This is a genomic window from Telluria antibiotica (genome assembly GCF_011682055.1).
Lineage (GTDB): Bacteria > Pseudomonadota > Gammaproteobacteria > Burkholderiales > Burkholderiaceae_D > Telluria > Telluria antibiotica.
This window is the reverse complement of record NZ_JAAQOM010000013.1, coordinates 1-57,671: the sequence shown is the minus strand read 5'-3', so window position 1 is coordinate 57,671 and position 57,671 is coordinate 1. Positions and strand designations below refer to the sequence as shown.

General features: G+C 66.8%; 47 protein-coding genes and 1 tRNA gene (1 of these 48 running past the window's edge). 25 read left to right on the top strand and 23 right to left on the bottom strand.

The features are described 5' to 3' along the window. From HAV22_RS20595 to HAV22_RS20585, 3 genes are all read right to left on the bottom strand, one after another. On the bottom strand, window positions 1-2,158 hold the 5' portion of the coding sequence (locus HAV22_RS20595; RefSeq protein ID WP_166861643.1) for a TonB-dependent receptor. 800 nt of this gene lie to the left of the window's left edge; 2,158 of the gene's 2,958 nt are visible here — the first part of the coding sequence; its start codon is at window positions 2,156-2,158; the stop codon falls past the left edge of the window. Between the two features lie 216 nt (window positions 2,159-2,374). Continuing rightward, entirely contained in the window at window positions 2,375-5,500 is a 3,126-nt protein-coding gene (locus HAV22_RS20590; protein ID WP_166861642.1) for a glycoside hydrolase family 2 TIM barrel-domain containing protein, read from the bottom strand. Window positions 5,501-5,526: 26 nt separating this feature from the next. Further along, window positions 5,527-7,026: a glycoside hydrolase family protein gene (locus tag HAV22_RS20585; RefSeq protein ID WP_166861641.1), complete on the bottom strand. Its 1,500-nt coding sequence runs from the start codon at window positions 7,024-7,026 to the stop codon at window positions 5,527-5,529. Between the two features lie 389 nt (window positions 7,027-7,415). Between HAV22_RS20585 and HAV22_RS20580 the strand changes: the two genes are divergently transcribed. Further along, window positions 7,416-9,641 (top strand): LamG-like jellyroll fold domain-containing protein, encoded by a 2,226-nt coding sequence (locus HAV22_RS20580; protein ID WP_166861640.1) that lies wholly within the window; start codon window positions 7,416-7,418, stop codon window positions 9,639-9,641. An 8-nt stretch (window positions 9,642-9,649) separates the two neighbouring features. Here HAV22_RS20580 and HAV22_RS20575 read toward each other — a convergent pair whose 3' ends face one another. From HAV22_RS20575 to HAV22_RS20540, 8 genes are all read right to left on the bottom strand, one after another. After that, a complete protein-coding gene (locus HAV22_RS20575) occupies window positions 9,650-10,048 on the bottom strand; it encodes a RidA family protein (protein ID WP_166861639.1) in 399 nt (132 codons plus the stop codon). After that, window positions 10,048-11,205: an acyl-CoA dehydrogenase family protein gene (locus HAV22_RS20570; protein WP_166861638.1), complete on the bottom strand. Its 1,158-nt coding sequence runs from the start codon at window positions 11,203-11,205 to the stop codon at window positions 10,048-10,050. Before HAV22_RS20570 ends, HAV22_RS20575 begins: the two co-directional genes overlap by 1 nt. 1 nt (window position 11,206) lies before the next feature. After that, window positions 11,207-12,061, bottom strand: a complete 855-nt coding sequence (locus HAV22_RS20565) for an enoyl-CoA hydratase family protein (protein ID WP_166861637.1) — start codon at window positions 12,059-12,061, stop codon at window positions 11,207-11,209. A gap of 9 nt (window positions 12,062-12,070) precedes the next feature. After that, window positions 12,071-12,562, bottom strand: a complete 492-nt coding sequence (locus tag HAV22_RS20560; protein WP_166861636.1) for a MarR family winged helix-turn-helix transcriptional regulator — start codon at window positions 12,560-12,562, stop codon at window positions 12,071-12,073. Then, the gene (locus tag HAV22_RS20555; protein WP_229421339.1) at window positions 12,559-13,314 is read right to left on the bottom strand and encodes an SDR family NAD(P)-dependent oxidoreductase; all 756 of its coding nucleotides are present in this window, start codon (window positions 13,312-13,314) and stop codon (window positions 12,559-12,561) included. Before HAV22_RS20555 ends, HAV22_RS20560 begins: the two co-directional genes overlap by 4 nt. Next, window positions 13,314-15,689, bottom strand: coding sequence for a bifunctional salicylyl-CoA 5-hydroxylase/oxidoreductase (locus HAV22_RS20550; protein WP_166861634.1), 2,376 nt, complete (start codon window positions 15,687-15,689; stop codon window positions 13,314-13,316). The genes HAV22_RS20555 and HAV22_RS20550 overlap by 1 nt, the downstream gene beginning before the upstream one ends. Continuing rightward, window positions 15,686-17,311 carry an AMP-binding protein gene (locus tag HAV22_RS20545; protein ID WP_166861633.1) on the bottom strand — a complete coding sequence of 542 codons (1,626 nt, stop codon included), beginning with the start codon at window positions 17,309-17,311 and terminating at the stop codon, window positions 15,686-15,688. The genes HAV22_RS20550 and HAV22_RS20545 overlap by 4 nt, the downstream gene beginning before the upstream one ends. Before the next feature lie 101 nt (window positions 17,312-17,412). Beyond that, window positions 17,413-18,399: a hypothetical protein gene (locus HAV22_RS20540; protein WP_166861632.1), complete on the bottom strand. Its 987-nt coding sequence runs from the start codon at window positions 18,397-18,399 to the stop codon at window positions 17,413-17,415. 953 nt (window positions 18,400-19,352) lie between these two features. On the opposite strand from HAV22_RS20540, the gene HAV22_RS20535 reads away from it, so the two are divergent. The 3 genes from HAV22_RS20535 to HAV22_RS20525 are packed head-to-tail and all read left to right on the top strand — an operon-like array spanning window position 19,353 to window position 21,878. Beyond that, entirely contained in the window at window positions 19,353-20,792 is a 1,440-nt protein-coding gene (locus HAV22_RS20535; RefSeq protein WP_371869696.1) for a pilus assembly protein TadG-related protein, read from the top strand. After that, entirely contained in the window at window positions 20,789-21,289 is a 501-nt protein-coding gene (locus tag HAV22_RS20530) for a TadE/TadG family type IV pilus assembly protein (protein WP_166861630.1), read from the top strand. The genes HAV22_RS20535 and HAV22_RS20530 overlap by 4 nt, the downstream gene beginning before the upstream one ends. 1 nt (window position 21,290) lies before the next feature. Then, window positions 21,291-21,878 carry a TadE family protein gene (locus tag HAV22_RS20525; protein WP_166861629.1) on the top strand — a complete coding sequence of 196 codons (588 nt, stop codon included), beginning with the start codon at window positions 21,291-21,293 and terminating at the stop codon, window positions 21,876-21,878. Window positions 21,879-22,279: 401 nt separating this feature from the next. Here HAV22_RS20525 and HAV22_RS20520 read toward each other — a convergent pair. From HAV22_RS20520 to HAV22_RS20505, 4 genes are all read right to left on the bottom strand, one after another. Continuing rightward, window positions 22,280-22,354 (bottom strand) — tRNA-Val (locus HAV22_RS20520). A 70-nt stretch (window positions 22,355-22,424) separates the two neighbouring features. Then, complete coding sequence (gene dnaQ, locus HAV22_RS20515) at window positions 22,425-23,132, bottom strand: DNA polymerase III subunit epsilon (protein ID WP_166861628.1); 708 nt, start codon at window positions 23,130-23,132, stop codon at window positions 22,425-22,427. Window positions 23,133-23,192: 60 nt separating this feature from the next. Then, window positions 23,193-23,633: a ribonuclease HI gene (gene rnhA, locus HAV22_RS20510; RefSeq protein WP_166861627.1), complete on the bottom strand. Its 441-nt coding sequence runs from the start codon at window positions 23,631-23,633 to the stop codon at window positions 23,193-23,195. A 21-nt stretch (window positions 23,634-23,654) separates the two neighbouring features. After that, complete coding sequence (locus tag HAV22_RS20505) at window positions 23,655-24,440, bottom strand: class I SAM-dependent methyltransferase (RefSeq protein WP_166861626.1); 786 nt, start codon at window positions 24,438-24,440, stop codon at window positions 23,655-23,657. A 23-nt stretch (window positions 24,441-24,463) separates the two neighbouring features. Here HAV22_RS20505 and gloB point away from each other — a divergent pair, with 23 nt between their 5' ends. After that, window positions 24,464-25,261: a hydroxyacylglutathione hydrolase gene (gloB, locus tag HAV22_RS20500; protein WP_166861625.1), complete on the top strand. Its 798-nt coding sequence runs from the start codon at window positions 24,464-24,466 to the stop codon at window positions 25,259-25,261. A 7-nt stretch (window positions 25,262-25,268) separates the two neighbouring features. Continuing rightward, on the top strand, window positions 25,269-25,922 hold the full coding sequence (locus HAV22_RS20495) for a 2-hydroxychromene-2-carboxylate isomerase (protein ID WP_166861624.1): 654 nt from the start codon (window positions 25,269-25,271) through the stop codon (window positions 25,920-25,922). Between the two features lie 92 nt (window positions 25,923-26,014). Here the strand turns inward: HAV22_RS20495 and aceB are convergent, their stop codons facing one another. After that, window positions 26,015-27,604: a malate synthase A gene (gene aceB, locus HAV22_RS20490; RefSeq protein ID WP_166861623.1), complete on the bottom strand. Its 1,590-nt coding sequence runs from the start codon at window positions 27,602-27,604 to the stop codon at window positions 26,015-26,017. A gap of 172 nt (window positions 27,605-27,776) precedes the next feature. Between aceB and HAV22_RS20485 the strand changes: the two genes are divergently transcribed. Further along, complete coding sequence (locus HAV22_RS20485; protein WP_166861622.1) at window positions 27,777-28,694, top strand: LysR family transcriptional regulator; 918 nt, start codon at window positions 27,777-27,779, stop codon at window positions 28,692-28,694. Between the two features lie 101 nt (window positions 28,695-28,795). On the opposite strand, the gene HAV22_RS20480 is transcribed toward HAV22_RS20485, so the two are convergent. The 4 genes from HAV22_RS20480 to HAV22_RS20465 form a co-directional block, all read right to left on the bottom strand. Then, window positions 28,796-28,999 (bottom strand): cold-shock protein, encoded by a 204-nt coding sequence (locus HAV22_RS20480; protein ID WP_036166698.1) that lies wholly within the window; start codon window positions 28,997-28,999, stop codon window positions 28,796-28,798. Window positions 29,000-29,294: 295 nt separating this feature from the next. Beyond that, window positions 29,295-29,669 carry an Hpt domain-containing protein gene (locus HAV22_RS20475; protein ID WP_166861621.1) on the bottom strand — a complete coding sequence of 125 codons (375 nt, stop codon included), beginning with the start codon at window positions 29,667-29,669 and terminating at the stop codon, window positions 29,295-29,297. 10 nt (window positions 29,670-29,679) lie between these two features. After that, complete coding sequence (gene upp / locus HAV22_RS20470; RefSeq protein ID WP_166861620.1) at window positions 29,680-30,330, bottom strand: uracil phosphoribosyltransferase; 651 nt, start codon at window positions 30,328-30,330, stop codon at window positions 29,680-29,682. Window positions 30,331-30,450: 120 nt separating this feature from the next. Further along, window positions 30,451-32,142, bottom strand: coding sequence for an isovaleryl-CoA dehydrogenase (locus HAV22_RS20465; protein ID WP_166861619.1), 1,692 nt, complete (start codon window positions 32,140-32,142; stop codon window positions 30,451-30,453). A 341-nt stretch (window positions 32,143-32,483) separates the two neighbouring features. On the opposite strand from HAV22_RS20465, the gene HAV22_RS20455 reads away from it, so the two are divergent. Continuing rightward, a complete protein-coding gene (locus tag HAV22_RS20455) occupies window positions 32,484-34,232 on the top strand; it encodes a putative bifunctional diguanylate cyclase/phosphodiesterase (protein ID WP_371869695.1) in 1,749 nt (582 codons plus the stop codon). Beyond that, entirely contained in the window at window positions 34,229-35,722 is a 1,494-nt protein-coding gene (locus tag HAV22_RS20450) for an HDOD domain-containing protein (protein ID WP_229421338.1), read from the top strand. The genes HAV22_RS20455 and HAV22_RS20450 overlap by 4 nt, the downstream gene beginning before the upstream one ends. Window positions 35,723-35,785: 63 nt before the next feature. Here HAV22_RS20450 and aroC read toward each other — a convergent pair whose 3' ends face one another. Continuing rightward, entirely contained in the window at window positions 35,786-36,880 is a 1,095-nt protein-coding gene (gene aroC / locus HAV22_RS20445; RefSeq protein ID WP_166861617.1) for a chorismate synthase, read from the bottom strand. Window positions 36,881-37,056: 176 nt separating this feature from the next. Between aroC and HAV22_RS20440 the strand changes: the two genes are divergently transcribed. Next, window positions 37,057-39,297: a GGDEF/EAL domain-containing response regulator gene (locus HAV22_RS20440; protein ID WP_166861616.1), complete on the top strand. Its 2,241-nt coding sequence runs from the start codon at window positions 37,057-37,059 to the stop codon at window positions 39,295-39,297. Between the two features lie 126 nt (window positions 39,298-39,423). Here the strand turns inward: HAV22_RS20440 and HAV22_RS20435 are convergent, their stop codons facing one another. After that, window positions 39,424-39,879: a CBS domain-containing protein gene (locus tag HAV22_RS20435; RefSeq protein WP_166861615.1), complete on the bottom strand. Its 456-nt coding sequence runs from the start codon at window positions 39,877-39,879 to the stop codon at window positions 39,424-39,426. A 191-nt stretch (window positions 39,880-40,070) separates the two neighbouring features. Here HAV22_RS20435 and HAV22_RS20430 point away from each other — a divergent pair, with 191 nt between their 5' ends. Genes HAV22_RS20430 through HAV22_RS20420 form a run of 3 tightly spaced genes read left to right on the top strand, consistent with a single transcriptional unit; the run spans window position 40,071 to window position 42,361 of the window. Then, on the top strand, window positions 40,071-41,207 hold the full coding sequence (locus HAV22_RS20430) for a PLP-dependent transferase (RefSeq protein ID WP_166861614.1): 1,137 nt from the start codon (window positions 40,071-40,073) through the stop codon (window positions 41,205-41,207). Between the two features lies 1 nt (window position 41,208). Beyond that, window positions 41,209-42,018, top strand: a complete 810-nt coding sequence (locus tag HAV22_RS20425) for an alpha/beta fold hydrolase (protein WP_166861613.1) — start codon at window positions 41,209-41,211, stop codon at window positions 42,016-42,018. A 34-nt stretch (window positions 42,019-42,052) separates the two neighbouring features. Continuing rightward, window positions 42,053-42,361 carry an Mpo1-like protein gene (locus tag HAV22_RS20420; RefSeq protein WP_166861612.1) on the top strand — a complete coding sequence of 103 codons (309 nt, stop codon included), beginning with the start codon at window positions 42,053-42,055 and terminating at the stop codon, window positions 42,359-42,361. Here the strand turns inward: HAV22_RS20420 and HAV22_RS20415 are convergent. Beyond that, the gene (locus tag HAV22_RS20415) at window positions 42,351-43,721 is read right to left on the bottom strand and encodes a YihY family inner membrane protein (RefSeq protein WP_229421337.1); all 1,371 of its coding nucleotides are present in this window, start codon (window positions 43,719-43,721) and stop codon (window positions 42,351-42,353) included. The two genes, HAV22_RS20420 and HAV22_RS20415, sit on opposite strands and share 11 nt — an antisense overlap. A 76-nt stretch (window positions 43,722-43,797) precedes the next feature. Between HAV22_RS20415 and wrbA the strand changes: the two genes are divergently transcribed. From wrbA to HAV22_RS20355, 12 genes are all read left to right on the top strand, one after another. Continuing rightward, window positions 43,798-44,409 (top strand): NAD(P)H:quinone oxidoreductase, encoded by a 612-nt coding sequence (gene wrbA / locus HAV22_RS20410; RefSeq protein ID WP_166861611.1) that lies wholly within the window; start codon window positions 43,798-43,800, stop codon window positions 44,407-44,409. Window positions 44,410-44,412: 3 nt separating this feature from the next. Then, window positions 44,413-44,811, top strand: a complete 399-nt coding sequence (locus HAV22_RS20405; RefSeq protein ID WP_166861610.1) for a DUF2069 domain-containing protein — start codon at window positions 44,413-44,415, stop codon at window positions 44,809-44,811. Then, entirely contained in the window at window positions 44,804-46,213 is a 1,410-nt protein-coding gene (locus HAV22_RS20400; protein WP_166861609.1) for an FAD-binding oxidoreductase, read from the top strand. Before HAV22_RS20405 ends, HAV22_RS20400 begins: the two co-directional genes overlap by 8 nt. A 13-nt stretch (window positions 46,214-46,226) precedes the next feature. Continuing rightward, entirely contained in the window at window positions 46,227-46,661 is a 435-nt protein-coding gene (locus HAV22_RS20395) for a DUF4124 domain-containing protein (protein WP_166861608.1), read from the top strand. Next, the gene (locus HAV22_RS20390) at window positions 46,649-49,198 is read left to right on the top strand and encodes an ABC transporter permease (RefSeq protein WP_166861607.1); all 2,550 of its coding nucleotides are present in this window, start codon (window positions 46,649-46,651) and stop codon (window positions 49,196-49,198) included. The genes HAV22_RS20395 and HAV22_RS20390 overlap by 13 nt, the downstream gene beginning before the upstream one ends. Further along, on the top strand, window positions 49,198-50,265 hold the full coding sequence (locus tag HAV22_RS20385; protein WP_166861606.1) for a lipocalin-like domain-containing protein: 1,068 nt from the start codon (window positions 49,198-49,200) through the stop codon (window positions 50,263-50,265). Before HAV22_RS20390 ends, HAV22_RS20385 begins: the two co-directional genes overlap by 1 nt. 38 nt (window positions 50,266-50,303) lie before the next feature. Further along, a complete protein-coding gene (locus tag HAV22_RS20380; protein WP_166861605.1) occupies window positions 50,304-52,127 on the top strand; it encodes an ABC transporter transmembrane domain-containing protein in 1,824 nt (607 codons plus the stop codon). 156 nt (window positions 52,128-52,283) lie between these two features. Then, window positions 52,284-54,296 (top strand): methyl-accepting chemotaxis protein, encoded by a 2,013-nt coding sequence (locus HAV22_RS20375; protein ID WP_166861604.1) that lies wholly within the window; start codon window positions 52,284-52,286, stop codon window positions 54,294-54,296. A gap of 88 nt (window positions 54,297-54,384) precedes the next feature. Further along, window positions 54,385-55,476, top strand: coding sequence for a threonine aldolase family protein (locus tag HAV22_RS20370; protein WP_166861603.1), 1,092 nt, complete (start codon window positions 54,385-54,387; stop codon window positions 55,474-55,476). A gap of 73 nt (window positions 55,477-55,549) precedes the next feature. Further along, window positions 55,550-56,344: a thymidylate synthase gene (gene thyA, locus HAV22_RS20365; protein WP_166861602.1), complete on the top strand. Its 795-nt coding sequence runs from the start codon at window positions 55,550-55,552 to the stop codon at window positions 56,342-56,344. Window positions 56,345-56,362: 18 nt separating this feature from the next. Beyond that, window positions 56,363-56,851 (top strand): dihydrofolate reductase, encoded by a 489-nt coding sequence (locus HAV22_RS20360; protein WP_166861601.1) that lies wholly within the window; start codon window positions 56,363-56,365, stop codon window positions 56,849-56,851. Between the two features lie 27 nt (window positions 56,852-56,878). Further along, window positions 56,879-57,493, top strand: coding sequence for a DUF4337 domain-containing protein (locus HAV22_RS20355; RefSeq protein ID WP_166861600.1), 615 nt, complete (start codon window positions 56,879-56,881; stop codon window positions 57,491-57,493). The last annotated feature ends 178 nt before the right edge of the window (window positions 57,494-57,671 follow it).

Sequence of the window (57,671 nt, the reverse complement as noted above, 5' to 3'; positions counted from 1 at the left end):
CAGGACGGGTCATGCCGCGGCCGTACCCCAGGCGCACCAGGGTGTCGGGCATGAGGTCATACGTCATGTTAAACGTCGGCAGCACGTTGTTGTAGTTGTTGGCCTTTGCCACGTCCACCCAGGCCCCCGCGGCGGCGCCTGCGCGGAGGTCGTTGGCGCGGGCCATCGCTTTCGTACGGGTCTGAACGTAGCGCACGCCGACGTTACCCTTCAGGCGCTCGTCGAAGGCGCTGAAGTCGCCGACCAGGTACAGGGCCGAGTCATGTTCACCGAACACGGAGCGGTTAATCTGGACCTCGGGCATGCTGCCTTCTGCCGGGAGACCGAAGCCCGGGAACGCCGTACGGACCTTATCGCCCAGCAAGGCATCCGGCGAGTACACCAGATAGCCGCCGCTGTAGCCGGCCTCGCCCCGCATGAAGTTGGCGGGTGCCGTCTCCAGGTTGCCGGCCAGCGTGGTGGCCGACGTCGCGTTCGAACGGGTCGCGTTGACGTCCTTCTTGTCGGCCGTCAGCCAAGTGCTCACGCCATAGTTCTGGTACATGTCGCGCTGGTACGCGTAACGGCCGCCGAAGCGCAGCTTGTTGAAGAAGCCGTCCAGGTCGTACGTGCCGGACAAGGCCATCGCGAAGCCACTGTCGGTGTTATGGTAGTGCTGGCCGTTGTTATAGTCCTTGAACACGAAGTTCTTCGGATCGCTCAGGCTCGGGCCGCTGAACTGCAGGGATTGCGGCGCGCCGTCGGCCACGCGGGTGGTCTGCCAGGTCAGGCCAGCCGCCGAATCCAGGCGGATCGAGCGGTTGTCGCTGCGCTTGTCCGACTTGATGTAGTTGAAGTCGCCCTTCAGCGACAGGCCCGGCGTCGGCGTCCACTCGGCACCGAAGGCGCCGATCGCGGTCCACCACGGCGTGTGCTCGTCGCCGCCGACGGTCGTCACAGTCGAATCGAGGAAGGTGCCGCCCAGGATGCGGCGGTTCAGGATCTGGTTGTTCGCGCCGCCATTGCTGTTGCGGTTGGCGAGGGCTTCATCGTAGTTGAAAGCCGTCGTCTGCAGGTTCTGGACGTTGGCGCCGTCGTTCGAATTCAGGCCGCGGTAGTTCTGGTGGTACTGGAAGTAATAGTAGTTCGCTTCCGTGTAGAAGCGCAGCGTATTATCGACGCGATAGTCGGCCGCCAGGTTCAGGCCTTTACGCGTGCGCATGATGACTTCCTCGAACACGTTGTTGGTCAACGAGGTGCCCAGCAACACATTGCTTTGCTGTTCAGCGGTCAGTCCCGTCATGTCCGGCGTTTGCGAGCCGGTCGCGCTCACGTTCCGCAGGAAAGTGACGTCGCTGCGGCCGACGTAGGCCGCCATCGGCGCGTTGTTCGCGTTCGACATGTTCTGCGCGGCCAGGGACGCGTATTCGGCGCTGTCGCCGCGGATCGCGCGTTTGAAATTGGGACCGCGGTTGGCGGGGTCGTTGTCGTTGCGAACTGTGCTCCTCTGGTAGGTGGCGGCCGCCATCACGCCGATGCGGCTGCCGCCGCCGAGGTCGAAACTATTGGCGATGAGGCCGTTCAGCTCCGGTTCGGCCTTCTTCGCCAGGTCGTTCTCGCGATAGTTCACGCCCAGCGACGCGGTCAGCTTGCGGAACTCGCTCGGCTTGCGGGTACGGACGTTCACGAGGCCGCCGATGCCGCCTTCGATGTGTTCCGCCGACGGGTTCTTGTAGACGTCGATGCCGGCGACCATGCCGGGCACCGCCGCTTCGACGTTAAATTCGCGGCCGCCCGCGCTGAAATACTGGCGGCCATTGGTCTGGAACGCGGTGTAGCCGAGGCCGCGGATGGTCACGCCTGAGCCGAAGCCGCCCCACGGCGCTGACGCCTCGCCGCCGAAGCGGTACGCCTGCACGCCGGGAACGCGGGACAACGTTTCGCCCACGTTCGTGTCCGGCAGCTTGCCAATGTCTTCCGCCGTGATGGAGTCGACGACTTCCATCGTGTTGCGCTTGATCGCCACCGACGACTGCGCGCTGGCGCGGATGCCCGTCACGACGACGGTGTTGGCGTCCACGGCCGGGGCCTGCTGCGCGTAGGCGCTGCCGGCGAAGGCTTGCGCGAGCGCGACGGCCACGAGCGACAAGTTCGGTACGATGTTGCGGTGCTGGTTCATTCTGGTCTCCTCTGTAATCCGATCTGGATGTGTTGTCGGCTCTGGGTGGCCGGCGTTTTAGATATCGATAACAAACTGTGTTGAATTATACGGACCATCCTTCCTTGTTTTAATGCCTTTGCGAAATATTAAGTACCATGTGGTATTTACGACACGCCGAACGCTTGACACCGTGCCGGCGCGCTGGTCCGGAGCACTGGTGCTCCGGGTTTCGGATCACTTCTGCGCAACGCGCTCCGCACGCACGGGGGAAAGCACGAAGCGGTAGCTGGCCGGCGCCAGCGGGATGCGGTACTTTACGTGCGGGCGGCCATCCAGGCTCCAACCGGTATCGCCGCCGACGCCAGCCTGGGCCATGTCGACGAGCACGGTACCGTCGCCATGCGGCGCGATCTCGGAACTCTTCCACGTGCCGCGCGGCCGCAGGTACAGGTCTTCGTACGGGAACGCGAGCGCGTTGAACGCGAGTGGAGTGTCGGCGTGCACGCGGATGCCGGTGCCGTCGGCGCCGGTCAGCTGGAACCAGCGCACGTCCGTCTTGTTGCCGCTTTCCTGCGGCCGGATATAGCCGTGGTACTGGTCCGCCACCTTGCCGGCGTACAGACCCAGCGCGGCGCCGGTCTTGCGGTCCGCGTACGATTCGAACGGGCCGCGGCCGTACCACGACAGCGACTCCAGCGCGGGCAAGCTGTCGAAGCGCAGGCCCAGGCGCAGCGGATCCGGCAGGTCGTCGCGCAGCGGCGTGAAGCTGGCCTGCACGTCGACGCTGCCGTCCGCCCGCATGCGGTACGTGTTTTCCCAGTGCGCCGCGCCGGCACCGAAGCTGAACAGCACGCGCACGCCGTCGCCGGTCACGGCCACGTCGCGCACCTTGCGCTGTTCCGTGAACGTCTGCCAGACCTTGTGGCTCTTGTCCACGCCCGCGCCTTCGTCGTTGTCCGTCAGGCCGCGCCAGAAGTTCGGCGAGCCGCCCTTGAGCACCGTGCGGCCGGCCACCGTGTACGTCACGAGGCCCGTGTCCGGCGCCAGGCGCAGCACGGCGTCGCCGGCGCGCAGCTCCACCGCGCCATCCTTGCGTACCGGCGCAACGGCGGCAGCGGGCGCCTGCGCGGCGCGGGACGACGCCAGCACGAACTGCGACCAGCCGACGACGGCGCCCTGCTCCACGCCCGGCAGCGCGGCACGGCTCTTCGCGCGGACCGTCAGCACGCGCTCGCCGCCGGGTACGACCTCGGGCAGCGCCAGCGCCAGCTTCTGGCGGGCGCCTGCCGGCGTGGCGGCATCGGGAAGCGCACCGCGCGCGACGACGACGCCGTCTCGCGCCAACTCCCAGTCGAACGAGAGATGCGACAGGTCGCGGAAGTCGTAGCGGTTCACCACGTCGATGCTGCCTGCGGCCGGGTCGCCTTCGAACACGACGGGCGAATACACTTTCTGCAGCTCGTAGTACTCCGGGTCGGGCGTGCGGTCGGAGCGCACGACGCCGTCCCCGACGACGCTGTTGTCGCCCCGGGTCGGGTTCAGGTCGAAGCCGGACGCCCAGTACGTGCGGCCCTTGTCGTCCTTCGCGATGATGCTCTGGTCGACCCAGTCCCACACGAAGCCGCCCTGCAGCTTGCGGTGCGCGCGGATCACCTGCCAGTAGTCTTCCAGGTTGCCCAGCGAATTGCCCATCGCGTGGGCGTACTCGCACTGGATCATCGGCTGGCGGAAGCTCGGATCGAGCGCATAATCTTCCATCTTCTCGATGTCATCGTACATGGGCGCGTAGATGTCGACATACGCGTTCGGCAGGTGTTCCTCGCCGATCGTGCCGTGGCCCAGGTAGCTGATCAGACGCGTCGGGTCGTTCTTGCGGATCCAGGCCGCCGCGTTCTCGAAGTTCGGTCCCGTGCCGGCCTCGTTCCCAAGCGACCAGAAGATGACCGACGGCGAATTCTTGTCACGTTCGACCATGCGCGACACGCGGTCCAGGTGGGCGATGCGCCAGTGCGGCTTGTAGCCCAGCTGGATCGCCGCGCGCTTCTGCGCGTCGCCCGCCTGGTCGCCCTGCTGCATGTAGCCGTGCGACTCGAGGTCCGCCTCGTCCATGATGTACAGGCCGTATTCGTCGGCCAGGTCGTACCAGCGCGGATCGTTCGGGTAGTGCGAGGCGCGCACGGCGTTCACGTTTGCGCGCTTCATCAACTCGATGTCCTCGCGCATCGTCTCCAGCGACATCACGCGCCACGTATGGGGATCGTGCTCGTGGCGGTTGACGCCCTTGATCATCACGCGCCTGCCGTTCACGCGCACTTCGCCGTCCGCGATCTCGACGGTGCGGAAACCGATGCGGCGCGCCGTCGCCGACACCAGCCGGCCCTGCGCATCCGTCGCCTCGATCAGCAACGTGTACAGGTTCGGCGTCTCGGCCGACCAGGCCTTCACCGCGGGGATCACACCGGACAGCACCGCCTTGCGGTCCGCCCCTGGCGCGCCAGTCACACGCAGCACTTCGCGCGCGCCGTCCAGCACGCGCGCCTCGATGTTCACGCTCGCCGGCGCGCCCGCCATCTCGGCGACGAGTTCGAAGCGGCCGTCGCGATAGTTCGTCTTGTCCAGGTCCGCCGTCACGCGGTAATCGCGCAGGCGGGTCTTCGGTTCCGCGTACACGTACACGCTGCGCTCGATGCCGTTCACGCGCCAGAAGTCCTGGTCTTCCAGGTACGAGCCGTCCGCCCAGCGATACAGCTCGATGGCGATCGTGTTGCGGCCGGGGCGCACGTAGCGGGTCAGGTCGAATTCCGACGGCAACTTCGAATCCTCGGAATAGCCGACGCGCCGGCCGTTCACCCACACGTAGTACGCGGCGCCGGCCGCGCCGATCTGCAGGAAGACGTCGCGGCCGTTCCACGCGGCGGGGACGTCGAAGTCGCGGCGGTACGAACCCACTTCGTTCAGTTCATGCGGAACGTAAGGCTCGTTCTGCGGGAACGGATACTGGATGTTGGTGAAGATCGGCTTGCCGTAGCCCTGCGCCTGAAGCATGCCGGGCACCTGGATGCGGCCCCACTTGCTCACGTCGTACGACGGCTTGTAGAAATCTTTGGGGCGGGTCTCCGGCGTCTTCGAATAGGCGAACGACCACGTGCCGTCCAGCGACACGAAGTACTGCGACGCGGCCTTGTCGCCCGCCAGCGCCTTCTCGCGCGATTCGAAATTGAAGAAGGTCGCCTTCATCGGCTCGCGGTTGACCGCGACCACTTCCGGCTGTTCCCACTCGGCCCGTTGCGACTGGGCGGCCAGCGCCGGCAGCGTGGCCGTCGCCACCAGGGCCGCCGCGATGATGTTCGTTGACGCCATGATGCTCCTGTCTCCCTGTTGTAATGTCAGCGGAACCGCAGGCCGTCGACGAACTCGTTCACGTCGAGCAGTCCGGCTTCGGGCGCCGCCAGGCGCTTGCCGCCCACGGTTACGTTCTCGATCGTCACGTTGCGAACCTTGCGCGTCGCGTCGCGGCCCGTGATGGCGGATGCACTCGGCGAGCCTCTACCGGAATAATGAACGTTGCGCAAGGTGACGTTCTCGATGCCGAGGCCCGGACTCGTGTTGTACTTCGCCGTGTACGCGATCTTCAGGTTGAACAGCTTGCCCTCCTCGATGCGGTCGACGCGGATGTCCTCGAACACGACGTCGCGCACGAGGTTGTCGTCGCCGGCCATGATGCCGAGCGCGCCTTCGTACTCCGGCTCGTCCTCGTCGTGGTCGAGGATGTCGATATTGGAAAAGCGCAGGCGCTCCAGCACCTCGCTGTCCGGGTGGGCCGGCGTCGGGGTGTTGCCGTGGATGCCGATCATGACGGCGTGCGCGATGTCCGCCCACAAGGTCGTATCCTTCACCGTCACGTCGCGCGTATTGCCCCAGATGTCCCAGCGGTGGTTGTAGAAAGTCAGGCAGTCGTCCGACGTGCGTACGAAGCTGTCGGCGATCGTCACGCGCTCGCAGGCGAAATGGCCGAGCCCGTCCGACCATTGGCCCGCACCGATCGTCCGGATGTTCCGTTCCACGAGGTCCTGCGACGTGATGCAGCGCATCGTGCCATGCGGCGGGTTGAGGAAGATCGGGCCGTCGATCTCGACGTTGCGCGCATTCCGCACGGTCAGGTCTGCCCCTTCGATCAGGCCGTCGCTGATGATTTTCACGTCCTCGACGCCGTCGATCAGGAGCGGGTTGCGCAGGATGGCCGAACCGTGGATGTACACGGTGCTGTGCGAGCGCACGCGGAATTCGCCGTTGTGGATGCCAGGACCGAAGAAGACGGTGCGCTGCGTCATGTCGGGCATCGTGCCCGCGCCGATGTCGTTCGAGGTCAATGTCGCTGGGACGGCCGGCATGTCGGCACGGATCGCGTGCGTAAAGATGTGCAGGTTGTGCAGATGGTCGCCGTCGAATTCCACGCTCAGATTCTCGGGCCGGTGCAGCGTGAAGTAGACGACGCCGTCGCGCACGGCCGGCCGGACGCCCTTCCCGTCCGGGCGCACGACCACATTGGAAAACGTCCCGTTGTTCTTCTGGACCGCCATCTCGACAGTGCCGTCGAAATTGAAATAGACCATCGCCGCATCCTGCGGCTTGTCGAGATCGACCTTCACGTTGTACTCGTACAGGTCTTGCCAGGCGCCGCCGGGCACGCGCACGCGTACCGTGTAGTCGTCGTTGTGGTGCGAATAGCGGATGGCATTCGGGAACGGGTGCACCTGCACGCGGTTCGCAGCAACCTGCGCGGCAATGCCCGGCGTGGCGACGCCCGGCGACGCCAGCGCAGGCAGGGCGGACAGGCAAGCAAGCGGCACGGCGCACAGGCGCGCGCACGCACGTAACGTGAACAACAAATCGTCTCCTCGTGCCCGCGCGTCCGGATCGCGCCGCCGCCGGGCTTGTCGTTTGGTCGCGGCTGGCCGCTTGGCGCCCTGCCGTTCGTGGTATCGATAACAGCCACGATTACATTTATATCACACGGAAAAGCGCTGTCAAGACTCCGCATGCGCCACACCCGTTATGCTGCCAACGATACGTAGCGATCCTACCGCAACGTCGGGAGCGGATCCATTCCATTTTTCGCACAACGGATACGTTTTGGACATGGCAGCCGCACGATTGAGGTTAACGATAACAACGGTCGCGCACCCATGCTAGCATCTGCGTCGCAGTACGGCAGCATCCGTTGTGACCTCCCTTCGATCGCATCACACACGCCTGCATGGCATGGAGACGCTTCATGAAAAGAATCGAACCGCACGACAACGCCCCCGCCCCATCGCCCCTGGCATCCGCCGATGCCCCGGACGCGGTCTCGCGCGCCGAACTCGGACGCCGCGGCTTCCTGCTGAGCCTCGGCGCCCTCGCGCTCGGCGGCTGCGGCGCCGGTGCCGGCAGCACGTCCGCGCCGCGCCTGTTCGCGGACGCCGTTACCAGCGCAACGACCGCCGCTTTCGTCCATCCGGGCCTGCTGCACACGCAGGCCGACTTCGACCGCATGAAGGCGAAATACACGACGAGTCCCTGGTCCGGCAGCTGGAACCTCCTGATCAACAACTCGCACGCGAGCCTGACGTACACGCCGCACCCGCAGGCGATCGTCTACCGCGGCTACGACGGCGTCCACCCGGAGAACTACGGCAGCCTGTTCAACGACGTGGCCGCGGCGTATGCCTGCGCGCTGCGCTGGAAGATATCAGGTGACAGCGCGTACGCGGACAAGGCCGTGCAGATCATGAACGCATGGTCGTCCACGCTGACGTCCATCCAGGGCACGACGGACGCCGCACTGGCCGCGGGCATCTACGGCTACGAGTTCGCGAACGCGGGCGAGATCGTGCGGACGTACGTGGGCTGGGCCGCGGCCGACTTCGCGCGCTTCCAGAACTTGATGAAGACCGTCTTCTATCCGATCAACCACGATTTCCTCATCCGCCACAACGGCACGGACATCACGCACTACTGGGCCAACTGGGACCTGTGCCAGATCGCGTCCATCCTCGCCATCGGCGTGCTGTGCGACGACCAAAGCCTGTTCGACGAAGCCATCGCGTACTTCCAGTCGGGCGCCGGCAACGGCGCGATCGCGCAGGCCGTCTACTACATCCACCCGGGCTTCCTCGGGCAGTGGCAGGAATCGGGTCGCGACCAGGGCCACAACACACTCGGCATCGCATTGGGCGGCGCGATCTGCGAGATGGCGTGGAACCAGGGCGTGGACCTGTACGGCTACGACAACAACCGCTTCCTGATGGGCGCCGAGTACGTGGCGAAGGCGAACCTGATCCAGTCGGGCACGACGTACTACACGGTGCCGTACGTCCCCTACAACAACGTCGACAACGTCAACCAGACCGTGTTCGCGACCGGGAGCCAGGGCAATGTCCGCCCTTGCTGGGCGCTCGTCTACAACCATTACGTCAACCGCCGTGGCCTCGCGGCGCCGTACTCGAAGATGTTCGCGCTGCAGATCCAGCCGGAAGGTGGTGGCGGCAACTACGGCTCGACGAGCGGCGGCTACGACCAGCTGGGCTACGGCACCCTGACGTGCACGCGCGACCCGATCACGGCCGGCGTGCCGCCCAGCGGCCTGAAGGCACGCACGCCGGCCGGCGGCGTGGAGCTGTCGTGGTGGGGCAGCGCCTATGCGACGAGCTACAACGTCAAGCGATCGTCCTCCACGAGCGGACCGTGGACGACGATCGCCAGCGGCATCACGGACTTGCTGACCTACGCGGACAATCCGGGCGCAGGCACGTGGTACTACGTCGTGTCCGCCATGACCCCGAGCGGCGAGACGGCCGACTCGAACCGCGCGACGGCGGAGGTCGGCAAGACCTTGCACACTTACCTCGCCTGCAATGAAGGCACGGGGTCGACCGTGTCCGATGCGAGCGGCCAGGGTCACGCCGGCACGCTCGTCGGCAGCGGCGCCTGGGGTGCCGGCAAGTCGGGCACCGCGCTCGCGCTGAACGGCAGCACGGACTACGTGAGCCTGCCCGCGAACCTCGTCACGGACCTGGCGGACTTCACGATCGCCTGCTGGGTGTACTGGAACGCGGCACGCAACTGGGAGCGGATCTTCGATATCGGCTCGGGCACGGGCCGCTACATGTTCCTGACGCCGCGCTCCGGCAGCGGCACCGTGCGCTTCGCCATCACCGTCGACGGCGGCCACGGCGAACAGGCGGTGTCGGGCACGGCCGCGCTGCCGACGGCGCAGTGGGTGCACGTGGCCGTCACGTTGTCCGGGCAGCTCGCGACCTTGTACGTGAACGGCACGGCCGTCGGCAGCAATGGCGCGGAATTCCTGCCGCCATGGCAGCTCGGGGGCACGGGCCAGAACTGGATCGGCCGCTCGCAATACGCGGGCGACCCGTATTTCAACGGCAGGATCGACGAATTACGCATTTACCGCGGGGCCCTCGGTGCAGCCGACATCGCCGCGCTGATCGCGTCCAGCTGAGCGAACCGCTACCTCTCGTCGGGCACGACGGCCGTCGCCTCGATCTCCACTCGGGCCCGGTCCTCGATGAGGGCCCGCACTTCGACGGCCGTCATCGCCGGGTAATGAGCGCCGATGATCTCGCGGTACGCGGCGCCCACCGCGGCCGACGCGGCCAGGTACTCGCGCTTGTCGACCACGTACCACGTCATCCGGACGATATGCTCCGGCCGCGCCCCCGCCTCGTGCAGCACGGCGACGACGTTGAGCAGTGCCTGGCGCGCCTGCCCGGCGAAGTCGTCGCTCTCGAACTCGCCGTGCCCGTTCCAGCCGATCATGCCGCTGACGAACACGAGGCGGCCCCGCGCCGCGACGCCGTTCGCATAGCCGCGCGGACGCGGCCAGCCCGGTGGTTGCAGGATCTCCATCACGCGCCTTCCGCCGCCGCGCGCAGCAGTTCGCGCGCGATGATCAGTTGCTGCACCTCCGTCGCCCCCTCGTAGATGCGCAGCGCACGGATTTCACGGTACAGCCGTTCGGCCGGGTGGCCGCTCGTGACGCCGAGTCCTCCGAACATCTGCACGGCCGCGTCGATCACCTGCTGCGCGGACTCCGTCGCCGTCATCTTCGCCATCGCGGCTTCCTTCGTGACCTTGACGCCACGGTCACGCTGCCACGCGGCGCGGTACGTCAGCAGCGCGCTGGCGTCGATTGCCGTCGCCATCTGCGCGAGCTTCGCCTGCGTGAGCTGGAAGTCGGCGAGATGCTGTCCGAACATCGGACGCGCCAGCGCATGCGCCAGCGCCTCGTCGAACGCGCGCCGCGCGAAGCCCAGCGCGGCCGCCGCGACCGACGTGCGGAACACGTCGAGCGTCGCCATCGCCACCTTGAAGCCCTGCCCCGGCTCGCCGATGCGCTGGGCGGCCGGCACGCGGCACCCGTCAAAGCGCAGCCGCGCCAGCGGATGGGGTGCGATCACGTCGATGCGTTCGGCGATGGAGAAATCGTGCGTGTCGGCGTCGACGACGAACGCGCTGATGCCGCGCGCGCCCGGCGCCTCGCCCGTGCGCGCGAAGACGACGTAGAAGTCGGCGATGCCGCCGTTGGAAATCCACGTCTTGTCGCCGTCCAGCACATAGTCGCCACCGTCCGGCCGGGCCGCGCAGCGCATGGCGGCGACATCCGATCCGGCGCCCGGCTCGGACAGTGCGAAGGCGGCGATCGCGTCGCCGCGCGCCACGCGCGGCAAATAGCGCTCGCGCTGGGCGGCCGTGCCGAACAGGCTGATCGCGCCGGAACCCAGGCCTTGCATGGCGAACGCGAAATCCGCGAGCCCGTTGTGGCGCGCCAGGGTTTCGCGGATCAGGCAGAGCGCGCGCGTATCGATGGCCGCGTCCTCGGGCGCGATCGCATGGCGCAGCCAGCCGCCCGCGCCCAGCATCCGTACGAGATGGCGGCAATCCGCATCGACGTCGGCCCCGTGCACGTCGCGGACTCGCTCCGCGGCCCACGTGTCCAGCGCCGCTTCCAGCTCCGCGTGGCGGGTATCGAAGAAGGGCCAGGCGAGATAAGCCTTGTCCGCCATGTCAGTCTCCCTCGAAGCGCGGCGTCGTCTTCGCGACGAACGCGTGGTACGCACGATGAAAGTCGTTCGTCGCCATGCAGATCGCCTGGGCCTGCGCCTCCGCGTCGATGGCTTGCTCGACACCCATGCTCCACTCCTGCTGCAGCATCTTCTTCGTCATCCCGTGCGCGAACGTGGGCCCGGCGGCCAGGCTCTGCGCCAGCGCCATCGCCTCGTCCAGCAGGACGTCCGGCGCGCACAGCCGGTTGAAGAAACCCCAGCGCTCGCCCTCTTCCGCCGGCATCGTGCGGCCCGTGTACAACAGCTCCGCCGCGCGGCCCTGGCCGATCAGGCGCGGCAGGATCGAGCACGCGCCCATGTCGCAGCCCGCGAGCCCTACCTTCGCGAACAGGAACGCGGTGCGCGCCCGCGGGGTGGCCAGCCGCAGGTCGGACGCCATCGCGAGAATCGCGCCGGCACCCGCGCACACGCCGTCGACGGCCGCCACGATGGGCTGCGGGCACGCCAGCATGGCCTTCACGGTGTCGCCCGTCATGCGGGTGAACGCGAGCAGGCCCGGCATGTCCAGGCGTGTCAGGGGACCGATGATCTCGTGCACGTCGCCGCCGGAACAGAAGTTCCCGCCCGCGCCCGCGATGACGACGGCCTTCACGTCGTCCGCGTAGGCGAGCGCGCGGAACAGGTCGCGCAGCTCCGCGTAAGAGTCGAACGTCAACGGATTCTTGCGCTCGGGGCGGCTCAAGGTGATCGTGGCCACGCCGTCGCCGGCCGTGTAGAGAAAATGCTCGGCGCGGTAGCCGGCCAGTGTCGTGCGGTTGCGCGGCAGCGCATGCGGGTCGCCCTGCAGGTAACGCATCGTGTGCTCCTAGTCCTCGTTGTCGTTCAGGTGCCGCTTCATGGTGTCGAGCAGCGCGATCATCGCGGCCTTGTCGGTGGCCGGGATGTCGCGGAACAGGTCCGCGACCCACTCTTCGTGCACGGCCGCCATCTCGGCGAAGGTCTTGCGCCCGCGCGGCGTGAGCTTGACCATGAACGCGCGGCCGTCCTGCGGGTCGGGCACGCGCACGACGAGGCGCTCGCGCTCCAGCTGGTCGGCGATGCCGGTGACGTTGCCGCCCGTGACCATCATGCGTTTCGACAGCTCGCCCATGCGCAAACCGTCCGGATGGCGCTCCAGCTGGGCCATCAGGTCGAAGCGGGGCAACGTGATGCCGAACGTGGCACGCAGGCGGCCGCGGATCGTGGACTCGACCCGCACCGTGCACGCCAGCAGCCGCAGCCACAGCTTCAGGGCCTGGTGGTGTCCACCGGTCAGGCGCGTAGCCAGGTCGACGGGGACGTCGTGCGGCGGCTTCACATGACCTCCCCGCCCGCCACGGCGATGGCCTGCCCGTTCAGCGCCGACGCGCCCGGCATGCACAGCCACGCGACGGCATGCGCCACCTCGTCCGGACGCACGAGGCGGCCCTGCGGATTGGCGGACGTCAGCTCTGCGCGTGCCTCGTCCCCGGTTCGGCCCGTCGTGCGCACGATGTTCGCGACGGCGTCGCGCACGATGTCGGTCTCCGTGAACCCCGGACAAACGGCATTCACGGTCACGCCTTTCGCGGCCACCTCGAGCGCCAGCGCGCGCGTGAGGCCGACGAGGCCGTGCTTCGCGGCGCAATAGGCCGCCACGTAGCGGTAGCCCGTGAGGCCCGCCGTCGACGCGACGTTCACGATGCGCCCCCATCCCGTGTCCACCATGCCCGGCAGCGCGGCCTGGATGCAGTGGTAGGCCCCTGACAGGTTCACGTCCAGCATGCGCTGCCACAGCGCGGCGTCCGTCCGGCCGAACGGCGCGGACGCGGCCTGGCCCGCATTGTTGACCAGGATGTCGACGGTGCCCGCGTGCGCGAACGCGGCCGCCACGCTGTCCGCGTCGGCCACGTCGGCGACCTGCCAGCGCACCGCGCCGTCCATCGACTGCGCCGCCGCTGCCAGCGCCCCCTCGTCGCGCGCCATCAAGGTCACGCGCGCGCCGTGCGCCACGAGCGCGCGCGCGACCGCGATGCCGATACCCCGGCTGGCGCCCGTCACGACGGCATGTTTTCCGTTCAACGTCTCCATCATCCCTCCAGCAGCCGCGCCGCGATCTGTTGTGGCGAGAGGCCGTTGCTTGCCGCCGCCAGCTGGCCCCCGCGTTCCAGATTGCGTTCCAGCTGCGCCTTGCCCGCCAGGTACTGCCGCGGCCAGGGAACGGCCGTGTAGCCGATCTTCGCCGCTTCCGCCAACGTCCACGCGGGGTTCGCCAGATGCGGCCGCCCCACGGCGCACAGGTCGGCCCGGCCGGCCGCGATGATGCTGTTCGCGTGGTCGGCCTCGTAGATCGAACCGACGGCGATCGCCGGGACGCCGGCCTCGTTGCGGATGCGGTCCGCGAACGGCGTCTGGTACATGCGGCCGAACACGGGCCGTTCCTGCTTGCTCACCTGCCCCGACGAACAGTCGATCATGTCGGCGCCCGCCTCCTTGAACAGGCGCGCGATCTGCACGGCGTCGGCGGGCGTGATGCCGCCGTCGACCCAGTCGTGGGCGGAGATCCGGACGCTCATCGGCTTGTCCTGCGGCCACGCGGCGCGCATCGCACGGAACACGCGCAGCGGATAGCGGCAACGGTTTTCCAGGCTGCCGCCGTAGTCGTCGGCGCGCCGGTTCGTCAGGGGCGAAATGAACGACGACAGCAAGTAGCCGTGCGCGCAATGCAGTTCCAGCCAGTCGAAGCCGGCGGCATCGGCCGCGCGCGTGGCCCGCACGAAATCGGCCTCGACGCGAGCCAGGTCGTCTTCCGTCGCCGCGCGCGCAACCTGCGAGACACCGGGCAGGTATTGCTGCGCCGACGCGGCGATCAAGGGCCAGTTGTGGTCGGGCAGCGGCTGGTCGACGCCGTCCCACATGGGCCGCGTCGATCCTTTCGCGCCGGCGTGGCCCAGCTGGATCCCGATGCAGGCGTCCGTCTGGCCATGGACGAAGTCGACGATGCGCCGCCACGCGGCCGTGTGCGCGGGCGCGTACATGCCGGGACACGCGGGCGTGATGCGGGCGTCGGCCGACACGCACGTCATCTCCGCCATCACGAGCGCCGCGCCGCCCAGCGCGCGCGCACCGAGATGCACGAGGTGGTAGTCGCCCGGCACGCCGTCGATGGCGGAGTATTGCGCCATCGGCGACACGACGATGCGGTTCTTCAGCAGCACGCCGCGCACGCGCAGCGGCGTGAACATCGGCGGCACGTGCGCCGCCGCGGGCAGCGTCACGCCAGCCTGCGCGCACGCACGGCGGGCGAACCAGTCCTCGAATCGCGCGACATAGCCCGGGTCGCGCAGGCGCAGGTTCTCGTGCGAGATGCGCTGGCTGCGCGTGAGCATCGAGTATGCGAACTGCTGGGCATCCATCGCGCCGTAGCGCTCGACGTTCTCGAACCATTCCATCGAGTTGCGCGCCGCCGACTGGATCTTCAGCACTTCCACCGAACGGCTGGCCTGGTACGCACCGAGCGCCGCACGCAGGTCGCTGCCGTGCGTGTCGACGCAGCGGGCCAGCTCGATCGCGTCCTCCAGCGCCAGCTGCGTGCCGGAGCCGATCGAGAAATGCGCCGTATGCGCGGCATCGCCCATCAGCACGACCGGCAGGTCACCGTTCCAGTGCACCCAGCGCTCGCACACGATGCGCGGGAACGCGATCCAGATGGCCGCGCCGCGCAGGTGCGCCGCGTTCGACAGCAGCGGATGCCCGTCCAGGTGCCCGGCGAACAGGCGCTCGCAGAAGGCGATGCCCTCTTCCTGCGGCATGTCCGCGAGGCCTGCCCGGCGCCACACGTCTTCCGGCGTCTCGACGATGAACGTCGACGTGTCGCCGTCGAACTGGTAGATGTGCGCCTGGAACCAGCCGAACGGCGTTTCCTTGAAGACGAACGTGAAGGCGTCGAATGTCTTCTTCGTGCCGAGCCACACGAAGCGGCAGCGGCGCGTCTCGACGGACGGCTGGAACGTGGCCGCGTAGCGCGTCCGGATGCGGCTGTTCAGGCCATCGGCCGCGATCACGAGGTCGGCGCCGTAACGCTGCGCGACGGCCTGGTCGTCCTGCACGTCCGTCTCGAACACGAGCTCCACGCCCAGTGCCTCGCAGCGCTGCTGCAGGATGTTCAACAACCGCTTGCGCCCGATTCCGCAGAAGCCGTGCCCGCCCGACGTGATGCGCTGTCCCTTGAAGAACACGTCGATGTCGTCCCAGTGGTTGAACGCCTGCAGGATGGCGCGCGCCGTCCCGTCGTCCGCGGCGACCAGGTTGCCGAGTGTCTGGTCCGAAAACACGACGCCCCAGCCGAACGTGTCATAGGGCCGGTTGCGTTCGACGACGACGATGCGGTGTGCCGGGTCCCGCTTCTTCATCAGCAGCGCGACATACAGCCCGGCCGGCCCGCCGCCGATGCACACGATGTTCATGATTGCCTCAGCTTGAAACGCTGCAGCTTGCCCGTTTCCGTGCGCGGCAGCCTGTCGGTGAAGCGCACGGCGCGGGGGTATTTGTACGGCGCGATCTGCTCCTTGACGAACTCCTGCAACGCGCGCGCCATCTCCGGCGTACCGTCATGGCCAGGCTTGAGCACGACGTGCGCTTCCACGATCTGGCCGCGTTCTTCATCGGCACGGCCGACGACACCGCATTCGGCCACGGCGGGATGGCGCAGCAGCGCGTCTTCGACCTCCGCGCCCGCGATGTTGTAGCCGGCCGAGATGATCATGTCGTCGGTGCGCGACCGATAGTGGAAATAACCGTCGGCATCCATCTCGTAGCTGTCACCCGTGAGGTTCCAGCCGTCGAGCACATAGTCGCGCTGGCGCTCGTCGGCCAGGTAGCGGCACCCCGTCGGGCCTTTTACGGCAAGACGCCCGACGACACCAGGCCCCACGGGATGGCCGTCGTCGTCCAGCACGCATGCGCGGTAGCCGGGCACCGGCTTGCCGGTCGCGCCGGGCCGCACGTCAGCACCGCTGGCGGAAATGAAGATGTGCAGGAGTTCCGTCGCACCGATCCCGTCGATCATCTCGATCCCGGTCGCCGTGCGCCACGCGTCGCGCGTCGCCACCGGCAGCGCCTCGCCGGCCGATACACACCTGCGCAGCGACGCAACGTCGTAGCGCGACACCAGCGGCGTCATCTGCCGATAGAACGTGGGCGCCGTGAAGCAGACGGTGGCGCGGAAGCGTTCGATCGCCGCGAGCAGGCCCTCGGGTGTCAGCTTTTCCAGCAGCACACCGGCAGCCCCGACGCGCATGGGAAACAGCAGCAAGCCCCCGAGGCCGAACGTGAACGCGAGCGGCGGCGTACCGATGAAGACGTCGTCCGCCTCCGCGCCGAGGACGTGCGGCGGGAAGCAGTCGCAGATCGCGAGGATGTCGCGGTGGAAGTGCATCGTGCCCTTCGGGATGCCCGTCGTGCCGGACGTGAAGGCGATCAGGCAGACGTCGTCCGCCGCCGTGTCGACGGGCGCGAACGGTCGGTCGTGCCGCGCCATGCGCGCTTCGAGGCCGTCCGGCGTGTGCGGGTCCTGGAAGTACACGACCGGTGGATGGCCGCCGACCTGTTCCAGCTCGCAGGCCAGCGGACGGGCGCACAGCACCGCGTTCACCCGCGCCTTGTCGAGGACGATTCCGAGTTCGCGCGCGCGCAGCAGCGGCATCGTCGGCACCGCGACGAGGCCGGCCTTGAACGCGGCGAGTATGGCGGCGGCCATCGTGGGACAGTTCGCGCCCCGCAGCAGCACGCGGTTGCCGGGCACGAGCCCCATGTCGTCGCGCAGCACGTGGGCCATGCGGTCGACGTGGTCCAGCAGTTGGGCATAGGTCCACGTCAGCGTATCGCCCAGCACGGCCCTGTGCGCCCCGCGGCCTGCCGTCACGTGGCGGTCGAGCAGCTCGGCGACGCAGTTCAGGCGCGGCGGATAGCGGAGGGACGGCAGGTCGAACACGAGATCCGGCCACAGGTCGGGTGGCGGAAGATGGTCGCGCGCGAACGTGTCGACGTGGGCCGAGGGACTGGACTCTGCTGCGGACGGACTTGCCATGAAGCGCCCCCGGAGAAGATGGGATCGGTGAGTACCTCGAATTACTTTAGACCTAAAATAAATCGGGTGCAAGCGCCGCACTGCCTGCGGCGTCGCGCGCCTCACCGTTTCATCGAGGGCGCACGCGGCAGCTTCACGAAGCCATTGCGCACTTCCCTGCGCAGCGACGGGTCCCGTATCAGCGCGATCGCGAGCGCTTGCAGGCGCCGGAGACGTTCCAGATAATGCCAAATGAACGCCCAGCGTACCGGCGCGCGCGTGTACCGCCGACGCTTGATCTCCCGGACATCTTCGTTCAACTGCGCGGCATACATTCTTATCGCGCTGTCCGGCTCGGGAACCAGTTGCGCGGCGAGCTGGTAGTCCTGCGCGGCCACGATCGAGGGCAGCGCGGATTGGGCACATTCCCGTGCCAGGTCGGGCTGTACGACCATGAGCTGCCGATACGGTGCGCAGGTGTTCCGCGACGTCGCCAGCACGTCGTCGATCGCGGCGACGTCCTGGAAAGCCGGCCTGTCCAGCCTCCCGTCCAGCAATCCCGCGGCCTTGCCGTCCCTCACATTGTGCAGCGCGGCCATCGCCGGCGGGTACAGCCCGCCCAGCCTGATCCAGTCATAGAGGGCGTAAGCGCGACGGACACCCGACCATGCGCGCGATTCCAACAGAGCGTTGTCATGGAACCGGATCAGGTCCGCCAAGGCCTCGTCATACTGTCCGTCTTCGATGCGCTGTCGTGCGCCGGAGAGTCGTGCTTGCGCGCTCATGCGGTACCCGATGCCGTCGTTCGTTTGCTGATAGGATCCGGCATCGGATTCGTATCGGCGAGCAGACGCGCCACGATGTCTCTCATCTGTTCCGGGAGCGTTTTGCCTACTAGGCCGACCGCCAGATAGCCCTGCGCGATATGGTGTTCCACCGCGCGCCTTGAATGCCGCGGACGCCCTCACGCTCGCGACCTGGTCCGGTGTGAGCACGTCGTCTCGCGACAGAATGCCGCGGAACGCCCGCATTTCGGCAAAGACCAGGTTTGCTTTCGCGTGATCCAGAAGCTCCAGACCGCCCGACAAAATACGCAAAGGCGAGCGCACGCTCGTTCTTCGTGTCGATGCTCGCGCGGTAGAGCGAATAAGAACACCATGTCGGGCTCACATCAGCAAAATCGGCCAACGTCACCGGGGACGTTTGCAATCGAAAAAATCCGGCGCGAGCCCGATGGCACCGTTCAGCGCTTTGACGCACTACGGCTCGTGCGCGTCCATCGCCAGATGCTCCATGGTCGGGATGAACGTCGAGTAGCACCAAAAGGCGACAAAATACAAGTTTGACAAAAATACAACAATACCCCGCGCATCAGGTGTCAGCGGATCATTCCATACGAATCAGGGGGCCGGGCGCGACGCCGAACGTTGGATTCGTACCCTCACCGATCCCGAGTCGTCCGCTGGCCGGAAGAGCAACGTGCGTCGGCCCTTCAGGTCAGTCAGCGAGCGGAACGTGCCCATCGAGGCCCGCTCTTTCTGGTATGGACTCATGGATCCGGTATCCGTAATCAAGGGATGCCAAGACGAGGAATTGCATGCACGTCGGTGGAATACACAGTATCCACGAAGCCATCACGAAATACAGCGCATGTTCCGTTCTACCTAGGCGCCCGTAAGGATCCGAAGGCCCCAGGAGCCTTGCATTTGCGCAGCTCCGACTTGGCCGAGCACCAATGCAAGCGCCGCGTAGAAAAACGACGGGAATAGGCTGTTCGCGAAAAACCGCTTGTTCTTTTCGTTGCCGATACGCATACGAACTCCTTTGCTGGCCAGTCGCCGGTAGGGACCTGGCGGACTTCGACTCTGAGCCTGTTATACCTAAGCGGAAACTTATAAACCAAAATCGTTTGGCCGTTATCAATCCTCAAAAGAACGACGAGCAGTCATATAAATTGCCGGTCCCGACGTTGTGACTGATCAACATATCGGCGTTACCGGCATCTAGGATCTGTCTTGGAAGCTGCGTCGACACAGTTCCGAGTCACCAGGAGGATCGGTCCGTGCCCATCGAGAGACCCAAGCGGATATCACCTTCCGCCCTACAGAACCACAGATGGCGTCGAAAAGGATCGGAAGACGGTGCCATCGCCATCATGACGCCGTTTGTCCTCATCCTCATGCTCGCCATGTTGGGCATGGCGCTTGACCTCAGCCGCAGCTACAACAGGAAAACCGAGCTGCAAAATCTCGCAGACGCCGCAGCCCTCGCCGCAGCTGCCGCCCTGGACGGTACGTCTGCGGGTATCGACAGGGCCATCACGGCGGCTGGACAAAATGCAGGTTATACCTACTCATACAACACGGCACCAATTTCCTGGTCCAGCGCCGCGCTAAAGTTCGGCACGGACGCCAACGGGGGTGCGGGCGGGTGGGTCGACGGCGCAACGGCAAAGCTCAATGCTTCGAAGATTTTTTTTGCCCGAGTCGACACATCGGCTCTCGACCCGGTATTCGGGCAAGTCGACAACTACTTCATACCAATCCTGTCATCCGCCCTTGCGACGACAACTGTATCGGCTTCCGCGGTGGCTGGTCGCGATTCACTGGCCGCACTGCCGCTCGCGATCTGCGCGAACTCGAATACGAATGCGTCCTCGCTCGCCTCGGGAGAACTCGTGGAATACGGCTTCAGGCGAGGCGTCGGCTACAACCTGATGAGGCTGAACCCCGGAGGAACCACGCCCGAAAACTTCCTGGTCAATCCGATCGCTTTGCCCGGCACAGTTGGCACGCCAATGATGGGTAGGATGGACGTCGTCGGGCCCTTCGTCTGCACCGGGAGAATGGCGATACCCACGTTGGGCGGTGGGGACATTACGGTCGAGCGCGGCTTTCCGATCAATTTACTTTTCACTCATCTGAACTCCCGCTTCGGCGACGTCACATCTTGCCAGCCAGCGACCGCACCTGCGGACCCGAACGTCAGGAGCTACGACCTGACCAACGCAACATGGATGAAGTACAAGCCCGACGGCCAATCCGCCAACTCGTTGGCGTCCCCACTGTTAACTGTCGCGGAACAGCCCGCCACGGCGACGCAGACCGCGTATGGGCCCCTCTGGACGTATGCGAAGGCAGCCAAGTACGCATCCTATGTCGCCAATGGCGGTGTGGAACCTGCGGCCGGCTATTCGACGTTCAGCACGACGGATTGGAGCACGCTCTACAACCCGGGCAGGCCCGTCGCGCAATCCTACTCAAGTACCCCATATCAGGCAAACGGCGGCGGCACAACGTACCAGCCCTCCCGCAATACCCGGGTGCTGAATATTCCACTGCTGCGCTGCCCGGTTGCCGCGGGCACCAGCTCGACGGCCTCCGTGCTCGGGATTGCGAAGTTCTTCATGACGGTCCCTGCAACCTCATCCGCTCTCTATGCTGAGTTCGCCGGGATGAACACCGAGACCGCCCTGGGCGGCAACGCGAGGCTTTACCGATGAAACGAACACTCAAGGCAATCGGGGGGCGGTACGACCGCGGCGCGATCGCGGTCGAGGCGGCGATCGTGCTACCAATCCTGTTGTTAATCATCGGATTACCATCGCTCCAACTGGCGTTCTATTTCCGCCAATACTCGGCCGCGCAGAAAGCCCTGCATGACGGCGCGCTTTACCTTTCCACAGCGCCAAGGATAGAAATGATCACGGCGGGCCCGGACGCCAACCCGGCAGCCCTCACCGTGGCAAATACCATCATGGCGAAGGAACTGGCCGGGCTTGTGCCGGCCGGAACTTCCCTCGATCCAGGCTTTATCTGCGTGTACCGGGTGGCAGCGCTTCCGGCGATGAAGCCCTGTACGGTCGCACACAATCAGGACCCCACCCACACGTTGCTTCAATTTGGCGTGTCGATTAGTGTGCCTTACGTCAACCCGCTCACGGGCAACACCGACACAACTTTCGAACTTTATGCACCGGTGGCCTACGCGGGGAACTGACATGAGACGGATCGCATTCAAAGGACGAACAAGGCAGACGGGTTCGGTGGCAGTTGAATTCGCACTGGTCGCGATGATCTTCTTTACGGTTGTCTTCGCGACGCTCGAGCTGGCGCGCATGGAATTTCTGCTGAACACCCTGGAAGAGGTGACCCGCCGCGCCGCCGCAGCCGCGACAAACGTCGACTTTCGGGACGCGACCGCGCTGCGCAAAGTCCAGACGGACGCCGTCTTCCGCACGTCATCCGGCCCGCTGGCGCTCGGCACGCCCGTCACCTCGGACAACGTCAAGATCGACTACCTGTCGATGTCGAAAGCCACCTGGAACCCGACTCATATGAGCAGTCTTCCAACATGTCCTGCAGCCAATCGGTTGAACTGCACAACCGACCCGAATGCCGACAACTGCATCCGCTTCGTGCGCGCGCGCGTTTGTGATTCGATGGATAGCAACGGCAATTGCACCAAGCTGCCCTACCAGATGGTTTTCCCGTTCTTCGACCTCTCCGGGATGAAGCTGCCGGCCGCCGAGACGATCGTCCCGGCTGGCACACTCGGCGCCACTCCCGGTGCAATGCCGTGTCCCTGACCCGCTGACGGCCGGCGTCCACTACCGCAACCCGTGTGAGACGCGGCATACCTATGCTGGTGCCGGGCGCAGACCCGCGCTACGCTGCGACACAGCTCGGGCACGTCGACACGCCTCTCGTCTTACGTACGGCCGCCGGATCGCGGCGGGCCTGAACAACGACAAGCGGCAGCGCATGCTTGACCTGCACTCGAGAACCGATTTGGACGCGGCGGACGAATGTCCTCGGTTTGGCCAGGAGCGCGAACCACTGCATTACGAACGGCCGCGATCGGACGGCAGAAACGAAAAAAGCCAGCTGATCGCTGGCTTTCCTTTTCATTCCGCTCGCCAAATTCTTCCAAGTTGTTTTGCTCAACTTGCTGAAGTAATCGAAGACTTTGAACCGGAACCTGAAATTCTGGTGGGCGGTGCAAGTTTCGAACTTGCGACCCCAGCAGTGTGAATGCTGTGCTCTACCCCTGAGCTAACCGCCCTACTTTCTACTGTATTGCCGCCATTGCGTCGCTGCAATGACGAGCATTATAGGGGGAGTTTTGCGTTTTGTCACCCCTGCGGAGAATATTTTCTCCAAACACATTCGCCCTTCACGCCTTTGTCGAGCGCGGCCAGCACGTCGTCGTGCGAGGCAAGCTCGTCGGCGCTGGCCGGCAGCACGAGGATGTCGCCCAGCGGCCCCGCCTCCAGCACGATGCCGCCGCCGTTCGCTTCCACCTCGACGTCCATCGACAGCGTATTCTGGCCGCGCGTCATCGCCAGGTAGACATCGGCCAGCAGCTCCGAGTCGAGCAATGCGCCGTGCAGCTTGCGGTGCGCGTTCGAGATGCCGTAGCGGTCGCACAGCGCGTCCAGCGAGTTGCGCTTGCCCGGATGCAGTTCCTTCGCGTGCACGAGGGTATCGATCACGCTGGAGCAATGCTCGATGAACGGCGGCAAGCCCATGCGCTCGAATTCGTGGTTCAGGAACGCGAGGTCGAACGGCGCGTTGTGGATGATGATTTCGGCGCCCTGCACGAATTCGCGCAGTTCGTGGGCGATCTCGTGGAACTTCGGCTTATCGCTGAGGAATTCCGTCGTCAGGCCGTGGACTGCCAGCGCTGCCTCGTCCGAGTCGCGCTCGGGATTGATGTAGCGGTGAAAGTTGTTGCCAGTCAGCTTGCGGTTGAAGATCTCGACGCAGCCGACCTCGATGATGCGGTCGCCGGTGCGCGGATTGAGGCCAGTGGTTTCGGTATCGAGGACGATTTGGCGCATGCGCGTCTTGACTCAAAAGCGGTGAAGAGAGCCCGTAAGTATAACAAAATCAGCGCAAAATTAGCGCTTTATGGACGCGGCGCCCATGTTGGCGAGCGCGTCGGCCCGCTCGTTGCCGGGGTGGCCGTTGTGCCCCCGCACCCAGCGCCATTCGACGGCGTGCTGCTGCTGGGCGGCGTCCAGCGCCTTCCACAAATCGTCGTTCTTGACGGGCTCCTTCGTCGACGTCTTCCAGCCGCGCGCCTTCCAGCCGTGGATCCATTCGGAAATGCCCTTTTGCACGTACTGGCTGTCCGTGTGCAGCACGACCTCGCACGGGCGGTTGAGGACCGTCAGCGCCTCGATCACGGCGCGCAGTTCCATGCGGTTGTTCGTGGTGTTCGGCTCGCCGCCGAAGATTTCCTTTTCGTGGCCGCCATCGGCCACGAGCAGCGCGCCCCAGCCGCCGGTGCCCGGATTTCCCTTGCAGGCGCCGTCGGTAAAAATCTCAACTTTGGTCATGCTGCGTCGCTTCCTTGTCTGTTACTTGTGATGTTCGTTGCGGTTCGTTGCCGGCACCGCTTGCGGCGCCTTGCCGGGCTTCTTGTTCCAGGCCGGGCCGATGATGTGCATGCCCTTCACGCGCTTGATCGCGTGGACGATGTACACGGCGCCCAGATAGGGCCACCAGCGCCGCCCCGCCCCTTCGACGAACGCGAAGCGGTTGAGCCACTGCGCCGTCCGGAACGGCGGCGCGTAGCAGCCGAAATGGCTGCGCGTAACGCCGAGATTCAACAATTTTAACCAGTCTTTCAGGCGCGGCATAGAGATGAACTCGCCCGCTGCCGGCAGGTAGTCGCTGCTCGTGATGCGTCCCATTCCCTGGCGCACGCCCCACAGGCTGGCGGGATTGAAGCCACAGATGATCACCTGGCCTTCCGGGATCAGCACGCGCTCGACCTCGCGCAGCACCTGGTGCGGCTCGGCCGCGAACTCGAGCACGTGCGGCAGCACGACGAGGTCCAGGCTCTGCGACGCGAACGGCAGATCGGCGAAATCGAGCGCGACGGCAATCTGCTTGCCTCGCGCCGCGTACGCGAGCTCGTCGGCCGTCGACGTCCGCGTGGCCGCCTGCCATTTGTTCGGCATGCGGTTGGCGGCGAGCGCATCGATCTGCGGCACGCCGATCTGGATGGCGTTGAAGCCGAAGATATCGGCCGTCAACTCGTCCAGGCATGCCTGTTCCCAGGCGCGCACGTACGCGCCCGCCGGCGATTGCAGCCAGCGGTCGAGCGCTATAATGGATTTCTCGGATGCCGCGCCGTCCATGTCCAACCTTTATCGATGCCCATATGACTTCCGCGCCCACTGAGCTTGCTGTACTGACCGTGCCCGCGTTCAAGGACAATTACCTGTGGATCATCCATGACGGCGTCCATGCGGCAGTGGTCGACCCGGGCGATGCCGAGCCTATCCTCGCGGCCCTGCAGGAAAATGGCCTGACCCTGACCGCCATTCTACTCACCCATCACCATGCTGACCACATTGGCGGCGTGACGCGCCTGCTCGAACTCAGCAACGTGCCTGTATTCGGACCGCGCAACGAGGCCATCGCGGCCGTCAACCATCCGCTGGGCGAAGGCGATCGCGTGCAGGTGCCCGGGCTGGCGCTCGAGCTCGCCGTGCTGGACGTGCCCGGCCACACGAACGGGCACATCGCGTACGTCCGCGACGACGGGAAGACGCGCTGGCTGTTCTGCGGCGACACCCTGTTCGGCGGTGGCTGCGGCCGCCTGTTCGAAGGGACGCCCGCGCAGATGGCGGCGTCGCTGGCGAAACTCGCCGCCCTCCCCGACGACACGCTCGTGTTTTGCGCCCACGAATACACGCTGTCGAACCTGCGTTTCGCGGAAGCGCTGGAGCCGGGCAACCGGGCGCTGCAGATGCGCATTGCCCACGACAGCGAGCTGCGCGGGACGCACCTGCCCACGATCCCGTCGACGATCGCCATCGAAAAGGCGACGAATCCGTTCCTGCGCACCGGCGAGCCCGCCATCATCGACAGCCTGGCGGCGGCCGGCCACGTCGCGCCTGGCGCCGACCCCGTGACGGTGTTCGCCGCGCTGCGCGCATGGAAAAACGTCTTCTGAGCGCGCCATGACGACGGTGCGCTGCTATGCCGACCCGGTCAGTCCCTACGCGTGGCTGGGCCTCGCCGATCTCGAGCGCATCGAGGCGACGGGCGCACGCATCGTCGTGGTGCCCGTACTGTTCGCGGGCCTGCTGAGTGCGCACGGCACGGTCGGCCCGGCCGAGGTCGACGCGAAGCGCCGCTACCTGTTCCGCGACGTGATGCGCGAAGCGGCGCGCCGCGGCCTGCAATTCGCCGGACCGCCCGGCCACCCGTTCAATCCGCTGCCCGCGCTGCGCATGTGCACGGCGCTGGACGACGACACGCAGCGGCGCACCCTGCTGGTCTCCCTGACGCGAGCAACCTGGGAACACGGCGAGAATTTGATGGACGATGCGACTCTCGTGCGCCTCGCGGACGCGGCCGGACTGGACGGCGCTGCACTGCTGGCCACCGCGCAGACGCCCGCCGTGAAAACGGCGCTGGCCGATGCGACGGCGCGCGCCGTGGCCGATGGGGTGTTTGGCGTGCCAACGTTCAGAGTCGACGGCGACGAAGAATTATTTTGGGGAGGGGACCGGATCGACACCCTGCTGTGGCGCTTGCAAGGCCATGCGATCGATGAAAAAGTGTTGCGGGCCTTTCTCACGCGCGAACCGATGGCCCAGCGAAAGAGGTGAATCCGTAGGGTGGGCACCCCGTGCCCACCGAGCGCTCACGCAACGCAAACGTTTGGTGGGCACAGGGGTGCCCACCCTACGACGACAGCGTGTTAAATTTCTTCGTACAGCGGCAACGTCAGGAACTCGGCGAACTCTTCCGAAGTCGACATCTGCTCGAAGATCTGCGCAGCGCGGTCATAGGTCGGGCTGTCGCCATTCGGCGCGGCCGCCTTCGCGTTGGCCAGCTCTTGCGGGATCATGGCGCGGACCATCTCGGCCGTGACCTTGCGGCCATCTTCCAGCACGCCCTTCGGCGAACGGATCCATTGCCAGACTTGCGAACGGCTGATCTCGGCAGTAGCCGCGTCTTCCATCAGGTTGTGGATCGGCACGCAGCCGTTGCCCGCCAGCCAGGCACCCAGGTAGTGGATGCCGACGTTGATGTTGTAACGCAGGCCCGCTTCCGTGATCGGCGTCTCCGGACGGAAATCCAGCAGGTCCTTCGCCGTCACCTCGACGTCCGGGCGCTGCTTGTCGATCTGGTTCGGACGGTCGCCCAGCACCTTCTTGAACTCCGTCATCGCCAGGTCGACGAGGCCCGGGTGTGCGACCCAGCCGCCGTCGTAGCCGTCGGTGGCGTCGCGTGCCTTGTCGTTGCGCACGCCACCCATCGCGACTTCGTTCTTTTCCGGATCGTTCTTGATCGGGATCAGTGCCGCCATGCCGCCGATCGCCGGGGCGTTACGCTTGTGGCAGGTCTTCAGCAGCAGCAGCGCATACGCACGCATGAACGGCGCCGTCATCGTGACCTTCGGACGGTCGGCCAGGCAGAAATCCTTGTCCAGCTTGAACTTCTTGATGCACGAGAAGATGTAGTCCCAGCGGCCCGCGTTCAGGCCGGCGCTGTGCTCGCGCAGTTCGTACAGGATCTCGTCCATCTCGAACGCGGCGACGATCGTCTCGATCAGCACGGTCGCCTTGATGGTGCCCTGCGGCAGGCCCAGTTCGTTCTGCGTCATGACGAAGATGTCGTTCCACAGGCGCGCCTCCAGGTGCGATTCCATCTTCGGCAGGTAGAAGTACGGGCCGGCGCCGCGGGCCAGTTGTTCCTTCGCGTTGTGGACCATGAACAGGGCGAAGTCGAAGATGCCGCCCGAGACGCGCTTGCCGTCGACGAGCACGTGCTTCTCGTCCAGGTGCCAGCCGCGCGGACGCACGACCAGGGTCGCGACCTTGTCGTTCAGCTTGTACTGCTTGCCGTTCTGCTCCAGGGAAATGGTCTTGCGCACGGCGTCGCGCATATTGAGCTGGCCCGTGATCTGGTTGTCCCAGTTCGGCGTGTTGGAGTCTTCGAAGTCCGTCATGTAGCTGTCGGCACCCGAATTCAGCGCATTGATGACCATCTTGCGCTCGACCGGGCCCGTGATCTCCACGCGGCGGCATTCCAGCGCCTGCGGGATCGGCGCAATCTTCCAGTCGCCGTTGCGGATGTGAGCCGTTTCAGGCAGGAAGTCCGGGCGCTCGCCGGCGTCCAGGCGTTTCGCGCGTTCCACGCGGGCGGCCAGCAGTTGCTGGCGGCGCGGCTCGAATTCGCGGCTCAGTTTCGCTACCAGCGCGAGCGCTTCCGGCGTCAGGATCTGTTCGTAGCCGGGCTTGATCTCGGCCCGGATTTCCATTCCGGCTGGGGTGGCGATGGTCATTGCATTCTCCTGTTTAGTATGAAATTCGGCAAACCGCGGCCTTCTTGGCACAAGCCGCCTTGGCGTTTGATATTGCTTCAAGTATATTCACTATTACTCGCCTAAACGAGACAAAAAATACATTCATTTGTGCGTTTTTATCACAACTGACGACCAGCATTGAGGCTTTCCCGTGGACCACTTCCGTCAGATATCAACCTTCGTCGAAGTCATCGCCCGTGGCAGTTTGTCGGCCGCGGCGCGCGCGGAAGGCATCGCGCCCGCCATGATCGGACGCCGCCTGGATGCGCTGGAAGCGCGCCTGGGCGTCAAGCTCTTACAGCGTACCACGCGCAAGCTGGCGTTGACGGACGAAGGGGCGGCGTTCCTTGAGGATTGCCAGCGGATCCTGGCCGAACTGGAAGAAGCGGAAGCGGCCGTGTCCGAACGGAGCGCGCGCGCGACGGGGCATCTCGTCGTGTCGGCACCGGCCGGTTTCGGGCGCCAGCACGTGGCGCCGCTCGTACCTTCCTTCCTTGCCGAGCATCGCGAAGTGAGCGTGAACCTGAACCTCTCGGACCGGGTCGTCGACGTCATCGGCGAAGGCGTCGACGTCGCGATCCGCATCGCCAGCCTCACGGATTCGAATCTCGTCGGCGTGAAGCTGGCCGATAACCACCGCGTCGTCGTGGCCACGCCAGGCTACCTGAAGCGCCACGGCACGCCACAGACGCTCGACGACCTCGCCAAGCACAACTGCCTCGCCATCAGCAGCCAGGGGAGCCAGCGGGGCTGGACGTTCCGTGACCACGGCAAGATCGTCACGATGAAGGTCGGCGGCAATATGGTGTGCAACGACGGGGCCGTGCTGCACGACTGGGCCATGGCGGGGCGCGGTCTCGCGTGGCGATCGATGTGGGAAGTGAGTTCGGAAATCGAGGCGGGACTGCTCGTGCCCGTGCTGGAACAGTACGCGGCGCCAGGCAACGATATCTACGCCGTGTTCGCGCAACGCCGGCACTTGCCGCTGCGCATACGCGTGTTCGTGGATTTCTTGCGCCATGCGTATTCTCAGCCTGAATACTGGCGCAAGAATATGGCCGTCATATGAAAACCGCTCCGTCACTGCCGAGATCACCCGACGGTTAAGGAGCGGCTGGACAAAAAAAATCCCCGGGGGTTCCGAGGATTTTTTGTCAGACATTCAGCGCATTACAGCGGCTGGATGTTCGATGCTTGTTTGCCTTTCGGACCGGAGGTCACGTCGAACGAGACGCGCTGGTTCTCCTGCAGGGACTTGAAGCCCTGGCTCTGAATCGCCGAGAAGTGCGCGAACAGATCTTCGCCGCCTTCGTCCGGGGTGATGAACCCGAAGCCTTTGGAGTCATTGAACCATTTAACGATGCCAGTTGCCATTACAATTTCCTATTTCAGTTGAAGTGGACAGAAGTCCGTTTACGATCGTTTGAAGAAGCAAGAAACAAATGACAGACTAACTGCACTGCTACCGCGAATCCAACGATCCCTAATTATACCGAATAAACCCGCATGTACACGGTTTTCGCAAAATAAAACCGTAGCCCGTAACAATTCCTGCGGTCAATCTTTTACGGGCCCTATTTGCATCGGCAGTACGCAAAATATAGGGCATGGACGCGGATAAAGTTTGTCCTAAATCAAACGACTCCCGGACAGCGCCTTTGCTCCAGTCCTAGGCGCCAGTCTCGTCGTTGGGATAGGCGGCCTTCGGGTCGACGCTGCCCCATGCGACGAACACGTCCAGCTCGGACAGCCACGCTTCCCATTCCTGCGGGGCGACGGCGTCGAACGTCGTCAGCACGCGCAGCCGCTGTTCGAGCATGCGCGCCTGCTGGCCGAGGATGCGGAAACCGAACGTGGCCGCCGATCCGGCCAGCGTGTGCAGCACGGCATGCAGCTGCTCGATCAATGCGGGCGGCGGACGATGTGTGTCGAACGCATTGCGCGCGGCCGCCAGGCGCCCGAGGGTCTGCGGCAGGCTACCCGCGAACTTGTCGTTCAGCTCGGCGAGGCGCGCGAAGAAATCGGCATCCGCACTTGCGCTCATTCGGTGCCGCTCATTTCGTACCGAAGATGCGGTCGCCGGCATCGCCCAGGCCCGGCACGATGTACGCGTGGTCGTTCAGGTGGCTGTCGAGCGAGGCCACGTACAACTTCACACCCGGATGGGCCTTGTGGAACACCTCGACCCCTTCCGGTGCCGCAACGAGCGCGAGGAAAATGATCTGGTCGTCCGTCACGCCGCGCTTCTTCAGCACGTCGACGGCATACACGGCCGAGTTGCCCGTGGCGACCATCGGATCGCACAGGATGAACGTGCGCTCGGCCGTGTCCGGCAAGCGCACGAGGTATTCGACGGGCAGGTGCGTCTCCGGGTCGCGGAACACGCCGATGTGGCCGACACGGGCGGACGGCACCAGTTCCAGCAGGCCGTCGCTCATGCCGACACCCGCACGCAGGATCGGCACGATGGCCAGTTTCTTGCCCGCGATGACGGGCGCATCGACCGTCATCAGCGGCGTGTCGATCGTGCGCGTCGTCAGCGGCAGGTCGCGCGTGATCTCGTAACCCATCAGCAGCGTGATCTCGCGGAGCAGTTCGCGGAACGTGCGCGTGGACGTGCCGCGGTCGCGCATGTGCGACAGCTTGTGCTGGATCAGCGGGTGGTTCAGGATGAACAGGTTCGGGAAGCGCGGATTGGTTTGCATAATCAAGAATCAAACAGCGGCGATCACTCGTGATGACGGCCTGGTTGTCGGTAAATGGCGAACATTATCCCAGCCATGCGCCCGTTTGTCCCGTCCTTTGTCGAAGTTTTATCATTACCTTCATTCAATAAGCGCGCGGGCGAGGATGGCGCCGCAGTCGACGCCGTCCGGCAGGCGGCCGAACGCCCCACCCACGTCCACCGCGATGCGCGACGCCACGAACGCGTCCGCGACGAACGCCGGCGCATGGCGCAGCAGCAGGCCCCCCTGCACGGCGACGACAATGTGCTCGGCGAGGCGGCGCGCACCGAATTCGCCGGTCGCGAGCGTCCGGAGGCCGTCCAGCAGACGCGCGCAATACGCGTCGAAGCGGGGGTCGCGGCCGGATGCCAGCGCCAGCTCGGCCGCCAGCGCGTCGCGCGGCTCCGCCCCCTTCGCCGAGGCGCGCAACACGTCCAGGCACATCACGTTGCCGGAGCCTTCCCAAATCGAGTTGACGGGGAATTCGCGGTACAGGCGCGCCAGCGGGCCATCCTCGACGTAGCCGTTGCCGCCCATGACTTCCATCGCCTCGGCGCCGAACGCGGGGCCGCGCTTGCACAGCCAGTACTTGCCGGCGGGCGTCAGGATGCGGCCCAGCGCGGCCTCGCACGGATCGGCCGCGCCATCCGGCCCCACGTCGAAGCAGCGGGCGAGGCGCAGCGCGAACGCCGTCGCCGCTTCCGATTCCAGCGCGAGGTCGGCCAGCACGTTCCGCATCAGCGGCTGCTCCGCGAGCGGGCGGCCGAACGCGCTGCGCGCGCGCGCATGATGCAGTGCATGGCACAGCGCGGCGCGCATGATGCCGGCCGAGCCCAGCACGCAATCGAGGCGCGTGTGGCTGCCCATCTCGAGGATGGTCGGGATGCCGCGCCCTTCCTGGCCGATCATCCAGCCGACGGCATCGCAGAACTCGACTTCGGACGACGCGTTCGACTTGTTGCCGACCTTGTTCTTGAGGCGCTGCACGCGGATCGCGTTGCGGGTGCCGTCCGGCAGGTAGCGCGGCACGAAGAAGCACGAGAGACCCGCGCTGCCGCCCTCGTCGGCCTGCGCCAGCACCAGGTGGGCGTCCGACTGGGGCGTCGAGAAAAACCATTTGTGGCCGACGAGGCTCCACGCGTCGCGCCATTCGACGCCGAAACGCTGCTCCGCGACGGCCGGGTTCATCGGGGTGGCCCGCGTCGTGTTCGCGCGCACGTCGGTGCCGCCCTGCTTTTCCGTCATGCCCATGCCGACCAGCGCACCCCGCTTCTGCTCGACGGGCAGCGAGCGCGGATCGTAGTGGCGCGAGAGGATCTTGGGCAGCCAGTGCGCCGCGATGCCCGGATGCTGGCGCAGCGCCGGCACCGATGCATACGTCATCGTGACAGGACACTGCGCGCCGTTTTCCACCTGGCCGAACAGCAGATAGGCCGCCGCGCGCGCGACCTGGGCGCCGGCACGCGGCGCCTCCCAGGGCAGCGAGTGCGCGCCGTTCTCGATCAATAGTCGCATCAACTCGTGCCACGCGGGGTGGAATTCGATCTCGTCCACTCGGTGGCCCGTCCGGTCGAAGTTCACCAGGCGCGGCGGGAACTCGTTGGCCAGGCGGCCCAGGTCGAGGACGGCCGCGCCGCCCAGCAGCACGCCGAGGCGCTCCAGGTCGGCGCGCGCCCAGCCGCCACCTTCGCGCGCCAGACCCTCGGCGAGCGCGCGATCGCAACGGAACAGGTCGACGTCGCCGAATGGCAGCGCCTGGTTGAAGACCTCGTGGGTATCGAATCGGTTCATGGCATCGTCTCCTATGGCGGTGTCGGGCTGATTGTTGCAGCTGAGCATCAGCGCCCCGCCGCGAATGTTTCCTCTTTGAACTGCATCGGCGACAATAACCTCTCGAGCCGCTGCACCACGTTATCGGTTAAACAACAAGGCTAGCCTAAAGCCTTGCGCCGGGCAAGCGCGCCCCACCCCGACGTGGACACTGCGGCGTATCAAGCAGGGACAGAAAGATGCCGGGCATTGTGAATTTCAATGCCGATTGGAATCTTTCGGTGATACATTGCTTGTTGATTTGGTACACTCCAGCATTACCCAGGCAGGTTCTGCCAAACGAGAAAGCAGATATTTCGACGATGCGCGCCAGTTCATCCGCAGTAACGAACGATCCGCGCCATGCGGCGCCGGCAGCGAGCCCGGACAGCTACATGGAAGCGGTGGGCGACGTCGCGTTCCGCCTCGACTCCACCGGCTCGATCCGCCATGCCAGCCAGCGCGCGGAACGCGCGTTCGGCACGCGGGCGCTCGCCGGATCCGTATTGACAAGCCTCGCCGCCGACGTAGACCAGGCCGCGCTGCGCAATGCCATCGTCGACGCCGGCGCAGCGGGCGATCCCGCGGCGGGCGCACCCGTCCTCGTCGAAGTGCGGTTGCGCTGCGCCGGCCGCGACACGTGGTACGAACTGCGCATCGGCGCCCTGCCCGGCAGCGATGAACTGCTGGTCGTCGGGCGCGACATGTCGGCCCAGCGCGCGACCGAGCAGCGGCTGCGCCACATGGCGACGCACGACGCGCTGACGGAGCTGCCGAACCGCCTGCTGCTGTCCGACCGCATCCGGATGGTGATCGCCAATGCACGCCGCTCGGGCCAGGGCTTTTGCGTGGCGACCATCGGCCTGGACGGCTTCAAGAAAGTCAACGACGGCCTCGGCCATCCGGTCGGCGACGCCGTGCTGCGCCAGGCCGCCGTGCGGCTGCGCAAGACCCTGCGCGACAGCGACACGCTGGCGCGCGTGGGAGGTGACGAGTTCGTCGCCGTGCTGCCGGGCACGTTCACGCCGGACCAGATCAAGCTCGTGAGTGGCCGCCTGCTCGCGGCCCTGCAATCGCCGTTCGAGATCGACGGCCATACCGTGTACCTGGGTGCCTCCGTCGGCGTGTCGATCTACCCGGACCATGCCGAGGACGAGATCCGCCTGATCGCGCTGGCCGACGCCGCCATGGGCCGCGCCAAGGAGACGGGCAAGGGCCGCACCGTCGTCTACAGCATGCGCGAGAGCGGTCCGCCGCAGCACGACATTTCTCTCGAGGCCGCGATGTTCCAGGCCGTGCGCGAAGGCGAGTTCCTGCTGTACTACCAGCCCATCGTGTCGAGTCGCACGCGCCGCATCGAAGGCTTCGAGACGCTGATGCGCTGGAAGCACCCCACGCTCGGCATGGTGCCGCCCGTGCGCTTCATCCCCATCGCCGAGACGAACGGCCTCATCAACCTGCTGGGCGCCTGGGCGCTGAAGGCGGCGCTCGTGCAGTTGCGTCAGTTCGAGGAAGTGGCCAAGCGCGACCTGTACATCTCCGTCAACATCAGCCCGCGCCAGTTCCGCAACGACCGCTTCCTGCACGTGCTGGACGACGCCCTCGGCTTTTCCGGCGCGCCGGGCGACAAGCTCGTGCTGGAAATCACGGAAGGCACGCTGATGATCGACCCGGTCCACGCGGAAGCCATCCTCACCAAGATGGCCGAGCGCAACGCGCGCATCGCGATCGACGACTTCGGCACCGGGTATTCGAGCCTGGCCTACCTGAAGCGCTTCCCGATCTCGGTGCTGAAGATCGACCGCGCCTTTATCAAGGACCTGCCCGCCTCGACGAAGGACGGGGCGATCTGCAACGCCGTGCTCGACCTGGCCAAGCACCTCGACCTGTCCGTCGTGGCCGAAGGCGTCGAGACCGAAGAACAACTGACCTACGTCGAGTCGCGCGGATGCGACTACGTACAAGGCTACCTGACCGGCAAGCCCATGCCGCCCCACGTGGCCATGGCCGCGCTGAAGGAAAACCTGTACACGGAACTGCTGCCGGACGAATTACGGGCGGGCCTCACATGAACCAGACTGCTACCATCGAACGATCGCCGCAAGCCGACGCCACCCTCGCCCTGCTGTGGGAGCGCATTCGCCGCCGCGGCGACATGCCCGGCTTCACGAAGGCCATCAACGCCATCCTCGCCTCGATGCGCGGCGAGGACGAGCGCGACTTTTCCATGACGCAGACCGTGCTGTCCGACCCCGTGCTCACGCAGAAGGTCCTGCGCCTGGCGAACAGCGGCATGTATTCCGCGTTCGGCCAGCGCATCAGCACGGTGTCGAAGGCGATCCTCGTGCTGGGCACGGAAGCCATCGGCCACCTTGCGCTGGGCCTCAAATTGATCGAGGAACTGAGTAAATCCACGCCCGATTCGCTGCAGGCCCACATCGAGATGGAAAAGGCCGTGCTGGCCGGGATGGTCGCGCACCAGGTTGCGAACGAGGCCGCCTCGCGCGATCCGGAGGAAGCCGTCGTGTGCTCGATCCTCCATTCGCTGGGCCGCATGATGGTCACGTTCTACCTGCCCGAGCAGTGGACCTTGATGCAGCAGGCCGTGGGCGGGGCCGACATCGATTCGGCGTCCGTCGCCCAGCTCGGCCTGTCGCTCGAACATATCGGCCGCGCGACGGCGGAACACTGGGGCCTGCCGCACAACCTGATCGCCGGCATGCGCCGCGTGCAGCCGGGCGAACGCGGCGCCGACTTCGGCCACGACGACTGGCTCGCCGCCCTCGGCACCATGTCGGCCCAGTGCGCGGACAGCCTGTGGCACGGCGATGAAGCAGGCGCCGAACAGGTGAAGGTATTGGCGGCCGGCTTCGCCCCGCTGCTCGGCATCGAGCCGGCCAACATCGTCGGCGCCATCGAGAAGGCGAAAGTGGAAGCGGCGGCCGACCTGTCGATCGCACCGCTCGCGAACCCGCCCGAGAAGCGCGCCCGCGCCGCCGCCGTCACGCGCATGCGCGAGGCCGGCAACAAGATCCTCATGAGCGGCGTGGCCGACATGCGCGACGCCGCCGCCACCGCCACGGCGGGACAGATGGTGTCGATGGCCATCGAGACCGCGTACCACGGCCTGTCGTTTACGCGTGCCTTCGGCTTCCTGCGCAACCGCCGCGACGGCCGCTACACGGCCAAGATCGGCCTCGGCGACAATGCCAAGACCATCGTCCCGAAGCTCGCGTTCGACGACGCGTACGAGCCGAACGTGTTCTTCGCGGCGCTCGGCAGCGACCGCGTGATCTTCATCGAGAACGCGCGCGACCCGAAGTTCTCCAGCAAGCTGCCGCCGTGGTGGAAAGACTCGCTGGCGGAAGCGCGCTGCTTCGTCATCATCCCGCTGTGCACGCAGGGCGAGCCGGTCGGCTTCATCTACGGCGACTGGGACGACCGCTTCCCGTCCGTCTACCTGAGCCAGACGGAGTTTGCGCTGCTGAACGACTTGCGCGGCCTCGTCGTGAAAAGCGTCGAGCGGCGCCAGCTGGTGGAAGCGGTGGCCGGCCGGGCTTGACACACTCGTCCGCCAACGAAAAAGGCGCCGTGACAGGCGCCTTTTTCGTTACGGACAGGGGGATCAGCGCAGGCGCGGCGTATCGACGTGCACGTCGCCGCACTGGGCCCGGTGCATCAAGGCGTGGTCGATCAGCACGAGCGCCAGCATCGCTTCCGCGATCGGCGTCGCACGGATGCCCACGCACGGGTCGTGGCGACCGAACGTCTCGACCGACACGGGATTGCCGGCCTTGTCGATGGAACGGCGCGGCGTGCGGATCGACGACGTCGGCTTGATCGCGATCGACACGGCGATGTCCTGGCCCGTCGAAATCCCGCCCAGCACGCCGCCCGCGTTGTTGCCCACGAAGCCTTCCGGGGTCAGCTCGTCGCCGTGCTCGGAGCCCTTCTGCACGACCGAATGGAAGCCGGCGCCGATCTCCACGCCCTTCACGGCGTTGATGCCCATCATGGCGTAGGCGATGTCCGCGTCCAGCTTGTCGTAGATCGGCTGGCCGAGGCCCACGGGGACGTTCTTCGCGATGACGTCGATGCGTGCGCCGATCGAATCGCCGGCGCGGCGCAGGTCGTCCATCGCCGCTTCCATGCGCGCGATCAGGTCGGCGTCGGACGTGGCGGCGAAGAACGGGTTGGCGTGCACATGCTTGAAATCCTCGAACGGCACGGCGATGTCGCCCAACTGGCTCATGCAACCCATGAATTCGGTGCCGAATTTTTCGCGCATCCATTTCTTGGCGATGGCGCCGGCGCCGACGACGGGCGCCGTCAGGCGCGCCGACGAACGGCCGCCGCCGCGCGGGTCGCGCACGCCGTACTTGTGCCAGTACGCGTAGTCGGCGTGGCCGGGGCGGAAGGTGTCGGCGATGTTGCCGTAGTCCTTGCTGCGCTGGTCCGTGTTCTCGATCAGCAGCGCGATCGGCGTGCCCGTCGTCACCCCCTCGTAGACGCCGGACAGGATCTTGACCTGGTCGGCTTCCTGGCGTTGGGTCACGTGACGCGACGTGCCCGGCTTGCGGCGGTCCAGCTCCGGCTGGATGTCCGCTTCGGATAGCACGAGTCCCGGCGGGCAACCGTCGATCACGCAGCCGATTGCGGGACCGTGCGACTCGCCGAAAGTGGTGACGGAAAACAGCTTGCCAAATGTGTTGCCTGACATGGATTCTCGTTGGGTTGTGCGAATGGAATAAAAGATTTTACCAGCATGGGCCCGCAGGTGGGCAAAACCCATCTGCCTCAATAAAAATGTTGCCTTGTGGAATTTTCTTGCCTGACTGGATAACATTGCATATATACTTGTTCACAATCACCCGAGCTTACCTGGAGACGCAGCACATGCCCGCACCGAACACGCCCCCGGGCGCCGCACAGGACGATGACCTGGTGTTCGCAGACGAGACGCCGGCTATCGCTTCCGCCAGCGGCCATGCGTGGCGGGTGCTGATCGTCGACGACGACGCCGACGTCCATTCGACGACGACGTTCGCGCTGGGCAACCTCGAGATGCATGGCCGGCCGCTGGCGTTCCTGCACGCCTACTCGGCCGCCGAAGCGAAGGCCGTGCTCGAACGTGAGCACGACATCGCCGTGATCCTCCTCGACGTCGTGATGGAACAGCCGGACGCCGGCCTGCACCTCGTGCGCCACGTGCGCGACACGCTCGGACGCCACGACGTGCGCATCATCCTGCGCACGGGCCAGCCCGGCTACGCACCCGAGATGGACGCCATCCGCGGCTACGACATCAACGACTACCGCACGAAATCGGAACTCACCCGCACGAAGCTGTACACGAGCGTGGCCGCCGCGATCCGCGCCTACGAACAGATCCACGCGCTGGAAGACAGCCGCAGGGGCCTGGCCGAGGTCGTGCGCGCGAACACGGAGCTGATGGCCCTGCATTCCGTCGGCGGGATGAGCCTCGGCATCCTGCGCGAAGTGGCCACCCTCGCCGGCCAGCGGGCCGACGGCGTGCTGTGCGTCTGCCCGCCGGATGCCGCCAGCGTCGCCTGGCACGTGCTGGCCAGCTGCGGCCCCAGCGCCGGACTGGCGCGCGACGGCATGCTGGCCGCGGGCGCGGATGGCCCGGGGGCGGCCCTCGCACAGGCGCTGGCCGAACGCCGCAACCTGTACCATGACGATCACCTGGCGCTGTACTTTCCCGGCAAGGCGCACGCGGACTTCGCTGCCTGGGTGCGCCTGACGCGGCCGCTGGACGACCTGCGCCGCGGCCTCGTCGACGTCTTCACGAGCAGCATCGCCGTCGGCCTGGACAACGTGGCGCTGATGACGGACCTGCACCGTGCGGCGTTCTACGATCCGCTGACGGGCCTGCCGAATCGGACGCGCCTTGTCGAACTCGTCGACGACAGCCTGCAGGCCGGCGCCGACGCGACCCTCTGCCTCGTCGACATCGACCAGTTCTCGGAAACGAACGACGCGCTCGGCCACCAGTTCGGCGACGCCCTGCTCGTTGCGGTGGCCCAGCGCCTGCGTGCGCGCCTCGACGCGGGCCTCGCGCTGGCGCGCATCGGCGGCGACATCTTCAGCCTGCTGGGCCCGGCCGATCTCATCGACCCGGCCGCGATGCAGGACCTGTTCGCGGCGCCGTTCTCCATCGAAGGCCAGGACGTGCAAGTGTCGGCGACGCTGGGCCTTGTGCGCCTCGTCGAGCACGACGGCAATGCGGGCGACGCGCTGAAGGACGCCGATATCGCATTGAAACGCGCGAAGAGCCAGCGGCGCGGCGGCCATTTCTATTTTTCGCGCGGCATGGGCGTGGAAATCCGCGAGCGCGTCCGGCTGATGCACGCGCTGCGCAGCGGCTTCGCCCGCGGCGAACTGTTCCTCGCCTACCAGCCGCAGGTGGAACTGGCCGCGCGCCGCGCCTATGGCGCCGAAGCCCTGCTGCGCTGGCGCACGGAAGACGGCCGTTTCGTGCCGCCCGACCGCTTCATCCCCATCGCGGAGTATTCGGGCCTGATCATCGACATCGGCGCCTGGGTGCTGCGCGAAGCGTGTGCGGAACTCGTGCGCGTGCGTACGGCCGGCCACCTCGATTTCACGATGTCGATCAACGTCTCGCAAGTCCAGTTCCGCCACCCGCACTTCATCGACATGCTGCGCCAGGCATTGGACGACACCGGCGCACCGCCGGAAAGAGTGGAACTGGAAATCACGGAATCGATGGCGATGGAAGAGCCCGACCTCCTGATCGAGCGCCTCGCGGAGATCAAGCGGACCGGCGTGTCGATCGCCATCGACGACTTCGGTACGGGCTTCTCGTCGCTGTCGTACCTGCAGCGCCTTTGCGTGGACCGGCTGAAGATCGACCGCACGTTCGTCACCGAGATCACGGACGCGGCGCGCGGCAGCAGCATCGCCGAGATGGTGATCGAGCTGGGGCGCAATCTCGGGCTGTCGATCATCGCCGAGGGTGTCGAAGACGAGCGCCAGGCGCAGATCCTGCAGACGCTCGGCTGCCCGCTGGCGCAGGGCTATCTGTTCGCGCGGCCCCTGGCGCCGGCGGCGCTCATCGAGTGGCTGGCCAACGATGCGCTGACGCGCGCCGCCTAAGAATGGGCTGCACTTAACGTAGGGTGGGCACCCCGTGCCCACGCGGACGTTAGCGTTAGGTTTGCGTTACGCGTGGGCACAGGGGTGCCCACCCTACGGGAACGCTGATGCGGAAGAAGTGGCCGCTCAATCCTCGGCCATCTGCTCCGCAGGCCAGTCGCGAATATAAGCCTTGAGCATGCGGTTCTCGAAGCTCTGCGCTTCCAGCACGGCCTTCGCGACGTCGTAGAACGAGATCACGCCCAGCAAGGTGCGCGCGTTCATGACGGGCAAGTAGCGCGCGTGCTTTTCCAGCATGATGCGGCGTACTTCGTTGACTTCGGTGTCCGGCGTGACGGTGATCGGGCTGTCGTCCATGTGCTTGCGCACGGTGCCCGCGGACTCGAGCGAGCCGCCATGCGCGTGCAAGGCCTTGATGACCTCGCGGAAGGTCAACATGCCGACCAGGTCGCCGAATTCCATCACGACGAGCGAGCCGATGTCGCGCTCGGCCATCGTGGCGGCGGCGTTGGCCAGGTCGGTGTCCGGCGACACGGTGTACAGAATGTCGCCCTTGACCTGCAGGATTTCCGATACCTTCATTTGGACCCCCTTGATTGGAGATGCGTACTGCGTTGTGTATTTCATAAATTTGACTCTAGCCTAAGCAACCCGAAAAATCCAGCTTTATGCCTTGCAACCGTGCACAACGCACCATCATGATGATTAAATGTAACGGTTAGCGCTATCGGATGCTAGCATGCGCCGTCTTCGTCATTCAGGAATAGCACGCCATGAGCGGACCCAGGCATCCCGGCTTCACCACCCTCGCGCTGCACACGGCCGCCGGCGCGCCAGGCGCCCCCGCGCCCACCGCCGTGCTGGAAGAGCGCATCGCCGCCCTCGAAGGCGGCGTGGCCGGCATCGCGACGGCCAGCGGCCAGGCCGCCCTGCACCTCGCGCTCGCGACGCTGGCCGGCGCCGGCCACCACGTCGTCGTCGCCGACAACGTGCGCCCCGATGCCGGCGCGCTGCTCGCGCACGGGCTCGCGCGCTTCGGCGTCACGGCGACGTTCGTCGACCCGCGCGACCCGGACGCCTGGCGCAATGCCATCCGGCCGGAAACGCGCGTGCTGTTCGGTGCGGCGCTCGGCCATGCGGCCCTCGACGTGCTCGACATCCCGTCCGTCGCGGCCATCGCGCACGAGCACGACCTGCCGCTGCTCGTCGACGCGACGCTCGCGACACCCTGGCTGTTGCAGCCATTCGACCACGGCGCCGACCTCGTCGTCCACGCCGCCGGCTTCCTGGCCGGCCAGGCCGGCGCGGCGGGCGGGCTGCTCGTCGACGGCGGGACGTTCGACTGGCACGCGGCCCACGTGCGCACGGGGCGCTATCCCGGCCTGTGCGAACCCGACGCACGCTTCGGCGGCCGGGTGTTTGCCGAGGAATCCACCGTGGGCGCATTCGCCCTGGGCGCGCGTCACGCCGGGCTGGCCGACTTCGGCGCCGTGCTCGGCGCGCACGATGCGGCCACCGTGCTGCGGGGCCTCGACACGCTGGGCGTGCGCATGGAGCGCCACGTCGCCGGCGCGCACAAGATCGCGGAGGCGCTCGTGCGCCATCCGGCCGTCGCGCGCGTCGCGCATCCGGACCTGGACAGCCACCCGGACCACGCCCTCGCCCGCCGGCTGCTGCCGCGCGGCTGCGGCGCCGTCGTCCCGTTCGCGCTGCAGGGCGGCCCGGCAGCGGCCGGCCGCTTCCTCGGCGCGCTGCAGGTCGTCGGCCGCGGCGATGCCTTCGGCGGCCCGCGCTCGCTGGCGGCAAGCGACGGCGGCGGCATGGTCAGCCTGGCGATCGGCCTGGAAGACACGGACGACCTGGTCGACGACATCACCCGCGCCCTCAAACTCGCGCAGAAAGGAGCCTGACATGCAGCTCGACGTGAACGGCAGCACCGCCTACGCGTACACGGCCGGCACCCGGCCCGGACGCGGCACACCCGCCATCGTGTTCATCCACGGCGCCCAGAACGACCATTCCGTCTGGACGGCGCAGGCGCGCCGCTGCGCGCAACTTGGCCTGGACGTCCTCGCCGTCGACCTCCCGGGCCACGGCCGCAGCGCCGGCCCCGCGCTGGCGACTGTGGAGGCGATGGCCGCATGGGTGCTCGCCGTGCTGGACGCGGCCGGCATCGACCGCGCCATCCTCGCCGGCCACAGCATGGGATCGCTGATCGCCCTCGACGCCGCCTATCGTGCACCGGCACGCGTGCGCGCCCTGGCGCTGCTGGGCAGCACGTGGCCCATGAAGGTGTCGGACGCACTGCTGGAGACGGCCCGCACGGACGAGGCGGCCGCGATCGACATGGTGAACATGTGGTCGCACGCGAGCATCGCGCCGGCGGCGCCGGGCCAGCCGCAGGGCGTCTGGGTACCGGGCGCGTCGCGCCGCCTGATGCAGCGCATGGCCCAGATGAACCCGGCGCAACTGTTCTACACGGACTTCGTCGCGTGCAACACGTACGGGGACGGTGGTGCCGCGGCGCAGGCCGTTGCATGCCCGACCTTGTTCGTGCAGGCCCGGCGCGACGTGATGACGCCACCCCGCTCGGCCGGCGCGCTCGTCGCGGCGATCCCGCACGCGCGCGTGGCCGCGATCGATTGCGGCCATTCGATGATGACGGAACAGCCGGAAGTGGTGTCGGGCTTGCTGGAGGACTTCGTGCGCGCCCTCGATTAATCTACACTGGGGACGGACCCAACCGGAGACCCGCATGGCCGCAGTACGCTACGACACCTTCGCACGGTTCTATCCCTACTACCTGGCACAGCACGAGCACCGGCTGTGCCGGCGCACGCACTTCCTCGGCACGTCGTCGGCCATCGCCGCCGTCGCGCAATACATCGCCACGCCGAATTCGTGGTGGCTGCCGCTGGCCGTGGTGACGGGCTACGGCGGCGCCTGGATCGGGCACTTCGTGTTCGAGAAGAACCGCCCGGCCACGTTCGACTACCCGTGGTACTCGTTCCGCGCCGACTGGGTGATGTACTGGGAAATGCTGACAGGCAAGCTCAGCTGGTAGACGGCGCCGTGGAGATGCGGTCGAAATGGTTGGCCAGGGTTTCGTCGAGGCCCTGCTCGACGGCGGCCTCGACCTCGCGCGCGAGCGCGGCCGTGTCGAGCGCCAGCGGCGCCTGCGCGGCATCGACGGCGGCTCCCGCTTCGCTGCCGATGCCGCCGAACACGAACAGCCGGTAGACGTCGGCCAGCCTCACGGAACGCGGGTCGACGAGCAGCACCCAGCAATCGGTCCCTGCCCGCACGCTTCGCCCCCAGCGCTGCGCATCGACCTGCACCTGCCCGACCCAGCCCGCGCCCACCATCTGCTCCAGCAGGCTCGTCATTTCGTCGTAACCGATCCGCGTAAAGGCGCGGATGCGGGCGCTCGACACCATCGCCGTCCCCGTCAGCCGGGCGCTGCCGTGCAAGACCTTCAGCACGGCCATCGCGTCGACGAACGCGCCGCCCGGCACCGGTTCGTACCACCAGCGCTCGTACTTGACGATGGGCAGCGCCGCCGTCAGCAGGGCGCCCACCAGGGTGATCATCCACGATAAATACATCCACACGAGGAACAGCGGCAGCGCCGCCAGCGCGCCATAGATGATGGCGTACGTGGGGAACTGGCGGATGAAGATGGCGAACACGCGCTTGGCGATCTCGAAGGCGATGGCCGCCACCAAGCCGCCCCAGACGGCGTCGCGCCAGTCGACGTCGCGGTTCGGCACGACGCGGTACAGCAGCGCGTACACACCCGTCGTCAGCGCGATCGACACGACCGTGTAGAAGACGGCGCCCAGGAACGGCACGAGGCTCATCAGGCCGTTCGTCGCGGAAAACAGCTGCGACGTCAACGTGAGCGAAATACCGAACGCCAGCGGTGCCAGGGTGACGAGCGCCCAGTACACGAGCACCCGCTGCACGAGGGGCCGCGGCCGGCGCACTTTCCAGATCTGGTTGAACGCCCGCTCGATCGTGCTGATCATTGCCACGGACGTGAACACGAGCGCGATACCGCCCACGGCCGACAGCCCCGTCGCCTTGCTGGCGAACTGCGTCAGGTTCGACGTGATCGTGTTCGCAATCGCCTTGGGCATCAGCATCTGGACAAAATAATTGTCGAGGGCCGTGCGCAGCTTGCCGAACATGGGAAACGTCGTGAAGATGGCCAGCACGATCGTCAGCAGCGGCACGATGGCCAGGGTCGTCGTGAACGTGAGGCTGCCCGCCACCTGGGGCAGCTTTTCTTCGGTCAGGCGGCGGCGCGCGAAGCGCACGAGGTCGCGCGCCTCGTTCCACGTCAGTCCGCGCACCCGGTCGACGCCCGTGCTGATCATCTCGGTCGTGCTGCGGGACAGGTTGGTGACGGTCTTGGAAAGCATCGATAGGCAAAAGGCCCGCGACAAAAAGCCTTTGTGGCGGGCGTGTCATCTTGTAAAGCGCCCTATAATACCAACGATGAACCCAACCAATGAGATTATCCTCGTGTTGTACTACTCGCGTCATGGGAAGACGCGGCGGCTGGCGGAACTGATCGGCCAGGGCGTCGACAGCATACCGGGCATGGAAGCCCGGCTGCGGACCGTGCCGGCCGTGTCGACCGTGGCCGAGGCAACGGAACCCGACATCCCGCGTTCGGGCAGCCCGTACGTCGAACTCGAGGACCTGGCCGAATGCGCCGGGCTGGCACTTGGGTCGCCCACGCGATTCGGCAACATGGCGGCAGCGATGAAATATTTTTGGGACGGCACGTCCGCGCAGTGGCTGTCCGGCACCTTGGCCGGCAAGCCGGCCGCCGTGTTCACGTCGACCGGCAGCCTGCATGGAGGCCAGGAATCGACGTTGCTTTCCATGATGATCCCGCTGCTGCACCACGGCATGATGGTGATGGGCCTGCCCTACACCCAGCCGGAACTGATGACCACCGCCAGCGGCGGCAGTCCCTACGGCGCGACCCACTGGTCGGGCGTGGACGGCAACCGCCCGGTGTCCGACGACGAGAAGCGGCTCGCGATCGCGCTCGGCCGGCGCCTTGCGCTGGCGGCCCGCAAACTGCAGGGGACGGATTAAGTAATGCAAGTGCTAAGGGTGTTTCATACGGGCGCGGTGACCAGTCTGGTCCTGCTGTTCGCGTGGCTGCTGGCCTGGGAAATCGTCGTGGCGCCGCTCCATCCGGGCGGCTCGCTGCTCGCGTTGAAGGCCTTGCCGCTGCTGCTGCCGCTGCGGGGTGTCCTCAAGCGCGACCTGTACACGCTGCAATGGTCGTCGATGGTGATCCTGATCTACCTCGTCGAAGGCATCGTGCGCGCGTGGAGCGACCGCACGGAACTGTCGCGCATGATGGCGCTGGGCGAGACCTTGCTCGTCGTCGCGTACTTCCTGTTCGCGCTGCTGTACCTGCGGCCGTACAAGAAGCAGGCGCAGAAGCTGGCGAAGGAATTGCTCGACAAGGTCAAAGTCCCGCATGACTGACGGCTTCCTGGAACGCTGCGGCGCCATCGTCGGCGCGGGCCACCTCCTTGTCGACGACCACGACACCGCGCCCTACCTGACCGACTGGCGCGGCCGTTTCACGGGACGCGCCCGCGCCGTCGTGCGGCCAGCGAACACCGCGCAAGTGGCCGCCGTCGTGCGCCTCTGCGCCGAACTGGCCGTGCCGATCGTCCCGCAGGGTGGCCGCACGGGCCTCGTGCTGGGCAGCGTCCCGGACGCGACGGGCGCTGCCGTCGTGCTGTCGCTGCGCCGCCTGAACCGCATCCGCGCCGTCGATCCGTTCAACCGCACGATGACGGTGGACGCCGGCTGCATCCTGCACGACGTCCAGCAGGCGGCCGCGGAACACGGCCTGCTGTTTCCGCTGTCGCTGGCGGCCGAAGGCAGTTGCACGATCGGCGGCAATTTGTCGACCAATGCGGGCGGCACGGGCGTGCTGCGCTATGGGAATACGCGGGAGCTGTGCCTCGGCCTCGAGGTCGTCACGGCGCAGGGCGACGTGTGGGATGCGCTGCGCGGCCTGCGCAAGGACAACACGGGTTACGACCTGCGCGACCTGTACGTGGGCGCCGAGGGCACACTGGGCGTCATCACGGCCGCCGTGCTGAAGCTGTTCCCGCAGCCGAAAGCGGCGATCACGGCGCTTGTCGCGCTGGCCAGTCCGCGCGACGCGCTGGCGCTGCTGAAGCTCGTGGAGGCCGAATGCGGCCCCACGCTGACGGGCTACGAATTGATGAGCGACGTCAGCCTGCGCCTCGTCGCCAGCCACTTCCCCGACCTGCCACGGCCGTTCCCGGAGCGCTATCCGCAGTATGCGCTGCTGGAGTTGTCGAGCCACGAATCCGAGGCACACGGCGTCGCGCTGCTGGAGCGCGCCATCGAGCGGGCGCTGGAGGACGGCCTCGCGCGCGACGCCGTCGTCGCGACGTCGATCGCGCAGTCGCGCGCGCTGTGGGCGATCCGCGAGCACATCCCGCTCGCGCAGGCGGCCGCCGGCAAGAACATCAAGCACGACATCTCCGTCCCGATCTCGCGCATCGCGGACTTCATCGAGACGACGGAGGCCCAGCTCGAAGCGGATTACCCTGGCGTGCAGGTCGTCTGCTTCGGCCACCTGGGTGACGGCAACCTGCACTACAACGTGGCACCGCCGGACGGCATCGGCCACGACGACTTCCTCGCCGAGCAAGGCCCCATCAACCGCATCGTGCACGACAGCGCGGCGGCGCACGGCGGGTCGATCTCGGCCGAACATGGCGTCGGCGCGCTGAAGCGGGACGAGCTGCCGCGCTACAAGTCACCCGTCGAGCTGCGGCTGATGCGTGCGATCAAGGCCGCGCTCGACCCGCTGGGCATCATGAACCCCGGTAAAATCCTTTGACCCGGACCCGATCATGACACGCCTGCTCCCACTCCTCGCCGCCTGCCTGCTGACCAACGCCCTCGCCGACCCCGTCTACAAATGCACGCAGGACGGCAAGACCACTTACGCGGACCGACCCTGCGCCCAGGGCCGATCCGCCGTACTGCCGCCGCCGGCCGGCATCCGTCCCGAAGGCGCGGAGACCGTGGCGACGCGCGATGCCCGCACCTTGCTGGAACTGGAAAAACTGCGCGCCGCGCGCGAAAAAGAAGAGCAGCGCAGCGACCGCGCCTACGGCCGCCAGGCCCGCGCCGCGGCCGCGCACCGCAAGCAGTGCGCGCGCCTCCAGTTGCGCCGGCAGTGGGCCGACGAAGACGCCGCCCGCCTGACGGGCCGCGCGAAGACGGCCGCGCAGCGGCGGCTGCAGCGGACCAAGGCGGCGCTGGCGGTGGAATGTCCGGCGTGAGCCAGCTCGCACGCTGGCTCCTGTTCGGCGAGTGGCGTGCGCACCCGATGCGCGCCGTGCTGGCCGTCGTCGCCATCGCCGTCGGCGTGGCGATGGGCTTTGCCATCCACCTGATCAACGCTGCGGCGTTCAACGAATTCAATGCGGCCGTGCACAGCCTGTCCGGCCAGGCCGATGTGCAGGTGACGAGCCGCGAGGCGCTGTTCGACGAAGACGTCTACCCGCATCTCGCCCGGCACGAAGGCGTCGCCGTCGCGTCGCCCGTGCTGGAGATCGACGCCGCACGTGCCGATGGCCAAGGGGTTCTGAAGATCGTCGGCATCGATGCCTTCCGCGCCGGTTATATTGCGCCCGACCTGATGGGCGTGCCCGACGCCGCGCACCCGTACGACGTCCTCGCCGACGACGCCGTGTTCCTGTCGCCGGCCGCACAGGCCTGGCTGGGCAAGGCGCGGGGCGACACGATCGGCCTGCGCGCGGGCACGCGCGACCTGCACCTGCGCGTGGCGGGGGCGATCCTGCGCGCACGCAGCGGCCAGCGCCTCGGCGTGATGGACGTCGGTGCGCTGCAATGGCGTTTTCATCTCGTCGGCAAGCTGTCGCGCGTCGACCTGAAACTGCGCGACGGCGTCGACCGCGCCGCATTCGAACGGGCGCTGGCGGCGCAGCTCGAGCGCGATTATCCCGGCCGCTTCGCGGTCGGCCGGCCCGGCGACGCGAACCAGGAAAGCCGCAGCAATAACCTCAGTCGCGCCTACCGCGTCAACCTGACGGTGCTCGCGCTCGTCGCGCTGTTCACGGGCGCATTCCTCGTATTTTCCACGCAGGCGCTGTCCGTGCTGCGCCGGCGGAGCCAGTTCGCGCTGCTGCGCGTGCTGGGCCTGCCGCGCCGCGCGCTGCTGCGCCAGGTGCTGGCGGAAGGCGCGCTTCTCGGCGTGCTCGGTGCGCTGCTCGGCATCGCGGGCGGCTATGCGCTCGCGGCCGCGGCGCTCGCGCTGTTCGGCGGCGACCTGGGTGCCGGCTACTTCCCCGGCGTGAAGCCGCACGTCGCGTTCGCGCCGGGCGCCGCGCTCGTCTACTTCGGCCTGGGCCTCTCCGTCGCACTGCTCGGCTGCGCGGCCCCGGCGCTCGAGGCGGCACGCGCCCGGCCCGCCATCGCGCTCAAATCCGGCAACGACGAAACGGCGCTCGCGCGCCTGAACCGGGTCGGGCCAGCCGTCGTCTGCCTCGCGCTCGCCGCCGCGTGCGCGTTCGCGCCGCCCGTGCTTGGGCTGCCGCTGTTCGGCTACCTCGCCGTGGCATTGCTGCTCGTGGGCGGCATCGGCCTGATGCCGCGGCTCGCGGCGTCCGCGTTCCGGCTGCTCGACCGCCTGCTGCGCCGGCGCGGCGAGCGTGCACCCGTGCTGGCACTGACCTTGGCGCGCCTGGCGAACGCGCCGGGCCAGGCATCGATCGCGCTCGGCGGCGTGCTCGCCAGCTTCAGCCTGATGGTCGCAATGGGGATCATGGTCGCCAGTTTCCGCGTCTCCGTCGACGACTGGATCCTGCACATCCTCCCGGCCGACCTGTACGTGCGCAGCAGCGCGGGCGGCAACACGGGCGGCCTCGGACCGCAGGAGCAGACCGCAATCGCCGGAGTTTCCGGCGTCGCGCGCAGCGCGTTCCTGCGTACGCGCCCGCTGTCGCTCGACCCGGCGCGACCGAACGTGGTCCTCGTCGCGCGCGACCTCGATCCCGCCGATCCCGGCCGCATGCTCGCCCTCGTGGGCGACGCCGTGCCCGTACCCGCGGGCCGGCGGCCGGTGTGGGTATCGGAAGCGATGACGGACCTGTACCACGTCCACCCGGGCCAGGTGTTCACGTTGCCCCTGGGCGGCCGGCCGGAGCCTTTCTTCGTCGCCGGCGTCTGGCGCGACTACGCGAACCAGACGGGCTCCGTCGTCGTGCGCCTGGCCGACTACCGCGCGCTGACGGGCGATACCACCGTCACCGACGCCGCCCTGTGGGCCGCACCCGGTGCCGACGCCGCGCGCATCGAAGGCGGACTGCGGCGCCTGCCGTTCGGCGCGGCGCTGCAGATGGCGCGCCCGGGTGACATCCGCGCCATGAGCCTGCGGATCTTCGACCGCAGTTTCGCCGTCACCTATCTGCTGGAAGCGATCGCCATCGGCATCGGCTTGTCCGGCGTGGCCGCGACGTTTTCCGCGCAGACGCTCGCGCGCGCCAAGGAATTCGGCATGCTGCGCCACGTGGGCGTCACGCGCCGCCAGGTGCTGGGCATCCTTGCCGTCGAAGGGGGCGCCCTCACCGCGTTGGGCGTGCTGACCGGGTTCGTGCTGGGCCTCGTCATCAGCCTGATCCTGGTCTACGTCGTGAATCCGCAATCGTTCCACTGGACGATGCAGCTGCACCTGCCGTGGCCCCTGATCGGCAGCGTGGCCGGTGTGCTCGTGGCGGCATCCGTCGCGACGGCGCTCGTGTCGGGCCGCTACGCACTGTCCGGCGGGCCGGTGCGCGCCGTGCGGGAGGATTGGTGATGGCGCTGCTCCGCATCCTGATCCTGTGGCTCGCGGCCGCGTGCGCGCACGCGGCGCCGCCCGTGTTCGCGGCCGTCACGCCGGGCCGCGCGCTGGCCTTCCCCGCCGACTATGGCGCGCATCCCGACTACCGCACGGAATGGTGGTACGCGACCGGCTGGCTGCGCACGCCGGACGGCAAGCCGCTCGGTTTCCAGGTCACGTTCTTCCGGAGCCGCACGGAGACGGACCCCGCGAACCCGAGCGCGTTCGCGCCAAAGCAGCTGATCATCGGCCACGCCGCGCTGTCCGATCCGGCACTGGGCCACCTCGTGCACGACCAGAGAAGCGCCCGCGCCGGCTTCGGCCTCGCCTACGCCGACACGGGAACGACGGACGTGAAGCTGGACGACTGGCGCATGCGCCGCGAGCCCGACGGCCGCTACCTCGTCGTCGTGCGGTCCGGCGAGTTCGCGTTCACCTTGCGCCTCGCGCCCACGCAACCCGTGCTGCTGCAAGGCGCAGCCGGCTATTCGCAAAAAGGCCCGCAACCGGGCCACGCCAGCTATTACTACAGCGAACCGCACCTGCAGGTGGACGGCGAGATCGTCCGTGCCGGCCGCAAGGAACCCGTGACGGGCGCCGCGTGGCTCGACCACGAATGGTCCAGCCAGGTGCTGGATGCGAACGCCACCGGCTGGGACTGGACCGGCATCAACCTCGACGACGGCGGCGCCCTGATGGCCTTCCGGATCCGCGCCAAGGATGGGAGTACACTGTGGGCCCACGCGACCTGGCGCGACGGATCCGGCAGGATGACGCAGTACGGTCCCGATCAGGTGCGCTTCGCACCGCTGCGCACCTGGACGTCGCCGCGCACGAACGCCGCCTACCCGGTGGCCACGACGTTGACGACGGGGTCGACCGCATGGCGCATCGAACCACTGCAGCCCGACCAGGAACTCGATTCGCGCCGTTCGACGGGGGCCGTTTACTGGGAAGGCGCCGTCAGCGCGGAACGCGACGGCAAGCCCGCAGGACGGGGCTACCTGGAACTGACCGGCTACGTCGCCGCGATGAAGCTGTGAACGCGGACACCCGCATACCAAGAACCACGATTGAAGACATGAGCAACGGCACCACCACCGACACGACCACCTCCGTACCCGCCTCCCGCAAGGGCGCCCTCGCCGCATTGAAAGGCCTGCTGCCGTTCCTGCGCCCGTACCGCCGCCAGTTCCTGTTCGCCGGCATCGCGTTGCTCGTCGCGGCCGGCGCAACGCTGGCGATCCCGTATGCGTTCAAGCAGATGATCGACCACGGCTTCGGGGCCAAAGGCGGGGCCGCAAGCGCCGCCAGCGTCAACACGACCTTCCTCGCGCTGTTCGGCGTCGCCGCGATCCTCGCGGTGGCAACGGCGGCCCGCTACTACACGGTGTCGTGGCTGGGCGAGCGCGTGACGGCCGACATCCGCAGCGCCGTCTACCGCCACGTCGTCGAACAGAGCCCGGAATTCTTCGAGACGACGCGCACGGGCGAAGTGCTGTCGCGCCTGACGACGGACACCACCTTGATCCAGGCCGTCGTCGGCACGAGCATCTCGCTCGCGCTGCGCAACACGCTGCTGTTCGTCGGCGGCCTCGCGATGCTGTTCGTGACGAGCGCCAAGCTCACGTCGATCATCCTCGGCCTGCTGGTACTCGTCGTCGTGCCGATCGTGCTGTTCGGCCGGCGCGTGCGCAAGCTGTCGCGCGATTCGCAGGACCGCATCGCGGATGCATCGGCCATGGCCGGCGAGATCCTCAACGCCATGCCCACCGTGCAGGCCTTCACGCACGAAAAGATCGAGGCGCAGCGCTTCGGCGCCTCCGTCGAGGGTGCGTTCGCGACCGCGATGCGGCGCATCCGCGCGCGCGCCGTGCTGACGATGCTCGCCATCGCCCTCGTGTTCGGCGCCATCGTGTTCGTGCTGTGGCTCGGCGCGCACGCCGTGCTGGAAGGGACGATGACGGGCGGCGACCTGGGCCAGTTCATCCTGTACGCGTCGATCGTCTCCGGCGCCATCGGCGCGCTGTCCGAAGTGATGGGCGAGGCGCAGCGCGCGGCCGGCGCCACGGAACGCCTGCTGGAACTGCTCGCCGTCCAATCCGACATCCGCAACCCGGCGCACCCGACGGTCCTGCCCGCACGCACCGCGGGCGGCGCCGCGCTGCAGCTCGCGCACGTGCAGTTCTCGTACCCGTCGCGTCCGGAAGCGGCTGCGCTGGACCACGTGAACCTCGACGTGAAGCCCGGCGAGACGGTGGCCGTCGTGGGCCCGTCCGGTGCCGGCAAAACCACGTTGTTCCAGCTGCTGCTGCGCTTCTACGACCCGCAATCGGGCAGTATCCGGCTGGACGGCGTGGACATCCGCGACCTCGACCTGCACGTGCTGCGCGACGCGATCGGCATCGTCCCGCAGGACACGGTGATCTTCTCCGCGAACGCGCTGGAAAACATCCGCTACGGCCGTGCCGACGCTTCGGACGCGGAAGTGATCGCCGCCGCGAAGCTCGCCGCCGCGCACGAATTCATCGAACGCCTGCCGGAAGGCTACCAGTCGTACCTGGGCGAACGGGGCGTGCGCCTGTCGGGCGGCCAGCGCCAGCGCATCGCCATCGCCCGCGCGCTGCTGAAAAATCCGCCGCTACTGCTGCTCGACGAGGCGACGAGCGCCCTCGACGCCGAGTCGGAACGCCTGGTGCAGCGCGCGCTGGAGGCGGCGATGGTGGGCCGCACCACCTTGATCATCGCGCACCGATTGGCCACCGTGCAGCGGGCCGACCGGATCATCGTGATGGAGGATGGCCGCATCGTCGAAACGGGCACGCACGCGTCGCTCGTGGCATTGGGCGGCATCTACGCCAACCTGGCGGCTTTGCAATTCCATAACGTCCAGGTCGCGCATTGAGTTGGCGAGGCAATAACACGAGCAGGTGGTTTCCTGGCAGTTCGTGCCATCGCGGCAAGATTTTGTTGCACGAACACGTCGAAAATGGCTCACATTTTTTTGTTGCCTTGCGGATACTTGACGTAACATAGACCAACATCACCTCTTCGCTTCGTCATGAACAAACAATCGTTCCGTGTCGCCAACTGGACAGTCGGCACCAAGATCACCGCATTCACGTTCGCCCTCGTCAGCGTCATCCTCGCCGGCCTCGTCTTCACCATCACCTGGACGACCTCGTCGATGCTGCACGCCCGTGCCATCGCCAACGTCGAATCCGAACTGCAGAGCGTCGTCAACGCGGTCGAGATGTTCGACAAGGTAATGAAGAGCCAGGCCATCAGCTTCGGCCGCATCTTCGCCGCGCAATTCGAAGGCGAATTCACGCTCGACACGAGCACCATGGTCGCGGTCGGCGACAAGCAGGTGCCCACGTTGAAGATCGCCGGCAAGCCGCTGAACCTCGACTTCACCTTGCCCGACCGCTTCACGCAGCAGACGGGCGGCAACGCGACGATCTTCGCCGCCAGCGGCGACGACTTCGTCCGCGTCAGCACCTCCGTCAAGAAGGAAAACGGCGACCGCGCCATCGGCACGATTCTCGACCATGCGAGCCCCGCGTACGCCGCCGTCCAGGCCGGCAGGCCCTACATCGGCATCGTCAAGCTGTTCGGCAAGCCGTTCGTCACGGACTACGAACCGATCCGCGACGCATCCGGCAAGGTGATCGGCATCCTCTACGTCGGCCTCGACGCGGAAGCGAACATCAGTGCCCTGCGCGAACGCATCAAGAAGATGAAGGTGGGCGACACGGGCTACTACTTCGTGCTCGATGCGACGAAGGGCAAGACCTACGGCGACCTGATCGTCCACCCCGTCAAGGAAGGCAAGAATATCCTGGGTAGCAAGGATGCCGGCGGCCGCGAATTCATCAAGGAGATGCTGGAAACGCAGCACGGCATCATGGCGTATCCGTGGCAGAACGCGGAAGCCGGCGAGACGGCGCCCCGGATGAAGGTTGCCGCGTACACGCTGTTCAAGGACTGGAACTGGCTGATCGCCGGCGGCACGTACGAGGACGAGATCACGAAGGAAGCGGCCAGCCTGCGCAACCGCTACATCGTCATCGGCCTCGTGGCACTGGCCATCTTCGCGGCGGTCCTGCACACCGTCATGAAACGCACCGTCACCCGCCCGCTGGTCCGGGCGCGCGATGCCGCCGTGCGCATCGCCGAGGGCGACCTGACCGTGCGCATGGACGTCGACCGCAGCGACGAGATCGGCCTGCTGGCCGACGCCATGAACAACATCAGCAGCAGCCTGTCCAATGTCGTGGGCCAGGTGCGCCACGGCGCCGAACAGATCGCCGGTGCGTCCGGCGAAATCTCGAGCGGCAACCTGGACCTGTGTTCCCGCACCGAGCAGCAGGCGGCCAACCTCGCCTCGACGGCGAACTCGATGCAGGACCTGACGGAAACCGTGCGCCGCAACGCCGGCGACGCGCACGAGGCGAACCAGCTCGCGGTGAACACGTCGATGGTGGCGCAGGAAGGCGGCCGCATGGTGCGCCAGGTGATCGAGACGATGGACACGATCAAGGCGTCGTCCGGCAAGATCGGCGACATCATCGGCGTCATCGACGGCATCGCGTTCCAGACCAATATCCTCGCGCTGAACGCCGCCGTCGAGGCGGCACGCGCGGGCGAACAGGGCCGCGGTTTCGCGGTCGTCGCGACCGAGGTGCGCAACCTCGCGCAGCGCAGCGCCGCCGCGGCGAAGGAAATCAAGGGCCTGATCGTCGCGTCGACGGAGGAAGTGGACGCCGGCAGCCGCATCGTGCAGGAAGCGGGCGTCACGATGACGGAAGTGCTGGCCAGCGCCGAGAAGGTCACGGCGATCATGGCCCGCATCAGCACGGCGAACGCCGCGCAGAGCAGCGGCATCGAGCACATCAACCGCTCGATCGGTGAAATGGACCAGGTGACGCAGCAGAACGCCGCGCTCGTCGAGGAAGCCAGCGCCGCCGCGCAGGCCATGCAGGAACAGGCCGGCCACCTGGCACGTGCCGTGCGCCTGTTCAAGCTGGACCAACAGCAGGCCGCCGCGCGGCCGGCCCTGACCCAGTACTGACTTGCAGGCGGCGGGTGCCCTTCCGCGTCCGCCGGCTTCGGTGTAGAGTAGCGCGGACCACCCGGCCCGTCCTGCCCTGGAGCCCCGATTGTCCGACACCGACCTGCTCTCCCGCTGCACCACCGTCCTCCCCGGCCATCGCGCCCGCACGCCGGCCGAAATGTTCGCCGCGATGGCCGCCTGGTGCGAAGCGAACGGCATCGTCCACGACACCTACGGCGACGGTGCGCTGATCCAGCGCTTCGAGGCCCGCGTGGCCGAACTGCTGGGCATGGAGGACGCCGTGTTCTGCATCAGCGGCACGATGGCCCAGGCGACGGCGCTGCGCCTCGCCGCCGACGCCCGCGGCCGCGCGCCCGTCGTGCTGCATCCGACCGCGCACGTGTTCGTCCACGAACGTTCGAATTTCCAGCTGCTCGGCCACTTCGACGCGCTGCGCGCGGGCGACCCGCATCGTCCGTGGTCGGCGGCCGACATCGGCGGCATCCCGGACCGGCTGGCCGCGGTCGCGCTCGAGATTCCCATGCGCGAGATCGGCGGCCAGTTGTCACCATGGGAGGACCTCGAGGCGATCAAGGCGCACTGCCGCGCGCGCGGCATCCACTTGCACATGGACGGCGCCCGCGTGTGGGAGGCGGCGGCCGGCTATGGCCGTCCCGTGGCCGAGATCGCGGCGGGCTTCGACACCGTGTACACGTCGCTGTACAAGGGCATCGGCGGGCTCGGTGGCGCGATGCTGGCGGGGCGCCGCGACGTCATCGCGGAAGCTGCGGAATGGTTCAAGCGCCTGGGCGGCAACGTGTTCCAGCGTTCGCCGTACGTGGTCGCCGCGGCGATGCAGTTCGAGCAGCGCCTGGCCGCGATGCCCGCCTGCTTCGCCCGCACCCTGTTCCTGTACGATGTGCTGCGCGACTATCCCGAACTGCGCGTGAACCCGGCGCGGCCCCAGGCCAATATGCTGCACGTGCACCTGCCCGTGGGCCGCGAGCGCGCCCTGGAAATCCGCCGCGAACTCGCGCGCGACCACGGCATCTGGATCTTCAACCGCATCAGCCACGGCGTGCTGCCGGACACCGCGTTCTTCGAGCTCTACGTGGGCGACAACCTGCTCGATGCGCCGGACGGCCGCGTGCGCGAAGCCGTCGCGCTGCTGGCGGACGCCGTGCGCCGCGGCGCGTAAACATCCCATGCGGACCCGCGCCGCAATCGGTTAAAATGCGCGGGTTTTCAATCTTTCACTGCGAGCCACACCGATGCGTCAATACCACGACCTGATGCGCCATGTGCTGGAGCATGGCACGGTCAAAACCGACCGCACCGGCACCGGCACCCGCTCCGTGTTCGGCCACCAGATGCGCTTCAACCTGCAGGACGGGTTCCCGCTGGTGACGACGAAGAAGCTGCACCTGAAATCGATCATCCATGAGCTGATCTGGTTCCTCGCCGGTTCCACGAACATCGCATACCTGAAGGACAACGGCGTCTCGATCTGGGACGAGTGGGCCGACGCCAACGGCGACCTCGGTCCCATCTACGGCTACCAGTGGCGCAGCTGGCCCACGCCGTCCGGCGAGCACATCGACCAGATCTCGCAGGTCATGGACCAGATCAAGCACAACCCGGATTCGCGCCGCATGATCGTCTCGGCGTGGAACGTGGCCGACGTGCCGAAGATGAAGCTGCCCCCGTGCCATGCGCTGTTCCAGTTCTACGTCGCGGACGGCAAGCTGTCGTGCCAGCTGTACCAGCGCAGCGCCGACATCTTCCTCGGTGTCCCGTTCAACATCGCGTCGTACGCGTTGCTCACGCACATGATGGCCCAGCAGGCCGGCCTGGACGTGGGCGACTTCGTGTGGACGGGCGGCGACTGCCACCTGTATTCGAACCACATGGAACAGGTCGAGCTGCAGCTGTCGCGCGCGGAACGTCCGCTGCCCAAGCTGTCCATCCGCCGCAAGCCCGACTCGCTGTTCGACTACAAGTTCGACGACTTCGAAATCGCCGGCTACGACCCGCATCCGGCCATCAAGGCGCCCGTCGCCGTGTAAGCAAGCAAGGAGGTTCCCATGGCCACCCACCTGTCCCTCGTCGTCGCGATGGATGCCAACCGCGGCATCGGCGTCGACAACACGCTGCCCTGGCATCTGCCGGAAGACCTCGCGCACTTCAAGCGCGTCACGCTCGGCCACCCGATCATCATGGGCCGCAAGACCTTCGAATCGATCGGCCGCCCGCTGCCGGGCCGGCGCAACATCGTCGTCACGCGCAATCGCGACTGGCGCCATGACGGCGTTGACGTGGTCCATTCGTTCGATGAAGCCGTGGCCCTCGTCGGCGCCGACTCGGCCAGCATCATCGGCGGCGCGCAGATCTTCGCGGAAGCGATGCGCGTCGCGGACCGGCTGATCGTCACGCACATCGACAAGGTCTATCGCTGCGACACGTTCTTCCCCGCGATCGACAGCAGCGAATGGACGGCCGTGTCGAACGAGCCCCTGCATTCGCCGACGGCGGACGTCGACTACGCCATCGTCACCTACGACAAAGTCAAGTAACTCAAGTCACCTCACACGAGCACCACCATGTCCGAACACGGCTTTCACGTCCACGGACCGCACGACCACGCGGTCGAACATGCCGCCCACCATGGCGGCGATACCTTCTCCAACAACATCGCGGTGATGACGGCGATCCTCGCCACCGTCGGCGCGCTGTTCGGCTACCTCGGCGGCGCCACGCAGACCGAGGCCGCGCTGTACAAGAACAACGCGGCGATCGCGAAGACTGCCGCGGCCGACGCCTGGAACTACTACCAGGCCAAGTCGATCAAGCAGAACATCGCGGAGATGGCCGCGTCGCTGCCGGGTGCCGACCAGGAACGCTTCAAGGCCCAGGCCGCCCGCTACGACGCGGACAAGACGAAGAACCGCACGGAGGCGGAAAAGCTCGACAAGCAGTCGGACGAGTGGAACGAGAAGTCGGAGCACGCGCTGCACACGCACCACCAGTGGGCGTTGGCGACGACGGCCGAGCAGATCGCCATCTCGCTCGCAGCGATCACCTTGCTGACGCGGCGGCGCTGGCTGCTGTCGGTCACGTACGTCGTGGCCGTCATCGGCTTCGCGCTGGGCGCGTTCGCGTGGTTCCACGTCGATCCGCTGGGTGCGTTGACGGCCGGTGCCGGCGCCGCGCATTAACGTAGGGTGGGCAACCCTTGCCCACCAAATGTCCGCGTCGCCGCAACGCAGGGTGGGCACGGGGTGCCCACCCTAACGGTCATTGCAGAGCGGCCGCCCCGGGGCATGAAAGAATACAGGGTGGAAGGCTGGCGATAGAGGTCGAGCATTAATCGTGGAGGTAAATCCCCGACCCTAA

Bases quoted from the DNA above. Each gene is read 5' to 3' on its own strand.
- HAV22_RS20590 (WP_166861642.1), bottom strand. From the start codon at position 5,500: ATGGCGTCAACGAACATCATCGCGGCGGCCCTGGTGGCGACGGCCACG.
- HAV22_RS20580 (WP_166861640.1), top strand. From the start codon at position 7,416: ATGAAAAGAATCGAACCGCACGACAACGCCCCCGCCCCATCGCCCCTG.
- HAV22_RS20575 (WP_166861639.1), bottom strand. From the start codon at position 10,048: ATGGAGATCCTGCAACCACCGGGCTGGCCGCGTCCGCGCGGCTATGCG.
- HAV22_RS20570 (WP_166861638.1), bottom strand. From the start codon at position 11,205: ATGGCGGACAAGGCTTATCTCGCCTGGCCCTTCTTCGATACCCGCCAC.
- HAV22_RS20565 (WP_166861637.1), bottom strand. From the start codon at position 12,061: ATGCGTTACCTGCAGGGCGACCCGCATGCGCTGCCGCGCAACCGCACG.
- HAV22_RS20555 (WP_229421339.1), bottom strand. From the start codon at position 13,314: ATGGAGACGTTGAACGGAAAACATGCCGTCGTGACGGGCGCCAGCCGG.
- HAV22_RS20550 (WP_166861634.1), bottom strand. From the start codon at position 15,689: ATGAACATCGTGTGCATCGGCGGCGGGCCGGCCGGGCTGTATGTCGCG.
- HAV22_RS20545 (WP_166861633.1), bottom strand. From the start codon at position 17,311: ATGGCAAGTCCGTCCGCAGCAGAGTCCAGTCCCTCGGCCCACGTCGAC.
- HAV22_RS20530 (WP_166861630.1), top strand. From the start codon at position 20,789: ATGAAACGAACACTCAAGGCAATCGGGGGGCGGTACGACCGCGGCGCG.
- HAV22_RS20525 (WP_166861629.1), top strand. From the start codon at position 21,291: ATGAGACGGATCGCATTCAAAGGACGAACAAGGCAGACGGGTTCGGTG.
- dnaQ (WP_166861628.1), bottom strand. From the start codon at position 23,132: ATGCGCCAAATCGTCCTCGATACCGAAACCACTGGCCTCAATCCGCGC.
- rnhA (WP_166861627.1), bottom strand. From the start codon at position 23,633: ATGACCAAAGTTGAGATTTTTACCGACGGCGCCTGCAAGGGAAATCCG.
- HAV22_RS20505 (WP_166861626.1), bottom strand. From the start codon at position 24,440: ATGGACGGCGCGGCATCCGAGAAATCCATTATAGCGCTCGACCGCTGG.
- gloB (WP_166861625.1), top strand. From the start codon at position 24,464: ATGACTTCCGCGCCCACTGAGCTTGCTGTACTGACCGTGCCCGCGTTC.
- HAV22_RS20495 (WP_166861624.1), top strand. From the start codon at position 25,269: ATGACGACGGTGCGCTGCTATGCCGACCCGGTCAGTCCCTACGCGTGG.
- aceB (WP_166861623.1), bottom strand. From the start codon at position 27,604: ATGACCATCGCCACCCCAGCCGGAATGGAAATCCGGGCCGAGATCAAG.
- HAV22_RS20480 (WP_036166698.1), bottom strand. From the start codon at position 28,999: ATGGCAACTGGCATCGTTAAATGGTTCAATGACTCCAAAGGCTTCGGG.
- HAV22_RS20475 (WP_166861621.1), bottom strand. From the start codon at position 29,669: ATGAGCGCAAGTGCGGATGCCGATTTCTTCGCGCGCCTCGCCGAGCTG.
- upp (WP_166861620.1), bottom strand. From the start codon at position 30,330: ATGCAAACCAATCCGCGCTTCCCGAACCTGTTCATCCTGAACCACCCG.
- HAV22_RS20465 (WP_166861619.1), bottom strand. From the start codon at position 32,142: ATGAACCGATTCGATACCCACGAGGTCTTCAACCAGGCGCTGCCATTC.
- HAV22_RS20455 (WP_371869695.1), top strand. From the start codon at position 32,484: ATGCGCGCCAGTTCATCCGCAGTAACGAACGATCCGCGCCATGCGGCG.
- HAV22_RS20450 (WP_229421338.1), top strand. From the start codon at position 34,229: ATGAACCAGACTGCTACCATCGAACGATCGCCGCAAGCCGACGCCACC.
- aroC (WP_166861617.1), bottom strand. From the start codon at position 36,880: ATGTCAGGCAACACATTTGGCAAGCTGTTTTCCGTCACCACTTTCGGC.
- HAV22_RS20440 (WP_166861616.1), top strand. From the start codon at position 37,057: ATGCCCGCACCGAACACGCCCCCGGGCGCCGCACAGGACGATGACCTG.
- HAV22_RS20435 (WP_166861615.1), bottom strand. From the start codon at position 39,879: ATGAAGGTATCGGAAATCCTGCAGGTCAAGGGCGACATTCTGTACACC.
- HAV22_RS20430 (WP_166861614.1), top strand. From the start codon at position 40,071: ATGAGCGGACCCAGGCATCCCGGCTTCACCACCCTCGCGCTGCACACG.
- HAV22_RS20425 (WP_166861613.1), top strand. From the start codon at position 41,209: ATGCAGCTCGACGTGAACGGCAGCACCGCCTACGCGTACACGGCCGGC.
- HAV22_RS20420 (WP_166861612.1), top strand. From the start codon at position 42,053: ATGGCCGCAGTACGCTACGACACCTTCGCACGGTTCTATCCCTACTAC.
- HAV22_RS20415 (WP_229421337.1), bottom strand. From the start codon at position 43,721: ATGCTTTCCAAGACCGTCACCAACCTGTCCCGCAGCACGACCGAGATG.
- wrbA (WP_166861611.1), top strand. From the start codon at position 43,798: ATGAACCCAACCAATGAGATTATCCTCGTGTTGTACTACTCGCGTCAT.
- HAV22_RS20405 (WP_166861610.1), top strand. From the start codon at position 44,413: ATGCAAGTGCTAAGGGTGTTTCATACGGGCGCGGTGACCAGTCTGGTC.
- HAV22_RS20400 (WP_166861609.1), top strand. From the start codon at position 44,804: ATGACTGACGGCTTCCTGGAACGCTGCGGCGCCATCGTCGGCGCGGGC.
- HAV22_RS20395 (WP_166861608.1), top strand. From the start codon at position 46,227: ATGACACGCCTGCTCCCACTCCTCGCCGCCTGCCTGCTGACCAACGCC.
- HAV22_RS20390 (WP_166861607.1), top strand. From the start codon at position 46,649: ATGTCCGGCGTGAGCCAGCTCGCACGCTGGCTCCTGTTCGGCGAGTGG.
- HAV22_RS20385 (WP_166861606.1), top strand. From the start codon at position 49,198: ATGGCGCTGCTCCGCATCCTGATCCTGTGGCTCGCGGCCGCGTGCGCG.
- HAV22_RS20380 (WP_166861605.1), top strand. From the start codon at position 50,304: ATGAGCAACGGCACCACCACCGACACGACCACCTCCGTACCCGCCTCC.
- HAV22_RS20375 (WP_166861604.1), top strand. From the start codon at position 52,284: ATGAACAAACAATCGTTCCGTGTCGCCAACTGGACAGTCGGCACCAAG.
- thyA (WP_166861602.1), top strand. From the start codon at position 55,550: ATGCGTCAATACCACGACCTGATGCGCCATGTGCTGGAGCATGGCACG.
- HAV22_RS20360 (WP_166861601.1), top strand. From the start codon at position 56,363: ATGGCCACCCACCTGTCCCTCGTCGTCGCGATGGATGCCAACCGCGGC.
- HAV22_RS20355 (WP_166861600.1), top strand. From the start codon at position 56,879: ATGTCCGAACACGGCTTTCACGTCCACGGACCGCACGACCACGCGGTC.